Genomic DNA, 45,004 nt, shown 5'->3' with positions numbered 1-45,004 from the left:
CTTCGACGCCGCCCGCTTTGCCGACATGAACGTCGACCCGGCCGCCTGGGAGATCGAGCCCGAGGACCTCGAGCGGGCCCGGCAGGCCGCGGCCGCGCCCGTTCCTGGCGCCGGCTGAACGTATCGAGCACCCGCCGCTGGCGGCGGGTGGCGGGCTTCGAGTCCGTCACCTGTCGTCGGTGGCGTCTTCTGACCATTCACCACTTACCACTTCGATATCAAACAGGAACCCCACAGGTGCATCATGCCCGATTCAGGTCTCCCCAATAACAAAGAACAACTTCTGGCCCGTGTCGTCGAGTCGCTGGATACCGGTTTCCCGGAACAGGAGGTCGCCCGGATCAATGCCTTCGCGCGCCAGCTCTTCCAGGTGGTGCCGGCCGAGGAAATGCTGTCGTGCGCCGTCGAGGATCTGCAGGGGATCGCACTGTCGGCCTGGCAGTTCGTGCAGCAGTACGACAGCCGCAAGCCCAGGGTGCGGGTGTTCAATCCCGACCAGGAACAGCACGGCTGGCAAAGTCGCCACACCGTCATCGAAGTGCTGCAGCAGGACTCCCCCTTCCTGGTCGACTCGATTCGGATGGAACTGAACCGGCGGGAGCTGGCCATCCACCGGATCTGCAATACGGTACTGGGCGTGAGCCGTCGCGACGGGCGGCTTCAGACGCTGCAGCCTCAGGACGGCGAGTCCGGCCGGCGCGAGTCCCTGATCCACCTCGAAATCGACCGCCAGTCCGATCCCGAGATGCTGAAGGCGCTGCAGCAGGGGATTCTGGATGTGCTGACGGATGTGCAGGCGGCGGTCGGCGACGTCGGAGCGATGCAGGTGCGCATCGCCGAGCTGCGCGGCCAGCTGCACGGGGCCGGGTCCGGGGAAGCGCAGGCCTTCATCGACTGGCTGCTGGACGGCCATTTCATCTTGCTCGGCATCGAGGAATCCAGCGCTTCGGCCACCGGCGACATGCAGCCGCTGCCCGAGCGGGCTCTCGGTATCGGCGGGCGGCCGCAGGGGCTGCCGCCGGTATCGGCTCAGGCCTCGACGCTGCTGACGTTCGCCCGCGCCGGGCAGCGCTCCCGGGTGCATCGCCCCGCCTATCTGGATGTGATCGGCATTCGCCACTGCGACGAGGCGGGCCAGGTCGTCGGCGAGTGCCGTGTTCTGGGCCTCTACACCGCCCCGGTGTACAGGCAGTCGGTACAGCAGATCCCGCTGATTCGGCGCAAGGTCGAAAGCGTGCTCGAGCGTGCCGGCTTCAGCCACGACGGCCATAGCCGCAAGGCCCTGCTCGAGGTGCTCGAGGGGCTGCCGCGCGAGGAACTGTTCCTCGCCGGGCCCTCGGCGCTGCACCGCGTCGCGATGGGCGTCTTCGATCTGCAGGAGCGGTACCGGGTACGGCTGCTGATGCGCCGGGATGCCTGCGACCGCTTCTATTCCTGTCTCTATTACGTGCCGCGGGACCTGTTCAACAGCGCTCTGCGGGAGAGGATCCAGCAGGTGCTGGCCGAGCGGCTCGAAGCGCAGGAGATCGAGTTCAGCACCCGCTTCAGCGACTCGATACTGGCGCGGGTGCATTTCGTTGTTCGCGTGGCGCCGCAGGCCGGGACCGCAATCGACGAGGCCTCTATCGAGGCGGCGGTGGTCGAGGCATCGCGGGTCTGGCACGACGAACTGCGCAAGGCGCTGCTGGAAAGCTGTGGCGAAGAGAGCGGTAACCGCCTCAATCAGCAGTTCGGCCACGCCTTCCCGTCGGCCTACCGCGAGCACTTCGGCCCCCGCAACGCCGTGATCGACATCCAGCACCTCGATGGCCTGAGCGACGAGCAGCCGGTGGCGATGAGTTTCTACCGGGGGCTGGAGCCGGTATCGGAGCTGTTGCGCTGCAAGCTGTACCGCGCCGAGGCACCGCTGGTGCTGTCCGAGGTGCTGCCGATCCTCGAACAGCTGGGCTTTCAGGTCCTCGGCGAACATCCCTATCCGATCCGCAGCCGGGACGGCCGCCGCCTGTGGCTGCACGACTTCACGCTCAGGCCCCGTGCCGGCGAACGGGTGGAACTGGAGGCGATCAAGGCCATCGTGCAGGAAGCCTTCCTGCGTCTCTGGCACGGCGAAGCCGAGAACGACGCCTTCAACCGGCTGGTGCTGGCGGCGCGCCTGCCCTGGCGGGAAGTGGCGCTGTTGCGGGCCTATGGCCGCTACGGCAAGCAGCTGCGCTTCGACTTCAGCCAGACGTACATCGCCGATGCCCTCTGCCGGCATCCCCAGGTCGTGCGTCAACTGGTGGCGCTGCTCCGCGCCCGCCTGGATCCGGCCCGGCAGGACAGCGACAAGGCCGGGGCGCTGGTCGAGCGTCTGGAGCAGGGCATCCTCGAGTCGCTGGAGCGCGTCGAGAGCCTCGACGACGACAAGATACTGCGCCGTTATCTGACGTTGATCCGCGCGACCCTGCGCAGCAACTATTTTCAGCCCGGCCGTGACGGCCAGCCGAAGGGCTATTTCGCCTTCAAGTTCGATCCGCGCGCGATACCCGGGGTGCCGCTGCCGCGGCCGCGCTACGAGATCTTCGTCTACTCCCCCCGTATCGAGGGCGTGCACCTGCGCGGCGGCAAGGTTGCCCGTGGCGGTCTGCGCTGGTCCGACCGGCAGGAGGACTATCGCACCGAAGTGCTTGGTCTGGTGAAAGCGCAGCAGGTCAAGAACGCAGTGATCGTGCCGGTCGGCGCCAAGGGCTGCTTCGTCGCCAAGCAGATGCCCACGGATGGCAATCGCGACGAGATGCAGGCCGAAGGCGTGGCCTGCTACCGGATCTTCATCAGCGGCCTGCTGGATCTGACGGACAACCTGGTCGGCGGCGAAGTGGTGCCGCCCGCCGGGGTCGTGCGCCGCGATGACGACGATCCCTACCTGGTGGTGGCGGCCGACAAGGGCACCGCCACCTTCTCCGATATCGCCAACGCCATCGCCGCCGACTACGGCTTCTGGCTCGGCGATGCCTTCGCCTCCGGCGGCAGCCAGGGCTATGACCACAAGAAGATGGGTATCACCGCCCGCGGTGCCTGGGAGTCGGTCAAACGCCACTTCGGCGAGCGCAGCCTCGACGTCCAGCACCAGGACTTCAGGGTGATCGGCATCGGCGACATGGCCGGTGACGTCTTCGGCAACGGCATGCTGCTGTCACGGCACATCCGCCTCGTCGCGGCCTTCAACCACCAGCACATCTTCATCGATCCCGCCCCCGATGCGGCGGCGAGCTTTGCCGAACGGGAGCGGCTGTTCCGGCTGCCGCGTTCCTCCTGGGCCGACTATGACGCCGCACTGATCTCGGCCGGCGGTGGCGTCTTTTCCCGCCAGGCCAAGTGGATCGCGGTTTCGCCGCAGATGCGCCAGCGTTTCGACATCGCGGCCGAGCGGCTGGCGCCGGCCGAGCTGATCAGCGCGCTGCTGCGCGCCCCGGTCGACCTGATCTGGAACGGCGGTATCGGCACCTACGTCAAGGCCAGCCACGAGAGCCATGCCGACGTCGGCGACAAGGCCAACGATGGCCTGCGCATCGATGCCCGGGAGTTGCGCTGCCAGGCGCTAGGCGAGGGGGGCAACCTCGGATTCACCCAGCTGGCGAGGGTCGAGTTCGCGCAGCACGGCGGTGCCTGCAATACCGACTTCATCGACAACGCCGGCGGCGTCGACTGCTCCGACCACGAGGTCAACATCAAGATCCTGCTCAACGAGCTGGTGGCCGGCGGCGAAATGACGCTGAAACAGCGCAACCGCCTGTTGCAGGAGATGACCGACGAGGTCGCGACCCTGGTGTTGCGCAACAACTATCGCCAGGTGCAGGCGCTGAGCCTGGCCGAAGCCCACGCGCGTCGGGCGCCTGACGACTATCTGCGCCTGATCCGGCGGCTGGAGGCAGCGGGGCGTCTCGACCGGATGCTGGAGGGGCTGCCCGACGATGCCGCCTTCGCCGAGCGCCGGGCCCGCGGCCAGGCGCTGACGCGACCGGAACTGGCGGTGCTGATGGCCTACGCCCGTGCCGAGCTGAAGGAAGCGCTGGTGCGCTCGCCGGTCGTCACCGACGACTGCCTGCTGCCGGCGCTCGAGACCGCCTTCCCGGCGCGGCTCTGCAAGGCTTTCCCGGAACCGCTGTACCGGCATCGGCTGCGGCCGGAAATCGTCGCCACCCAGCTGGCCAACGACCTGGTCAATACGATGGGGCCGGTCTTCGCGCAGCGGCTGCAGCAGGCGGCCGGTGCGGGGCTTGCGGATGTCGTCGTCGCCTACGTCATCGCCCGCGATCTCTTCGAGGTGCCGCAGCTGTGGCGACAGATCGAGGCGCTCGACAACCGGGTCGATGCCGCGCTGCAGCTGGAGATGATGACCGACCTGCAGCGACTGGTGGCCCGCGCCAGCCGGCGCCTGCTGCGCCAGCCTGAACAGCTGCGCGATCCGGCACGGGTGCTGGCGCGCTATCGCGACGGCATAGCGGCACTCGGCGCGTCGCTGTCAGAACGCCTCAGCGGTGAACGGCTGCAGGCCTGGCAGCGGCGCCATGACGTCCTGTGCGAAAGCGCCGTGCCGGCCTCCCTGGCCGGCCTGATCGCCGGCGCCGACTGCCTCTACTCGGCGCTGGCGGTCGTCGAGGTCGCGGAACAGGCAGGCGTACCGGTGGAGCGGGTCGCCGACATCTATTACGGCCTCGGCGAGCGGCTGGAGCTGCACTGGTTCGATCAGCAGGTGAAGGCGCTGGCGGCCGGCAGCCACTGGGAGGTACAGGCGCGGGACGGCTACCGGGACGAGCTCGACAGCCAGCAGCAGGCCCTGACCCTGAGCGTGCTGGGTCTGGCGCCGGCGGATGGCGGCGGCAGTCCGGTGGAGCACTGGCTGGCCCGGCATGCGGCGGCGCTCGAGCGCTGGCAGCAGATGCTGACAGAGCTGCGCAGCGCCGCCCAGGCCGAGTGCGCGGTCTTTTCGGTGGCGCTGCGCGAGCTCGGCCAGCTGGCCCAGCGCAGCCTGAAGGGGGCGGGCTGATGCCCGCCTGCATTGCGGCGATGGACAGTGACGGGATGCAGCAGCGGGTGGAGGAGATTGCCCATCGGGCACGCAGCCGACTCGGGACCGGCAGGCTGGCGGATTACATACCGGCGCTCGCCGAGCAGGACCCGAACCGCTTCGGCATCGCGGTCTGCACCAACGACGGCCGGGTCTATGCCGCGGGCGATGCCCAGGAGGCCTTTTCGATACAGAGCATTTCCAAGGTGTTCCTGCTTACGCTGGCGCTGCGCGCCGGCGGCGGCGACCTCTGGGACCGGGTCGGGCTGAATCCGTCGGGGATGCCGTTCAATTCGCTGAGCCAGCTCGAGGCGGAGCAGGGCAAGCCGCGCAATCCGTTCATCAATGCCGGCGCCATCGTCGTCGCCGACCACCTGGTGAGTGCCTTCGCGACGCCGGCGCAGCACATCCAGGACGTGGCGCGCCGGCTGTCCGGCAATCCGTCGATCCTGATCGACCGGCGGGTGCTGGAATCGGAGTGGCAGCACCGCTCGCGCAATGCGGCCATGGCCTATCTGATGAAGTCGTTCGGCAATATCGCCAACGAGGTCGACGATGTCCTCTACGCCTACTTCGCCTGCTGCTCGCTGGGCATGAGCTGCGTCGATCTGGCGAAGGCGCTGAACTTCCTCGCCTCGGCCGGCTACGCCCGCTGCGCCGACGAGGCGTTCGTCACGCCGGCGCTGGCGCGCAAGATCAACTCGATTCTCATCACCTGCGGCATGTATGACGCGGCCGGCGACTTCGCCTACCGCGTCGGACTGCCGGCCAAGAGCGGGGTCGGCGGCGGCATCGTCGCCGTCGTGCCGGGCAGGCTCTCGGTCTGCGCCTGGTCGCCGTTGCTGGATGCCAGCGGCAACTCGGTGGCCGCCCAGTATGCGCTGGAGCTGCTGTCGAACGAGCTGGCCGGTTGCGCCGCCTGACGTTGATCAGTGGTGCGCGGCGTCGGCATGGCCGGTGCCGCGTTGCTTGCCGGCTTCCATCGAGCGGCCCGACGCTGCACAGCAGGCGCGGCGGATCACTGTGGCATCAGCGGTGCCCGGCGCATCATACCGCCGGGTGGCGCTGCCGGAGTGCCGTACTGTGCTGCCAGATAGTCCAGCACCACCGCTTCGTCGGCGCCGAGGTCCCAGAGACCCTGGGTCTCCTGCATCCAGCGAATGAGCGATTCCCAGCGCTCGCGGCTGTGATGGTTCTGGATGATCAGTTTCGACGAATGGCAGGCGGTGCAGTGGCCACGGACCTTTTCCCAGCCCGGCGCTATTTTCAGGCCGCTGGCCGGATCGACCGCGGCCTCCTTGGCCGCCACCGGTATGGCGGACAGCAGCAGCACGACTCCCAGCAGGGTGCGGTATCGAGTCATGAGCGATTGCCTCAGGCAACCGTCACCGCGATGCGGTGGGCTGAGTTGTTGAGGTAGCCACGCGGGTTCCAGCCCGGCAGCACCATCGGCTGGGAGACGCCCAAGTCGTCCACCGCCCGCGCCCAGACTTCGTAGTAGCCGGGCTGCGGGAATTCCACCTCGTGGTCCCAGTTCTGCCACGCCAGGCGGTTCGCCGCAGGCTGCAGGGTCGCCGTCTGCCAGGTCTGGCCGAAGTCGATGGAGATATGCAGCTCCTTCACCGAGCGGTCGCCGGCCCAGGCGTGGCCATGGAGCTTCAGCTTCTCGCCCAGGCTGTGCTGAACCCCGGAACGGGGCGAGGTGATCAGCGACTTCACCGGCATCGACTCGATGATGCACATGCCCTCCGCCGGCACCTCGGTGCCGGGGGCCACGGGCTCGCAGGGCACGCGATAGGAGTGTCCTGTCATCTTGGTGCCGTCGTGCACCTGATTGCGGATGACGATGCGATTCAGCCATTTGCCCGAGGTGGAACCGGGCCAGCCGCCAATCACGAGTCGCAGCGGGTAGCCGTTTTCCAGCGGCAGCGGCTGGCCGTTGAGACCCCAGGCGATCATCGATTCGTCTTCCAGCGCCTTGGCCATGGGCACGCCACGGGAGATGGTGTCCTTGTTCGGGTCGCCGCTGAGGTGGGTGTCGGCGCCGTAGTAGCCAATGTAGACGGCGTCGTCCTTGATACCGCAGTCTTCCAGTACGTCGCGCAGCCGGATGCCGTTCCACTGCGGGCAGCCGACGGCGCCGTAGGTCCACTGGTTGCCGCTGGCCGGGGGGTAGAAGCCGGCGCGTCCATTGCCGCCGCACTCGAGCGTCAGTTGCAGGTCGACGGCGGTGAAGCGCTGCTTGAGCTCGTCCAGGGTATAGCTCTTGGCCTCCCTGACCGACTCGCCGCCGATCGCCAGCGTCCAGGCCGCGAGATCGATATCGGTGGGCGTCGCGCCGTTGTTGCGGATGAAGAGCCGCTCGGCCGGGGTAATGTCGTCGTTGAGCAGGTGCGCCGGGGTTTCGGCGTTGAGCGGCCGGTCATTGAGTACCGTAAGCCCGTCCTTGCCGGGAATCTGGAAGGGGGAGGCGGTTTCTGCCAGAGCGGCCGGTATCAGTCCTTCCGGCATGAAACGGTGAAACACGATGGCACCGCCGACCAGAGCCGACATGCGGCCGAGTCCGCTGATAAAGCCACGCCGGGTACTGGGATGTGCCCGCCGGCCGAATACTTCCCAGTCGGCGCGTTGCGGGTCCTGCTGATAGAGCCTGTGGATGCCGATCTTCTTATTCTTCATTCATTCGCTCCCGAAACAGAGATGAATCGGACCGGGTGTCAGGCGCTGGTCGGACACAGCGCAAAGAGCCGGTGCTCTTCGGGGGCACCCGGCGACATGCGCGGCTGCGCCATATCGCGGAAAGTATAGACGGTCAGCCGCACGCAACCAGGCGTCGAGTTCCGGTAGCGAAAACGAAAATTGCAGGAGCAAAAATGCCGCCCCTGCATCGAGGGGCGGCGAGGCCCTGGGGCCTGGTGCTCGTCAGCGGCCGCCGGCGCCCTGGCGGGAGCGCTCGGTATTCTCGACCAGGATGCCGGTGCCGATGCGGTTGATCTCGTCCCAGAGGTCCGGGTCGATCTCGATACCGTGATCGACGCTGTGCTCCTTGTTCAGCGCCAGCTGCTGCGGGCTGACATGGCGTGCATTGCGGTTGCCGCTGGAGTGTTGCAGCGAGCTGGTCAGGTCGACGCGGGAGCTGCAGATGATGGTCAGGGTCTGGCGCTCGTCCGGCTCGCCACCGAGGCTGGTGGTTGCCTCGCTGTAGCTCGGGTAACGTTCGCCGGCCCTGATCGCGGCGGTATGCTCGGTTACGGTCCGGCTGCCGTTCTGCCAGTAGGCGACAACGCTGATACCGCGCCGGCCGCAGTCGGTCAGGGCCTTGAGCACGAACTTGCGGTTGTGGCAGTTGTGCACCGTGACGGTCGCAAGGCTGCTCTCCAGCGCCTTGGCATGGGCCAGGTCGACGGCAGCGGCGATACAGTTGAGGGCGCTGCGGCCATTGCTGTCGATAATCGCCGAGGTGCTGTCCTCGTAGACTACGGTGCTCAACGGCTTGTCGCTGTCGAGGTTGATGTACGGCAGGGCGCGACGCAGCTCGCCGAGGCCGTCGAGGCCGTGCTTTTCCAGCCACAGGATCATGTTGCCGGCATCCTCGTAGTTGCCGACGAAGTAGCCGGTGGCCTCGAAGCAGCGGCGCAGCGCGGCCTTGAGTTCGTTCATCGATACGTGCATGGGACTCTCCTCAGCGCTGCGGGGCCAGCGGCATAAACCAGTCGTCGTTAAAGGTCCGGCCGATCTCTTCCATCAGCGGCGCGCCCTGGAACATGGTGTTGCGTACCCAGAGGCGCGAGCGCGGATCGAACTTGCTGACGCCGAAAAACGCCAGTTTCGCCCGCAGCAGGTGCATTGGCAGCACGTCCCGGTCCAGCAGGTTGGCCTGGATGTCGCCGTAGACGCAGCGGTTCATGCTCTGGATTCGGCGCACGATACCGCGCAGCTTGGGGCGCGCGACCATGAAGCGGGCGGTGGTATGCCTCGGGTGCTGTCGCACGTACTCGCACAGTTGGTCGTAGCACTTGCGCACCGCATAGGCGACGCCGAGGGCCATCTGCTTCTCCCGTCCATCGTCGCAGGAGGCGCTGCCCAGGCGCGGCTCCATCTTCTCCTCCGAGCGGTACCAGAAGGTTTCGCGGGCGCCGTCCTTGCCGAAGTCGACCTGCAGCGCCCAGGCGTAGCGCTGCTCGATCACCCGCTGCAGCTCGCATACCGGCATCAGCGGATCGAGGTCGAGGTATTCGTCGGCGCTCATATAGTCCTCGAGGTCCTCGACCAGCTCCGGATAGAGCTCCAGCAGGATCGACACCAGCAGCTCCTGCCCCTGCAGCGTGCAGTTGTCTTCGCTCCAGCGCAGCAACTGGTCCCAGGACTCGAGATGCTCGGTGACCCTGTCGTGCAGCGCGTCGAGATCCTTCAGCACCTGGCGGTTGTTGTCGGTCTGCCACTCGTCTTCGGTGACCGTTTCCTGCATATGCGAGCTACAGCGGTCGATCAGTTCGCGCAGTTCGAGGCGTCTGCGGTCGTCGAGCTGACCCAGGGTGCGCACCCGTGCCAGCGCCAGTTCGCGCATCTCGACCCAGCGGTTGATCAGCTGCGGATGGTTGATCAGATAGGGCGCCATGCCGAGGCCGGTAGAGTTGCCGATGCCGAAGTAGCGCTTGATCTCCGTCTCCATCGGCCGGAAGGTCTCGGGCGCGCGGTGGCGGGCGATATGCTCGGCCTGCAGCAGGCTGAAGTTACGCAGCATCCAGCAGACGAACATCTCGGCCGAGAAGGGGCGGGCGAAGTCCGGATAGCGAGTGCTGACTTTCTCCCAGTCGGCCATGCCGAGCTTGCCGCTGCCGTAGACGGCGGTGGTGCGATAGAGGTAGCCGACCCGGGCGATCTGGGCCACGTCGGGCTGGCGGCCGGCGGCCAGCAGCCCGACGACGGTATCGAAGTTGCGCGCGCTGCGGTTGGCACGGGACAGCACCAGCACCCGGGCATCGAGCCGCCCGGCTTCCTGTACCGGCACGTTCCGGCGCAGTTCCGCGAGCTGTTCAGGCTCGACGCTGCCTGCGACCAGGGCCATCGTCAGGTCCCATTTGGTGGCGATAACGCGGTCGTTGCGCTCCTCCGGCGACAGGTAGTCGGAGAACAGCACGAAGCTGAACAGGTCGTGGGGTGTGCGGATCTCGTAGACCAGGGTGCCGTAGCCCTGGTCGTCGAGCTCGAAGCGGGCCGGGTCGATCTGCCAGCGCTCGCGCATGATGCGGCGGATCAGGATACGCATGAAACTCAGCCGGCTCTGGTGCATGGCGCCGAGGCGCTCGAGCTGCATGACCTGGCTGGCCGGGCGCAGCGGCAGGGCATTGTCGCCCCGCAGGGAGGCGTTAATGGCTGCTGGCGTCGTCATTGGGGTGTCCTCGCAGGTTTGATTCACATCGATTTCAACGACCGGCCGTTGGCCGGCGACAGCATAGATGTGCCGAAACGCCTTGCTGCGCATCCCTGGCGGGTTTCGGGTATCGTTATTATTGCCGGCGCCACTCTTTTCGGGGCTTCGACGTTAAGACCATCATCGGCGATTGCGGCGACGCGCAGCAAATCAAAAGGTTCTATCGTTTGATAAGCGGGGCTTATCAAGATGCCTTGCGAATTACTTTTTCTAACTCTCCAGGCCGGCCGATGCGAGGGGCCGACCCGGAGGTGCTATTGCGCGCTGTTGGCGAGGATGAAGTCGACCAGCGCCTGCGCCGGCGGCGTCAGCGACTTGTTGCCCAGCTTTACGATGCCGGTATGGCGCAGGATGGTCGGGTTGGTCAGCGGCACGAAGCTCAGGGTGCTGCTCTCCTTCGGGAAGGCGTACCAGGGCAGGGTGGTGATGCCGAAGCCTGCCTCCAGCATCGCGATCAGCGAGATCATGTTGGAAATATAGAACTGGGAGTGACCGAGCAGTGGACGAGCCTCGCTGTCCTCCAGCAATGCCGAGGTGCCATTGCTGATCAGGCGGTGCTGGCGCAGCTCTTTCCAGTGCACGCCCGCTTTGTCCGCCAGCGGGTGATCCTGGGGGCAGACCACCCCGACCTGGTCTTCCCAGATCGGGATGAAGGACTTGTCGCTGTGTTCCTCCTCGTGAAACAGGCTGGCGATGCCGAAGTCCACCTGTTCGTTCTCCACCATCCGCAGCACGGCAGCTGAGTTGTCGTCGAAAAAGCTGATATGCAGGTCGGGACTGTCGGCCACGAAACGCAGCAGCAGCTCCGGCAGCACCCGGCTTGCGATCGACGGCACCGAGGCCAGGCGCAGATGGCCTTTCTTGTGCTCAGACAGCAGTGTCATGTCCTCGGCGATGCGGTCGTGATGCGCGATCAGTTCCCGTGCCTTGGGCAGGAACAGCTGGCCGAACGGGGTCAGATCGGTCTTGGCCGTTTTGGCGTTGCGCTTTTCGAACAGCGCTTCGCCGAGCTTGGTTTCCAGGTCGCGGATCGACAGCGAGATCGCCGGCTGCGTGCGGTGAGCCTTCTCGGCAGCGGCGTGAAAACCCTTGAGCTCTGCGACCCAGACGAAGTGCCGCAACTGGGCGATCTTGAATTCCGGCAGCATGATAAGAACCTCTTATCAAGTGATATTTTTTATTAACTTTTGTTATTAAATCATGGTGCCTATGATGATTCCACCAGCTTCAGGAGGTCATCATGTCGGATTCAATCTTTCGCAATTACATCGCCGGTGAATGGGTAGAAGGCAAGAGCAGCATCGCCAATATCAGCCCCGCCGATACCAGTGACCTGATCGGCCACTATGCCCAGGCCGACGCCGCCCAGACCGAGGCGGCCATCGATGCCGCCGTCAAGGGGCAGGAAGCGTGGCAGCAGAGCGGCCTCGAACAGCGCTACTCGGTACTGATGGCGATCGGCGACGAGCTGATCGCGCGCAAGGATGAGCTCGGTCGCGTGCTGGCCCGTGAAGAGGGCAAGACCCTGGCCGAAGGCGTCGGTGAGGTCTACCGTTCCGGCCAGTTCTTCCATTATTACGCTGCCGAAGTGCTGCGCCAGATGGGCGAGACTGCCGACTCGGTGCGTCCGGGCGTCGAGATCGAGACCCGTCGCGAGCCGGTCGGTGTCGTCGGCATCATCACGCCCTGGAACTTCCCGGTCGCCACAGGTGCCTGGAAGATCGCGCCGGCGCTGGCGTTCGGCAACGCCATCGTCTTCAAACCGGCCAACCAGGTGCCGGCGAGCGCCTGGGCGCTGACCGAGATCATCTCCCGCCAGGGGCTGCCGGCCGGCACCTTCAACCTGGTCATGGGCCCGGGTGCCGAGGTCGGGGATGCGCTGATCCATTCCCGCCGCATCAATGCGCTGACCTTCACCGGCTCGCTGGAAACCGGACGCAAGGTCGCCGCGGCCACCGCCGTGAACCTGGTCAAGTGTCAGCTGGAGATGGGCAGCAAGAACGCCCTGGTGGTGCTGGACGATGCCGACCTCGAGACGGCCGTCGAATGTGCCGTCAACGGCGCTTTCTTCGGCACCGGCCAGAAGTGCACCGCCTCGTCGCGGCTGATCGTCACCGAAGGCATCCATGACCGCTTCGTCGAAGCCGTGATCGAGCGCATGAAGAAGCTGGTGGTCGGCCACCCGCTGAAGGAGGGCGTGCATATCGGCGCGGTCGCCGATGCCCGCCAGATGGAGCAGAACCTGAAGTATCTGGAGATCGCCAGGCAGGAAGGCGCGACCCTGGCGTTCGGCGGCGAGGTGGTCGACGAAGAGACCGACGGTTACTTCCTGCGGCCGGCGCTGTTCACCGGCACCACCAACGACATGACCATCAATCGCGAAGAGGCGTTCGCGCCGATCGCCAGCGTCATCAAGGTGAAGGACTTCGAAGAGGCGCTGGCGACCCTGAACGACACCAACTACGGTCTGACCGGCGGCATCATCACCCAGTCGCTCAGGTATGCCAGCGAGTTCAAGCGTCGGGCCAAGACCGGTTGCGTCATGGTCAACCTGCCCACCGCCGGCACCGACTACCACGTGCCCTTCGGCGGTCGCAAGGAGTCCAGCTTCGGCCCGCGCGAGCAGGGCGCCTACGCGAAGGAGTTCTACACCCTGGTCAAGACCACCTACATCCGTGCCTGACGGAGGCCGCCGCGATGCATAACGACCTGATAGTGATCGACGGCCTGCAGTATTCCAACTGGAGCCGCGGGATCTTCGAGCAGCTACGCGAAGGGGGGGTGACGATGGTGCACGCCACCATCGTCTACCACGAGCAGATCCGCGAGACCTTGCTGCGGATCGCCGAGTGGAACCGCCTGTTCGAGCAGAACGGCGACCTGATCATGCCGGTCAAGAGCGCGGCGGATATCCGTCGCGCCAAGATGCTCGGCAAGGTCGGCGTGATGTTCGGTGCCCAGAACTGCTCCCCGATCGAGGATGATATCGGCATGATCGAGGTGATGCGCGAGCTCAACCTGATGATCATGCAGCTGACCTACAACAACCAGAGCCTGCTGGCCTGCGGCTGCTACGAAGCCGAGGACAGTGGCGTCACCCGCTTCGGCCGCCAGGCGATCCGCGAAATGAACCGGGTCGGCATGATCGTGGATATGAGTCACAGCGGCGAGCGCAGCACCTTGGATGCGATCGAGATCTCGGAGCGCCCGATCGTGATCTCCCACGCCAACCCGTCGAGCTTCCATGCCGCCAAGCGCAACAAGTCGGAACGGGTGCTGAAGGCGCTGGGCGAGTCCGGCGGCCTGCTGGGCTTCAGTCTCTACCCGTTCCATCTGAAGAACGGTTCGGACTGCAGCCTCGAGGACTTCTGCGACATGGTGGCGCGTACCGCCGACCTGATGGGCATTGAACACATTGGTATCGGGACCGATCTGTGCCAGGAGCAGCCGCTGTCGGTCCTGGAGTGGATGCGCAACGGCCGCTGGTCGAAGGAGAAGGATTACGGCGAGGGCTCCAAGTCCAATGCCGACTGGCCGAGACCGCTGCCCTGGTTCCGCGACAGCCGGGACTTTCCGAACCTCACCGCCGGACTGCTGGCGCGGGGCTTCGACAGGGACGACGTCGCCCGGATCATGGGACTGAACTGGCTGCACCTTCTGGAGGATGGCCTGTCGCCACGCAGCGGTCCCTGATTTCCACGGTGTCGAGCCACCAGGCAAGACCCTGATTCAGCAATAACTATAAGATCATCAGGAGAGAGTTATGAGTAATGCAACCGAGGCTTCTATGCGCGTTGCGGATCACACCTTGACCGGAAAGCGCTGGTTGGCCGGCGTCGATCTGCCGGTCTTCCTGCTCAGCGGCGGCGCCCTGGTACTGTTCGTGATCGCGGCCCTTTACGATATCGAGATGGTATCGGCCTGGGTCAATAGCGCCTTCGCGACCTCGACGAAATACTTCGGCGCCTACTGGCAGGTGCTGTTGCTGCTTACCTTCGTGATCGGCCTGGTGCTGGCGCTGGGCCGCACCGGCTCGGTGGTGATGGGCGGCGTCAAAACGCCCGAAATGAGCGGCTTCAAGTGGGTCGCGGTGATCATGTGCACCCTGCTGGCCGGCGGCGGCGTGTTCTGGGCCGCGGCCGAGCCGATGGCGCACTTCACCTCGCCGCCGCCGCTGTTCGGCGGCGAGAGCGGCACCCTGCCGGCCGCCTACAACGCCCTGGCGCAGAGCTTCATGCACTGGGGTTTCCTGGCCTGGGCCATCCTCGGCAGCCTGACCGGTGTCGTTTACATGTACCTGCACTACGAGAAGGGCCTGCCACTGAAGCCGCGCACCCTGCTGTACCCAGTGTTCGGGGACCGCGTCATGACCGGTGTCTTCGGTGCTGTGGTTGATGCCTGCTGCGTACTGGCGGTTGTCGCCGGCACCGTGGGGCCGATCGGCTTCCTCGGTCTGCAGGTAAGCTTCGGCTTGGAAAAGCTGTTCGGCATCTCCAACGACTACTCTACGCAGCTGATGATCCTGGTTGGCCTTATCGGCCTCTACACCCTGTCAGCGGTCAGCGGCGTGACCCGTGGCATCCAGATGCTAAGTACCGCCAATGTTGTGCTGGCGGTCGTACTGATGCTGTTCATCCTGGTGTTCGGCCCGACCGCCTTCATCGTCGACGGCTTCCTGCAGTCTTTCGGCATCTATCTGCAGGAGTTCATCCCGATGGCGACCTTCCGCGCCGATACCGGCTGGCTGGACTGGTGGACGGTGTTCTTCTGGGGGTGGTTCCTCGGCTACGGCCCGCTGATGGCGATGTTCGTCGCGCGCATTTCTCGCGGCCGCACCATCCGCGAGATGATCCTGCTGATCTCTATCGTTGCGCCGGTGATCACCTGCTTCTGGTTCACCATCGTTGGCGGCAGCGGCCTGGCCTTCGAACTGGGCAGCCCCGGGGTGATCTCAGAGCCGTTCACCGGCTTCAACCTGCCGGCGGCACTGCTGGCGATTACCGAACAGCTGCCGCTGGGCGGCCTGGTATCGGTGCTGTTCCTGGTGCTGACGGTAATCTTCGTCGCCACCACCGGTGACTCCATGACCTATGCGGTCTCGATGGTGATGACCGGTACCGACCACCCGCAGAGCGCCGTGCGCGTGTTCTGGGGTGTGATGATGGGCGTGGTCGCCGCGCTGCTGATCTCGATCGGCTCCGGCGGTATCTCGGCCCTGCAGTCGTTCATCGTCGTGACGGCGGTCCCGGTTTCCCTGGTGCTGCTGCCGTCGCTCTGGACCGCGCCCCGAATTGCGCGCCGGATGGCCAGGGAACAGGGACTCTGATTCGCGATGCGACCCTTTCGGGAGCGGCCCCTGGCCGCTCCTGTCTTTTCTTCAACCGAAAACTGTCGAATATCTATGAAACAAGCAGTCAAAACCGATCTCTTCGCGTCCAAGGCACCGCTTGAGTGGGCCACCATCGCCAATGGCCAGCTGTATACAGCCCAGATTCCAATCGACGCCAGCGGCCAGGTGGTCGAGGGAGGTATCGAGGCTCAGGCGCGCCAGACCCTGGACAACCTCAGGCATACCATCGGCGCCGCAGGCCTGACCATGGGCGACGTCACCCAGGTGCTGATCTATGTTACCGAACGCAGTCAGTTGCCTGTCTTCAATGCTGTTTACGCCGAGTATTTCGAGGCGCCCTACCCGAACCGGGCGGCGATGATCGTCGCAGGCCTCGCGCGCGAGGAGATGCTCTGCGAAGTGGTGGCCTACGCCGCAGTTCCTGCGGATTGAAACTTGCTTCCCGTGCATGGCTTACGTGAACGGAAAAACCTGTCCGCTTTGATCAGGCTTGCCCGGGCTGGTGTTTTGTTCCGATAATCAGCAACACCGAACTGTTGCCGAACGGAGAACGCCATGTCACGGCTGCGCCCCTTACTCGCTTGCCTGCTTTGCATGGTCGCGGCACTGGCTGCCGCCGACCCGCTGGAACCGCCCGCAGGTCCGGTCATCCTCACTGTCGGTGGTGCCATCCGCAACACCACCGACGGCGAGGTGGCGCAATTCGACCGCGCCATGCTGGAGCGCCTGCCGCAGCGGCTGGTGCGCACCCATACCCCCTGGACCGACGGCGTCAACGATTTCGAGGGGCCGCTGGGGCGGGCGTTGCTGGAGTTCGTCGGTGCCCGCGGCGAGACTCTGGAAGTCACCGCGCTGAACGATTACAGCGCTACCGTGCCGGTAGAGGACTTCTTCTCCCACGATGTCATTCTGGCGATGAAAATGAACGGCGAGTACATGCGGGTACGGGACAAGGGGCCGCTGTTCATCATTTATCCGTTCGACTCGGACAGCGAGCTGACCAGCGACATCATTCATTATCGCTCGGTCTGGCAGATCCAGCACATTCAGGTCAAATGAGGCTGTCGACGGAGGGTAGCGGTTGGCCCGTTTGATATCGGCCTGGCTCGCGATTCAGGCGCGAGGCAGGGGCTTTCTGCTGTTGCTGGGCGCATCGGTGCTGTTTCTGGTGGCGTCGCTGACCCTGTTTCTGGTGATTCTGGAGCGCCAGCAGGCGATCCTCAGCGTTGCCGAGGAGGACGCGCTCTGGTCGGCCTATCAGTTGGATCGTGAAAGCCTCCGGCTCAAAAACAGCCTGCAGCTGCTGGCGGACAGGCCCGATGCCGCGCGTGCCGAAGACGTGCGGCTGCGTTTTGAAATCCTGTACAGCCGTGTCGGTCTGCTCGATAAGGGGCAGCTGCAGTCTGCCTTCAGCCGCGATGCGGCGGTGGACGAGGCAGCGAAGAGCTTCCTCACCGAAATCAAGGCAATGGACGGGGTCTTGCCCAGGCTGGAGCGGCCCGCCGCGGCGGCCGAGCTGCTGCAGCGCGCGGAGCAGCTCAGCAACCATGCCAGCCGGCTGGTGCTCAAGGTGCTGTCGGCGAGGGCGGTGGATAAAACCCGGCTGCGCCAGGAGTCGTTCCGGCTGATGGTGTGGCTCGGCCTGATGCTGGCGTTGCTGCTGCTCAGCGTCGGCACCCTGGTGGTGATACTGTTTCGGCAGATGATGGACGAGTACCGCTCGCGCGAGCGGACCGAGCAGCTGGCGGTTCAGCTGCGCGAGACGGCGGCACGCGCCGAGGCGGCGAACCTGGCCAAGTCGGAGTTTCTGGCCACCGTCAGCCACGAAATCCGCACGCCGATGAACGGCATCATCGGCATGACCAGCCTGCTGCTCGATACCCGGCTGGCGCCGGAACAGCGGCGTTTCGCCACCACGGTAAGCGAGTCCGCCGAGGCGCTGCTGAAAATCCTCAACGACATCCTGGATATCTCCAAGCTGGAGTCGGGGCGCTTCGAGCTGGAGCACGCGACCTTCGATCTGGTCGAGCTGCTGGAGATGGTGGTCGAGCTGCAGCGCGCAAGGCTGATAGACAAGCCGGTCAGCCTGCAGCTGGCGTTCGACGATGGTATCGGGCGCTATTTCGAAGGCGACCCCGGAAGGCTGCGTCAGGTGTTGCTGAATCTGGTCGGCAATGCGGTGAAATTCACCGACCGGGGTCATATACGGGTGCGGGTCCGTGCAGTGACGGATGACGACGATGAGTCAGACCGGCTGCTGTTCGAGGTGGAGGATACCGGGCCCGGCATCCCCGCCAATGTGCAGCCGAGGCTGTTCCAGATGTTCGTGCAGGGGGACGCCTCCACCGCCCGCCGGTTCGGCGGTACCGGCCTCGGGCTTGTGATATGCAAGCGCCTGGTCGAGCGCATGAACGGTCGCATCGGTTTCGAGAGCCGGCCCGGTCAGGGCAGCCGGTTCTGGTTCAGCCTGGCCCTGCCGCCGGCACAGGCTCCCGTGGCGGCCGCGACCGGCGGCAGTGACCACAGCCGGGCCCGCTGTCCGCTGAATATTCTGGTGGTGGAAGACAACCTCATCAATCAGCAGGTCGCGGTGGGTATACTCAGGTATCTCGGGCATCGGGCCGATATCGCGGCCGACGGTCGGGAGGCCCTCGACCGGCTCGGCGGCCAGTCCTACGATCTGGTTTTGATGGACGTACAGATGCCCAATCTCGACGGCCTCGAAACCACCCGGATCATCAGACGCATGCCGGACCCGCTGAGGCGTCAGGCGATTGTCGGCATGACCGCCGACGTGACCAGTGATGGCCGTCAGGCCTGCATCGACGCCGGCATGGACGATTACCTGAGCAAGCCGGTCAAACGCGAGAAACTCGCCGAATTGCTGGAAGGCTGGACGACGGTGCTGCTCGAAGCCAGGGAGCACGGAAGTGTCCGACAGGAGGAAACGATGTCACAAGCGCAGATCGATACCGGGGTTGTGGCCGATCTGGTCGAAATGGTCGGCGCCGACAATTGCCGGGAGCTGCTCGAGACCTTTCGCCGCAGTCTCGGGGATTACCGCCATCGCATCGATGAGGCGGTCGGGGCGGGACGTCGCGACGAGGCCGGACGCACCTGCCACAGCCTGCGCGGAACCGCCGCCAACCTGGGTTTCCAGATGATGGTGCAGCAGCTGGCGGCGCTGGAAACGGTGCTCGCAGGCTCCGGAGACCCCGGCGTCGAGCTCGCAGCGGTGCTGCGTACGCTCGATGAGGTGGGGCAAATGTCATTGTCGCGGATAGTGCAGGACGTGGCGGATACGCAGGAACATGACTGACCCGGCGCGGCAGTTCGGGTATCATACCGAACCTTCACGAATTCCCGCCGGCATCGGCGGGCGAGCGCCGAGCGGGCCGGTCGCCTGTTCGCATCAGCTGATATTAGGAAATGGCGGATGAGCCTTAAAGGTACCCTCTACATCGTTTCGGCACCGTCCGGCGCGGGCAAGACCAGCCTGGTCCGGCAGCTGCTGGCCCGCGACCATCAGGTGCGGGTATCCGTATCCCACACCACCCGTCCGATGCGGCCGGGCGAAACCGACGGTCATGACTACAACTTCGTCAGTCTGGGTGTGTTCAACACCATGATCGAGGAAGGCCGCTTCCTCGAGTTCGCCGAGGTCTTCGGTAACAAGTACGGCACCTCGCAGTGCTGGGTGAAGGAGCAGCTTGACCAGGGAACCGATGTCATTCTCGAGATCGACTGGCAGGGGGCGAACCAGGTGCGCCGGCTGATGCCCGAAGCGGTGTCCATCTTCATCCTGCCGCCGTCCCGCGAGGCCCTGCGCGAACGTCTGACCGGCCGCGGGCAGGACGACGAAAGCGTGATCGACGGGCGCATGGCCGAAGCCGTCAGCGAGATGAGTCATTTCGGCGAGTACGACTATCTGATCGTCAACGACCGCTTCGAGCAGGCGCTGGGCGAACTGCAGTCGGTGCTGGTTGCGCGGCGGCTGCGGATGGAAGTGCAGCAGTACCGGCAGCTCGAGCTGATCCGCGGTCTGTTGTCGGAATGACCATGAGAGCACGGGCTAAGATTGCCTGTCTCTTGCCAGAGTGACGGCATTGGATTAGAATCGCCGGTCTTTTTGTTTTCGCAACTGCCTTTTCGAGGTCCCAAATGGCACGAGTCACCGTTGAAGATTGCCTGGATAACGTCGATAACCGTTTCGAGCTGGTGATGGTCGCGGCCAAGCGTGCGCGTCAGCTCGCCGTCGGCGGCAAGGATGCCAAGGTCGACTGGGAAAACGACAAGCCGACCGTCGTCGCGCTGCGTGAAATCGCCGAAGGTCTGACCAGCAAGACCGTTCTCGACGATATCGAAGAAGACTGATCTTCCGGAACACCTTCCGAAACGGCATCATCTCAGGTAAAACAAGAGGGTAACCCTGTACTGCCGGAGCCTTGATGCCGACGATTGACGCGCTCTCCAAGCGACTGACCGAATACCTCGATCCGGAGCAGATCCAGAGGGTGCGTCGTGCCTATTTTTACGCCGAGCAGGCCCACGACGGCCAGCGGCGCAAGAGCGGCGAGCCCTACGTCACCCATCCGCTGGCGGCGGCCGGAATCCTTGCCGGCATGCACATGGACCATCAGAGCCTGATGGCGGCCATGCTGCACGACGTTATCGAAGATACCGAAATCAACTACGATGCCATCGAGTCCCAGTTCGGCGATGCGGTGGCGGATATCGTCGATGGCGTTTCCAAGCTGACGCACCTGGAATTCGAGACCAAGGCCGAGGCTCAGGCGGAAAACTTCCAGAAAATGGTGCTGGCGATGGCCGAGGATATCCGCGTGATCCTCGTCAAACTCGCCGACCGGCTGCACAATATGCGTACCCTGGGCGCCATGCCGCCGGTGAAGCAGCGGCGCATCGCCCGTGAAACCCTCGATATCTACGCCCCGATCGCTGCGCGTCTGGGTATGCGCGACCTGCAGGTCGAGCTCGAGGATCTGGCGTTCCAGGCCTACCATCCGATGCGCTCGCGATATATCCGGCGCGCGGTGGTCAAGGCCCGCGGTCAGCGTCGCGATATCATCGCCGAGATCCAGCAGACCATTCAGCGCCGGCTCGAGCAGGAAGGGCTGCCCGGCAGCGTCAGCGGCCGGGAGAAGCACCTCTATAGCATCTATCGCAAGATGCGCATGCAGCGTAAATCCTTCGCCGAAATCATGGATGTGTTTGCGTTTCGCATCGTGACCGACAAGGTCGACGACTGCTATCGCATTCTCGGTGCGGTGCACAACCTGTACAAGCCGGTGCCGGGGCGCTTCAAGGACTATATCGCCATTCCCAAGGCCAACGGTTACCAGTCGCTGCATACCGACCTGTTCGGAACCCGCGACATCACCATCGAGGTGCAGATCCGCACCCGGGAGATGGATGCGGTGGCCAGTCAGGGTATCGCCGAGCACAGCCACTACAAGGCTTACGGCGACTCGGACAGCGCCATCGGCTCCTATAACCGGGCCCGCAAGTGGGTGCAGGGGCTGCTGGAAATGCAGCGCAATGCCGGCGATTCGATGGAGTTCATCGAGCACGTCAAGAAGGACCTGTTCCCGGACGAGGTTTACGTATTCACGCCCAAGGGGCGCATCCTCGAGTTGCCGCGCGGTGCCACGGCCGTGGACTTCGCCTATGCGGTGCACACCGATATCGGCAACTCCTGCGTCTCCTGCCGCATCAACCGCCGGCTGGCGCCGCTGTCGGCGCCGCTGATCAGCGGCTCGACGGTGGAAATCATTACCACCCCGAGCGCCCAGCCGAACATGGCCTGGCTCAATTTCGTCGTCACCGGCAAGGCGCGCTCGAGCATTCGCCACTTCCTGAAGAACCAGCAGCGCCACGAATCCATCGCCCTGGGCCGGCGCCTGCTCAATCAGTTCCTTGGCAACTATGGCACCTCCCTGGAGGAGGTCGAGAAGAGCGAACGCAAGAAGCTGCGCAAGCTGCTCAAGGAAGCGGAGCTGAAAGCCCTCGACGACCTGCTCGAGGATGTCGGCATGGGCAACCGCATGGCGTACGTGGTGGCACGCAGGCTCAAGCCGGAGCTGCCGCAGGAGGGCGAGGACAAGGCGCCGGGGCGTCCCGGCGGCCGGCCCATGGCGATTCAGGGTACCGAGGGCATGGTGCTGCACTATGCCAAGTGCTGCCACCCGATTCCCGGCGATACCATCATCGCCCATATCAGTACCGGGCGCGGCCTGGTGATTCATCGTACCGACTGCCGCAATATCGGTTACCTGCGCGACGACCCGGAAAAGTGTATTTTTCTCGAGTGGTCGAAGAGCATCGAGGACGAATTCCGCGTCGGGCTCAAGCTCGAGGTGCTGTCGCAGCGCGGCATCATTGCCAATCTGGCCACGACGGTGGCAGCCTGCGGCGCCAACATCATCAAGATCGACAGCGGCGAAAAGGACGGCCAGCTCAACCAGGTGACGCTGGATATCTCGGTTCACAACCGCGTGCACCTGGCGTCGGTCATGAAGAGCCTGCGACGCATCAATGCGGTCAGCCGCATCCATCGTCAGTAGCTCCAGCACACGCAAGGCTCCCGCTGCGCGACCATACATCAGACCTTCAAGAAATGCTGTCGCAGCCGATAACCTCAATAGTTACAGGGAAAAGGTCGAAGGAGAGACGGAGTTGGCGATCGGTGTACATACTCTCGACGAACGGCAGGGCGCGGAGCAGGCGGTACGGCTGGTACTGATGCACGACGCGGACGGCAAGGCGCTGGTGCTGGTGCCCTGGTCCGGGCTGCTCAATCTAAGCAGCATCTGGAAGGAAACCGGCCGTCAGTTGCAGCCGGTGCGGGCGCAGGATGCCGAGCGGTTCTTCGGCCAGCAGGCGCTGCAGCAGGAGGAGGGGTTGCGTCAGTTGCTGTCGCTGCCGCTGCTGCTCGATCAGTCGCTGGCGGACGAACCCGAGCTGCTGTTGTACGAGCCGCATTCGGGCCAGGAATTTCGTGTGCCGGCGGGCTGGCTGGATGACGGCGGCTTGGGCGTGCACCGCCTGGCGCTGACCCGTGACGATATCGAGGCCGGTCTGCCGTCCGGCGACGACCGCACCCTGATCTACCGCGCGGTGGAAAAGTTTACCGCGCTGCGCATCCGCCAGCGTCTGGAAGACACCTTCGGGCTGCCGTCCTTTTCCCCCACCACGCAGAAGCTTCTGATGATGCGTTCCGACCCCGATGCCGGTGTCGACGCCCTGGTGCCGGTGGTCAGAATCGACCCCAGCCTGTCGGCGCAGGTGATGAGCTGGGCGGCGTCGTCCTATTATGCGGCGCCCGGCAAGGTGCACTCCCTCGAGGATGCCGTCATCCGGGTGCTGGGTTTCGATCTGGTGATCAACCTGGCGCTGGGGGTGGCGATGGGCAAGACCCTGGCGCTGCCCAAGGATACCCCGCGCGGCGGGACCGACTACTGGCGCCAGGCGGTGTACTGCGCCACCCTGGCCGAGCGGCTCTGTCGCCAGTTGCCCATCGCCGAGCGCCCGAGACCCGGTCTGGCGTACCTGTCCGGGCTGCTGCACAACTTCGGCTACCTGGTCCTGGCGCAGCTGTTCCCGCCGCACTTCTCGCTGCTGTCCCGTTATCTCGAGGCCAATCCGCACTTCCCGCAGGAGTATGTCGAAAAACAGGTGCTGAACGTAACCCGGGAGCAGGTCGGCAGCTGGCTGCTGGAAGGCTGGTCGCTGCCGGTCGAGGTCTGCGTCGGGGTGCGGCGCCAGCGCGAGCCGGATTACCGCGAGGAACACTGGCGCTATGCCGCCCTGGTGTCACTGAGCAGTTGTCTGCTGCGCCAGCAGGGCCTGAGCGATGGTCCCATCACGCCTTTGCCGGCGGGGCTGATCGGATCGCTGGGTCTGGTACCGGAGCAGGTCGAGGAAGCGCTGGCTGACATTCTCGAACGTCGCGAAAGTCTCGATGAACTGACACGGCTGATCGAAAAGGCGCGGCGAGACTGAGTTCGAGGCACCTTTCGCTGCGCTCAAGGTGCCCTGCGTTTATTCCGACGATGCGGGGTGCTGCTGAGCGGCAGCGGCGACTCATTCGGCTCGGAGCACCTGCTCGAGCGCTTCGAGTTCCTCCTGGCGCTCCAGCCATTCGCCTTCGATCTGCTCGGCCCTGAGTTTCAGGTCGCCCTGCTGGGCGAGCAGGGTCTTGAGGCGCTCCTTGTTGGCCTCCTGGTAGAGTTCGCCGTCAGCCAGTCGTTCCTCGACGCCCGCCAGCTCGGTCGAGACCCGGTCGAGCTGCTGCTCGAGTTTCTCCACTGCCTGGCGCAATGGCCTCAGGCGGGCGCGGTTTTCGGCTTCCAGCCGCTTCTGGGCCTTGCGGTCGGCAGCGCTGGTGCCGCTCCTGTCGCCGGCCCCGGATTGCTCCGTTGCAGCCTGCTCCGGCCGGCGCCGCTGCTCCGCCAGCCAGTTCTGGTAGTCGTCGAGATCGCCGCTGAACGTCTGCACCAGACCGTTGGCAACCAGCAGGAAGTCGTCGACGGTATTGCGCAGCAGGTGGCGGTCGTGGGAGACCAGGATCAGGGCGCCCTCGAAGCTCTGCAGCGCCAGCGTCAGGGCGTGGCGCACCTCCAGGTCCAGGTGGTTGGTGGGCTCGTCCATCAGCAGCAGGTTGGGACGCTGCCAGGCGATAAGCGCCAGCGCTACCCGGGCCTTCTCGCCACCGGAGAAGCGCTTCACCGGCTCCAGTGCGTCGTCGCCGTTAAAACCGAAACTGCCGAGAAAGTCGCGGATCTGCTGCTCGCTGGCCTTGTCGTCCAGACGCTTGATATGCAGTAGCGGCGAGGCTTCCAGGTCGAGCGCCTCGAGCTGGTGCTGGGCGAAGTAGCCAACGCGCAGGTGCTCGCCGCCCCTGGTCTCGCCGGACTGCAATGGCAGGTCGCCGACCAGCGTCTTGATCAGCGTCGACTTGCCGGCACCGTTGGGGCCGAGCAGGCCGATGCGGTCGCCCGGCGCCAGCGACAGGCTGACCTGCTGCAGCACCGTCTTGCCGGCGTAGCCGCAGTCGGCCTTGTGCAGTGTCAGCAGCGGATTGGAGACCTTGTCGGCGGGACGGAAACCGAAGCTGAACGGGCTGTCGATATGCGCCGGAGCGATCAGCTCCATGCGCTCAAGTTCCTTGAGGCGGCTCTGTGCCTGTTTGGCCTTGGTCGCCTTGGCGCGGAAGCGGCGCACGAAGTTCTCGATTTCGGCGACACGCTGCTGTTGTTTCTGGAACTGCACTTCGTGCTGCGCCAGACGCTCGGCCCGGGCACGCTCGAAGGCGGTGTAGTTGCCCTTGTAGAGGTCGAGCTTTTCGCGGTGCATGTGCACGATATGACCGACGACGTTATCGAGAAAGTCACGGTCGTGCGAGATCAGCAGCAGCATGCCCGGATACTGCCGCAGCCACTGCTCGAGCCAGATGGTGGCGTCGAGGTCGAGGTGGTTGGTCGGCTCGTCCAGCAGCAGCACGTCGGAGCGACACATCAGTGCCCGGGCCAGGTTGAGCCGGATGCGCCAGCCGCCGGAAAGCTCCTGTACCTGCCGCCCGGCGTCGCCGGGGCGAAAACCGAGACCGTCGAGCAACTGGTGGGCGCGGGCTTCGGCGCTGTAACCGTCGATGGCGTCGAGTTCGGCGTGCAGTTCACCGATACGGTGGTGCTGCTGATCGCGCTCCGCAGCTTCGAGCCGGCGCTGTATCTCGCGCAACTGGGTATCGCCGTCGAGCACGTAGTCGAGCACACGACGGTCGACCGTCGTGACTTCCTGGGCCATGTGGGCGATGGTCTGATTGCCGGCCAGCGAGAGATCGCCGGCGTCGGGCTGCAGTTCGCCGAGTATCAGCTTGAACAGGCTCGATTTGCCGACGCCATTGGCGCCGATAATACCGACCTTCCAACCCTGATGAAGGGTCAGGCTGGCCTGGTGCAGCAGGCGCTGAACGCCGCGATGTAGACTGAGGTCTTGTATCTGGATCATGGTGGCGGATTCTATCTCAATCCAGCGTTGGAAACCTAGAATCAGGTGAATGGTGAAAGGTGAATGGTGAAAGGGTAAGGCTGGCACCGGCCCCAACCGAATCCCAGAACCCGCAATATCGATCGCAGTACAGATCGATTGGTGTCGGTCGGCAGAGCGGTGGGCGAAACCTATGTGGAACGTCGCACCCAGCCATCCCGACTTCAGGATGCGCACCGTTAGGCGATAGTGCCCACAAGCGGCACGTTTCGTTACACTCAAGGTGCCCTACGTACTGGTACGATTCGCCAAGAAAGGAATGTGCTGCAACGCCATGAATCTCGACAACCCACTCTGGCACTACGCGCTTGAACTCTATGCCCATCCCGGCGTCGAACAGGCCTGCCTGGGCCTGCAGCAATCGGGCCTTGGCACCAACCGGTTGCTGTTCTGCTGCTGGCTGGCTTCGGAGGGCCGCCTTCTGCGGCCCTCCGAACTGGACGCGTCGGAGGCCGGACGCTGGCAGCGGGAGCTGACGACTCCGCTGCGTGCGCTGCGCTATCGGGTGCGTGAGAGCAAGGCCGGAGAGCCCCAGCTGGATGCCGTGTATCGCGCCCTGCGCCAGGCCGAGCTTGCGGCCGAACAGGTCGAGCTGGCCCGGCTGTTCGAGCTCGGCAGTCGCTGGCAGGCGGATGCCGCCGCCGAGCGTGACGAGCTGCTGTTGCGCAACACGGCGCTCTATCTCGGCTGTACCGGCGTCGCGGCGACGGCGGATCTGCAGCGGAATCTGGAAATTCTGCTCTGCGCAGCCCGGCTTGGGGTGGACAGGGCGGCGGCTGCGGCATTACGGTGGTAAAGACGTGAACTTTAGAGTTAAATCGATCACTAACGCTCGACACCAAGCACTTACGCCAAGGATTTTTGTAATGAAAAAAACGTTGCTGGCCATAACCCTGTCTTCGCTGATGACCACAGGGACTGTTGCTCTGGCCGATGATCTGGATACCGACGAGAAGAAGCTCAGCTACAGCCTGGGCCTGATCCTCGGCGAAAAACTGAAGGCTGATATCGATTCGCTGGATGTCGAGTCGTTCAGTCAGGGTGTCGAAACCGTGTACAAGGATGAAGAGCCGCTGCTGGATCAGGAGCAGGTCGCTCAGATCATGCAGGCTTTCCAGACCCAGAAGATGGAAGAGCAGCGTCAGCAGTTCGCTGAGCTGGCGCAGACCAACCTCGACACGGGCAAGGCCTATCAGGACGAGAACGGCAAGAAGGATGGCGTCACCACAACCGAGTCGGGCCTGCAGTACGAAGAGCTGGTCGCTGGTGACGGCGACAGCCCGACCGCCGATGACACCGTCAAGGTGCACTACAAGGGCGAGCTGGTCGACGGAACCGAATTCGACAGCTCTTACGCCCGTGGCGAGCCGGTGTCCTTCCCGCTCAACGGCGTGATCCCGGGCTGGACCGAAGGTCTGCAGCTGATGAAGGAGGGCGGCAAGGCGCGCCTGGTGATTCCGGCGGATCTGGCCTACGGCCCCGGCGGTATGGGCAATGCCATCGGCCCGAACGAGACACTGGTGTTTGAAGTCGAACTTCTGGAAGTGAATCCGGAGCAGGAAGCCGCAGCCGCCGAATAAGCACCGCCTTCCGCCGAGTCCGAAAACCCGCCCTCGTGGCGGGTTTCGCTTGTTTATGAGTGACAAAATTTCGGTTCCTCGCGTTTAAGCGGGAAATTTATCCTTAGTAGGATGGGTGGAGCCGCCCGTCCGTACTCACTTGCCAGTTGGCAGGAAGCTGTGGGCGGCGTAACCCATCGTCGTTCCCGCAGGCTCTTCGGTTGCGGTTGGCGCAGACCGTCTTCGGAGCTGTAGAGACCTTGGTGGGGCGATGATGATGTACCGAGGAAGCCGAAGCTGCCGATGGGTTACGCCGCCGTTGACGGCCGCTCCAGACGTTAGCTGTGTGCCATTGGCGGCTAGACCCATCCTACAGGCTACTTTACCGCAGCAGATTGATGATGCCGTTCGAGCCGATGGCGTAGTAGCCGTCACCGGCGAACGCCACGGCGTAGACGCCGGTGCTGGTGGGACCGTAGGCGGCCCGCTTGTGCACCTGCCAGCGTTTCAGTTCGCTGCCGCTGGCAACATCCCAGAGCTGGACCATGCCGGAGGCGCTGCCCGTGAGCAGCTGCTCACCGTTGGCGGAAAAGCGAGCGCAGAGGTAGCTGATGCGACGCTGAAAAAGGCTGCTGAAGTCGGAAAGCGTCTGCAGTACCTCGCCGCTGCGGGTGTCCCAGATCAGGGCCTTGTCGAGGCTGGCGGAGGTGAAGGCCAGGCGGGCGTCGGGCGACAGTGCCACGGTATCGACGATATTGCCGAACTCGAGGCTGTGCAGGCGCTCGCCGCTGCTGATATCCCACAGGCTGGCGCGGTAGGCATCGGAGCCGGTCAGAGCGAAACGGCCGTCGCGGCTCAGTGTTACGGCGCCGACCCGTGCGTCGTGACGCAGGGTTCGGCTGACGCCGCCATTCTTGATATCGAACAGCACCGCTTCGTGATTGGCCAGTCCCAGCAGGGCGCTATCGGCATTGGCCGCCAGGTCTGCCGCGAGAATCTCGGCCGGGCTGCTCCAGTAGCCGACGGCTGTGCCGTCGATCAGATTCCAGAGCGTCAGTTCCTGCAGACCGGCGGTAACGGCGAAGGTTTCATCGGGTGAGAAGGCGCCGTTGGCGATAATGGAAAACTCGCCCGGCCGATGGTTCCAGCTGTACAGGCGAGTGTGGCGCGAGGTGTCCCACAGGCTGCCGCCATGCTCGATCGAGCCGATCAGCGCGTAGCGGCCCTGCTCGGACAGGGCGGCGGTATAGGCGCCCCGGGCGGCGTATTCATGCCATTGGGTCGGTTCCTCGGCGGTGCCGCAGCCGCTGAGCAGCGCGGCCAGCGCCGCCGCGGTTGCCGAGGCCCGGATGGCGGCAGCCATGCCTAGTCTTCTGTCATCACCAGGTCGCGATGGGAGGTGTGCAGGATCTCGATCATGCGATCTTCGAGCTCGAAGCGTTCTTCGAGCTTTTCGCCGAGCCTGGACAGCTGGTCGGCGAATTCACGGATCTGCTGGACGGTGGGGTCGTCGAGATGGCCGAAGCCGTTGTCGTTGAAGTCCAGGGCGTAGTCGGTGCTGTCCTGAATGCGCGGGAACAGTTTCTGCGCCTTTTCGAGACTGCCGTCGTCGAATTCACTGCCTTCGCGCAACAGCTGCTCGTATACCTCGAAGTGGCCCGACGAGAGGTAGTCCATCAGCACATCGCAGAACGCTTCGGTATTGGTCTTCAGCGCCTGATTCACCTTCAGAGACGGCAGTGCCACGAAGTGGCTGATCAGCTGCTGACGTTCCTCCAGCAAGTGGTCAATAATCTCGCTCACGCCCCCCCAGCGCTCTTTGGAATTGCGACATTGTTCCAGCATCGGTCGGCTCCTGTCTCCTAGGCAGCCTCAATACTAATCCCAACCTGAACCCAGGCGCAATACCGTAACCGAATTGCTACAGTTGTTCTGTTTTGTTGTTTAGTTATTGTTTTTAAAGGTTTTTTGCTATGGCTTTTAAGGCTGGGAGGAAAAACCAGTGGCAGACTTTTCTGCCGCGAGAGCACTGATGATCGTCGCTGTTGCGGGCCTTTCAATGCGGGGTACTACCCCGCAGGTGTCGCCGGGGGCAGCTGGCCCGGGCTATACTGTCCGCCTCGATGCAGGGACGGGAGTACCATGTTGCGTAAGGTTTTTTCAGGGCTGTTGCTGGTGCTGGCGCTGCTGCCGTTGGCGGGCCGTGCGGAGGAGCCGGCGCAGGACGACTATGTCAGCTATATCGAGCTGAAGCCCTTCGTGGCCAATTTTATCAGCGACGGGCCGATCCGGTTCGTGAAGTGCGATATCAGCATTCAGGTGAGCAGCCCGGAAGGGCTCAATGCGGTCAATTACCACCTGCCCCGCATTCGCAACGATATCGTCTTCCTGCTCAGTGCCCAGCGGGAAGAGGATCTGGCCTCCGTCGAGGCGCAGCAGCGACTGTCGCGCATGGCGCTGGAGAAGGTTCAGGCGGTCCTCGTGGTCGAGGAAGGCGAGCCTTACGCTGACGACCTTTTTTTCACCAGCTTCGTGATTCAGTAGGAAAGGCGACGGGAGGCGCGGGCAGGCGCCAGGCGTTATCGTTCCGGTATCCGGGTATGGCGTTAGCCATCATATCGCGTGTGCCAGAGCACCGTTGGCGGCGGCAACGGCAGGCGGGCTCCGGCCAGGCCGGCATCCCGTCTGCCGTTACGGTTCACTCGGCGAGGTAGCCGGCGAGAAAGGTGTCGAAGTCGATGCTGTCCGCGGCTTCTATCTCGGCCTGTTCGTCGAGCGATGACGCCGCCATGCGGTTGAGGTAGGACGCACGTTCGTCGTTCAGCGGGGTGTCGCTCAACTGGTCCCGGTGCGCACGGCTCTGCGTCAGGGCGAATTCGCGGAAGCTGATCCCCTGGTCTTGCAGCTGCGCCAGGATTCGCGCCGACGGGGTCTGCGACGGGTCATCCAGTTTCAGCTGCTGCGCGGCAACGGCGCGGCTATAGCGGCTGTCGCTGACATTGCGGTCCAGCACCTCGGCGGTGCGCGCCACCATGGCCAGAATTTCCTGTCCCCAGTCGCTCAGCGAGCGTTCGGCGTCGCCGCACGCCAGCATCAGGCCGGGTTCGCGTCCGCGGGTGACCACCAGCCGCTGGTTGTCGCTGATGCGTTCGCACTCCTCGTCGTCGATCAGATCCCCGGACGTCAGCAGGCAGGTGACCAGGAAGGCGTCGAGGAAATCGGCCTGGGTGGAGTCGATGCCCACCGGCTCGAAGGGGTTGATATCGAGATTGCGGACCTCGACGTACTCGACGCCCCGGGTCTGCAGTGCGTGCAGCGGCTTTTCGCCGGACTGGACGACGCGCTTGGGCCGGATGTCGCTGTAGTATTCGTTCTCGATCTGCAGGATGTTGGCGTTGATCTGGCGGTACTCGCCATCCACCTTGACGCCGATGCGCTCATACGACGGGTAGGGCGTATGGATCGCACGGTGCAGCGAGCGGGTGTAGGTCTGCAGGTGGTTGAAACAGATGTCGAGCGAGGACTGCGCCTTGTTGGAGTAACCAAGGTCGCTCATGCGCAGCGAGGTGGCATAGGGCAGGTAAAGGGTTTCGGCATCCAGGGGCTGCAACTGGTGGTCGCGCCCCTTGAGAAAGGAGCTGCACAGAGCGGGCGAGGCGCCGAACAGATACAGCAGCATCCAGCCGTAGCGCCGGAAGTTGCGGATCAGACGAAAGTACTGCTCGGAGCGAAAGTCCCTGAGGCTCTTGCGATCCTGTTGCTGTTCCTTGAGCGCGATCCAGAACTTGTCGGGCAGCGAGAAGTTGTAGTGGATGCCGGCGATGGTCTGCATCATCTTGCCGTAACGGTACTTGAGTCCCACGCGGTACAGATGTTTCAGGGTGCCGGAATTGGAGCTCCCATAGCGGGCGATCGGTATGCTTTCCTCGTCCGGGATGTCGCAGGGCATGCTGGCGTTCCAGACCAGCTCGTCGCCGATGGCGCCGTAGCCGAAACGGTGCAGGTCGGCGAGAAACTCGATGGCATCGGCCGAGTGTTCGAATACCGGCGTGATGTACTCGACCAGCGCTTCGGAGTAATCGGTGGTGATATGGCTGTGCGTGAGCGCGGAACCGAGCTGGCGCGGGTGCGCGCGCTGGGACAGGTGACCCTTGCTGTCGACCCGCAGCCCTTCCTTTTCGATTCCGTGCAGGATGCCTTTTAGCAGTGCCGAGTGGCCGTTGCGGACCAGCAGGTCCAGCTGCATTTCGAGTGCTGCAGACAAGTGACTGCCCCTATGCGAGTTAAAAGGCATTTATTATATACCAATCGGTTTAGGGTCTGTTGATGTTTGTGGATAGGTCCTGCCGGAGGCCGTTTTCGCACAAGCCAAGGCGCGAGTTGCGCGGTTTGGTGGCTCCAAATAAGCGACGAGCAAAGCTGTATTGTGCGAAAAAAAGCGAGCGGTTTCTCGCTCGCCGATCGCTTTATCGCTTGCGTACCCCCGCAGCCCGAAGCTGGGCCGCCAGTGTACCTTCCCTGGCCGGAGCCTGTGGTTCCTTGCGCGGCTGCGGCTTGCCGTTTTCCGACTTCATGCTCAGGGCGATGCGCTTGCGGTCGCTGTCGACCGACAGCACCCGCACGCGTACCACCTGGCCTGTGCTGACGTGCTCATGGGGATCCTTGACGAAGCGGTCCGCCAGTTCCGAGATATGTACCAGACCGTCCTGGTGCACGCCGATATCGACGAAGGCGCCGAAATTGGTGACGTTGGTGACGGCCCCTTCCAGCCACTGGCCCGGTTTCAGGTCCGCCAGGGTGGTAACGCTGTCGTCGAAGCGGGCGGTGCGGAATTCCGGTCGTGGGTCGCGTCCGGGTTTTTCCAGCTCGCGTACGATATCGGTAAGGGTGTAGTCGCCGAAACGTTCGGAGCGCAGTGCCGACAGATCGAGACGGGCGAGCCGGTCGCGGTCGCCGATCAGGTCGGCAAGGGTGCAGCCCAGCTGCGCCGCCATGCGCTCGACCAGGGCGTAGGCTTCCGGGTGGACCGCCGAGTTGTCGAGGGGCTGCTCGCCGTCGCGGATGCGCAGAAAGCCCGCGCACTGCTCGAACGCCTTGGGGCCCAGTCGCGGCACCTTCAGCAACTGACGGCGATTGGAGAAAGCGCCCTGGCTGTTGCGGAAATCGACGATATTGGACGCCACCGTTCGGCTGAGGCCCGCGACCTGGGACAGCAGTTCCGCAGAGGCGGTATTGAGGTCGACACCGACATGGTTGACGCAGTCCTCGACCACGTTGCCGAGCATCGCCGCCAGCGCGTTCTGGTCGACGTCGTGCTGGTACTGGCCGACGCCGATCGACTTCGGCTCGATTTTGACCAGCTCCGCCAGCGGGTCCTGCAGGCGGCGGGCGATGGAAACGGCGCCGCGGATGGTGACGTCGAGCTGCGGGAACTCGGCGGCGGCAAGCTCCGAGGCGGAATAGACCGAGGCGCCGGCTTCGCTGACGACCACCGGCACCAGGCCGAGCTCCGGCTCGCGGGCGGCCAGTTCACGGGCCAGCTGCTCGGTTTCGCGGGAGGCGGTGCCGTTGCCGATGGCGACCAGCTCGACCCGATAGCGACGGCACAGTTTCGACAGCGTTGCCAGCGCCTGGTCCCAGCGCTTGTGCGGGGCGTGGGGGTACAGCGTCTCGTGTGCCAGCAGCTTGCCGGTGGCATCGACCACCGCCACCTTGACGCCGGTACGCAGGCCCGGATCCAGTCCGAGGGTGGCCCGGGGGCCGGCGGGAGCGGCCAGCAGCAGGTCGCGCAGGTTGCGCGCGAAGACCCGGATCGCCTCTTCCTCGGCGTCGCCGCGCAGGCGGCGCACCAGGTCGCTCTCGATGCCGGGCAGCAGTTTCTGGCTCCAGCACTGACGCGCGGTTTCGTCGAGCCAGGCATCGGCGGGCAGGCGCCAGTGCCGTGCGATGCGCTGCGGGCCTTCCGTCTCGCGGCCTTCCGGCGCTGACAGCCGATAGCGCAGCACGCCCTCCTGCTGCCCCCGCAGAATCGCCAGCGCGCGGTGCGACGGTATGCGGGCGCAGCGCTCGCCGTAGTCGAAATAGTCGCGGAACTTCTGCCCCTCGCTCTCCTTGCCCTTGACCAGGCTGACGCGCAGCTCGCCCTGCTGCCAAAGCCAGATGCGCAGCGACTCCAGCAGGTCGGCGCTTTCGGCGAACCGTTCGATCAGGATCTGGCGCGCGCCCTCCAGCGCCTGCTCCGCGTTTTCGACGCCGGCGCCGGGGTTGAGAAATTCAGCGGCCTGCTGTTGCGGCGATCGCCCGTCGCGGGCGGCCTGCAGCTGATCGGCAAGCGGCTCGAGTCCGGCTTCACGGGCTTTCTGCGCCCGGGTGCGGCGCTTGGGCCGAAACGGCAGATAGAGGTCCTCGAGGCGGTTCTTGGTGTCGGCGTCGAGTATGCTGCGCTCGAGTGCGGCATCCAGCTTGCCTTGTTCGCGAATGCTCTCGAGCACCACCTGGCGCCGGTCCTCGAGTTCGCGCAGATAACCCAGGCGCTGTTCGAGGGTACGCAGCTGGCCGTCGTCCAGCGCGCCGGTCACCTCTTTGCGATAGCGGGCGATAAAGGGCACCGAGGCGCCTTCGTCCAGCAGCCGGATGGCGGCATTGACCTGCTGCGGGCGAGCGCCGAGTTCGCCGGCGATAAGCTGTTCGATGTGCATGGCGTTTCCTGGTCCAGTCTAAAAAACGGCTATGAGCATACCGCTCATCACTGCATTATGCATGGCGGCGTTGCCGTTGGCCCGAGCTCAGTGCGAGCCCTTGAAACGAAAAGGGTTTTGTAAAATGTCACGCGGCTTTCAACGGTCTCTGAAAAGACCCCGCCGGTGCAGTGCCATGTCCGGGACAAGGCACTCGAACGCCGGCCAGCGGGGCAATTTGATTGCTAGTGTAAAGCCTGGCGTCGCATAATGAAGACCGACTATGAATGAACAATACCGTAGCGAACGTGCCGATATCGCCAGCCGGCGGCTCCAGCGACCGTTGGTCGTGCTGCTGCTGTTGCTGCTTTTCGTCTTTCTGATGGCGCAGGTTGCGGTGCTGGTACGGCAGCAGGCCATGCACGATGTGCAGCAGCGCAGCGCAGCCGACATGAGCCGCTACACCTTGACGCTGCAGCAAAAGCTGGATCGCTACAAGGACCTGCCACAGCTGCTGTCGAGTCACTCGGAGCTGCTCAACGCGCTGCTGTTCGACGGTGACAACGATGCCCGCATGCGCGCCAACCTCTACCTCGAAGAGGTCAACCAAACCATCGGTACCACCGACGTCTACCTGATGAACGCGGAAGGGGCGACGATCGCGGCGAGCAACTGGGCGCAGGAAAAGACCTTCGTGGGCCGCAATTTTTCCTTCCGCCCCTATTTCAAGACCGCCCTCGAGGGGCAGGCGGGGCGTTATTTTGCCCTCGGCACCACGTCCAACCGGCGCGGATACTTCTACTCCTATCCGGTGCGCTTTGCCGGCAAGGTGGCCGGCGTCGTCGTCGTCAAGATCGACCTCAACGACATCGAGGGCGACTGGAACGATCCGCTGCTGGACATTCTCGTCACCGACGAGGATGGCGTGATCGTCATCTCGACGCGGCCTGAATGGAAGTTTCGCACCCTCAAGCCACTGACGCAGGGGGAGCTGCACCGTATCATCGAGAGCCTGCGCTACGGTGCCCACGAGCTGACGTCCCTCGATATTCTGTGGCGCGAGGAAAGGCACGACGGCAGCCATCTGATTACGCTGTTCGAGGGCAGCCGGATCGACAACGCCGCGCTCGATGGGGTGCGCACGCGTCATTTCCTGCTGCAGACCAGCCAGGTCCCCAACTCGGGTCTGAGTGTCGCAGTACTGGCGAGCATGAAACCGGTGGAGCAGCGCGTGTTCCGGGCCCTGGTGCTGACGGCAATCATCTATCTGGCAGGCCTGCTGCTGGTGCTGGTGCTGGTGGCCCGCAACCGCATCAAACAGGAGCGGGCGCGCTTCCGGCAGCGGGAACTGCTGGCGCTGGAGGAAAACGAGTCCCGCATCCGGGCCATTATCGACAACACCCAGGCGGGGCTCATCACGCTCGATGCCCAGGGGCGGATCGAGTCCTTCAACCCCACCGCCGAAAAGCTTTTTCGCTATCGCGAGGCGGAAATCAGCGGGCAGTATTTCAGTCATTTGCTGGCGCATCCGGACCGGCCGGTGTGCTGGCGGCATATTACCGGCGGCGCCGACGACACCGCGCGCGAGCTGCACATAGAGGCGTCGGCCCGGCGCGCCGATCAGTCGCAGTTCCCGATCGAGCTGACGATCGGTCGCATGCCGACCGACGGCCAGCGCCATTTTATCGTCACCATTCACGATATCACCGAGCGCAAGCAGCACGAGTCCCAGCTGCAGCGGGCGCAACTGCAGCTGGAAAGCCGGGTCGAGCAGCGCACCCGTGACCTGACCCGGGCCAACGCCCGCCTGCAGCAGGAAATACAGCAGCACCACAACACCCAGAACGAGCTGATTCAGACCGCCAAGCTGGCGGTACTGGGACAGATGTCGGCGGGCATCAACCACGAGCTGAACCAGCCGCTGACGGCGATACGCAGCTATGCCGACAATGCACGCATCTTTCTCGAGCGCGGCAGGGTGGAGACGGCGCAGGCCAATCTCGACGAGATATCCAGCCTTACCGAGCGCATGGCCAAGATCATTCATCCGCTGAAGGAGTTCGCCCGGGTCAGCAGCGGGGCGCCGGAGCCGGTTTGCCTGCAGTCGGCGCGGGACGGTGCCATGTCGATTCTCTACGGTCGCCTGAGCCATCAGACGGTGGGCATTCACTGGCCCGACGGACTCGACAGCGTCTATGTGCTCGGCGACATGCTGCGGCTCGAGCAGGTGCTGGTCAACCTGATCGGCAACGCCCTGCACGCGCTGGAGGGCAGGGCCGACGCCCGTATCGACATCGAACTCGAGCGGCTGGGCGACGAGGTGTTGCTGAGTGTGCGGGACAACGGGCCGGGGCTGGCGCCGGAGCATCTCGACCGGCTGTTCGAGCCTTTCTTCACCACCAAGAAGGCGGGCCAGGGCCTGGGGCTGGGGTTGTCGATCTCGCACCGTATTATCGAAAGTCTCGGCGGGCGCCTCGAGGCCCGCAACCACCCCGGCGGCGGCGCCTGCTTTACCATTGTCCTGCAGCAGGTACCCCAGCCATCCACCACCGAGTAGTGCGGAAGCCATACAGTGACCGATAAACCCCAAGCGGACGCGCCGCGGCCGATCATTCTGGTCGATGACGAGAAACACATTCGCCTGGCCGCGGGCCAGTCGCTGGAGCTGGCCGGATACGACGTCACGACGCTGGAGCGCGCCGAGACGGTGCCCGAGCTGATCAGCGACGACTGGAACGGCGTTCTCGTCTCCGACATCAATATGCCCGGCCTCGATGGCCTCGCGTTGCTGGAGCGGGTGCACGCGATCGACCCCGACCTGCCGCTGATCCTGATCACCGGCCACGGCGACATTTCGATGGCGGTGCAGGCGATGCGTGACGGTGCCTACGACTTTATCGAAAAGCCCTTCGCCACCGAGGTGCTGCTCGAGACGGTGCGCCGGGCGATGGACAAACGCGCGCTGACCATCGAGAACCGCCGCCTCAAGGCCGAGCTGGAGGCGCAGAGCGCTCCGGGCCCGCGACTGCTTGGCAACACACCGTCGATCCGGCAGCTGCGGCGCCTGGTGCACAGCATCGCCGATGCGCCGGCGGATATCCTGATCCAGGCGGAAACCGGTTCCGGCAAAGACCTGATGGCGCGCTATATCCACGAACACAGCGTGCGCCGTGACCGCAACTTCGTTGCCATCAATTGCGGCGCCGTGCCGGAAAACCTGATCGAGTCTGAACTGTTCGGTCACGAGAAAGGCGCCTTCACCGACGCCAAGGCCCGCCGGATCGGCAAGTTCGAGCACGCCAACGGCGGCACCCTGTTTCTCGACGAGATCGAAAGCATGCCGATGGCGCTGCAGATCAAGCTGCTGCGGGTGCTCGAGGAGCGTGCCATCGAGCGGCTCGGTTCCAACCAGACAATACCGCTGGACCTGCGGGTGATTGCGGCGACCAAGGCCGACCTCAGGGAGCAGGCCGCGCGGGGCCTGTTTCGCGAGGATCTGTACTATCGCCTCAACGTCGTGCGCCTGGATATCCCGCCGCTGCGCGAGCGGCCCGAGGATATCCCGCTACTGTTCCAGCATTTCGCACTGGTGGCCTCGGCGCAGTACAACCGCGAGATGCCGCCGCTCTCGGCCGAACGGATCCACAGCCTGATGCTGCACGACTGGCCGGGCAACGTGCGGGAGCTGCGCAACCTTGCCGAGCGCTACGTACTGCTAGGGGAAGCCTGTACCTTCGACTTCGATAACCGTCTGATCACCGACGGTCCCGAGCAGGTCGCGCCCTCGCTGCCGGAACAGGTGGAGCGGTTCGAGAAAACCCTTATTCAGGCGGCGCTGTCGCGCACCGGCGGTTCGATCCGCGACACCCTCGACTACCTCGGCCTGCCGCGCAAGACGCTGTACGACAAAATGCGCAAATACGGTCTCGACAAGGCCGACTACAAGTAGGAGCGGCGCCCCGCCGCGAACAGCATTGGCGCCGCCTCGCCGCGAACAACGTTGGCGCGGTCCATTCGTGAACCGCACCGTGTCCGGTGCGGTTCGCGGGCTCAGCGGCACCCTACCACTCACCGCCACACCCGCATTGGCGGATTTCCACCCATTTGGCACTGTTGGCATGGGGGAATATCCGCCACTTACGTCGCCCAGGCGCCCGGGACGGCTGCATAAGCTGCGTTTATCGCCCCGGAATACGGGGCTTATGGCGGTTTTTGCCGGTGTTGGCACAGTGCGTGCTTTAAAGAGTTCCAGGTACCGGCTGCTCTGCAGCACATAACAAAAAACCTGGAGATACAACACCATGAAAAAGCTCACCCTGACCCTCTCTGCTCTGGCGCTGTCCCTGTCCGCTGCGGGCGCCTACGCCGGCCCCGGCTGCGACAGCGGCGAGACCGTGGCGAAGTTCAGTCACGTGACCGGCGGCACCACCCATCCGAAGGTTGTCGCGGCCGAACGCTTCGCCGAGCGTGTCAACAATGAGCTGGACGGTAAGCTCTGCGTCGAGGTCTACCCGAACTCGACCCTGTTCGGTGACAGCAAGGAGCTCGAAGCGCTGCTGCTGGGCGACGTTCAGTTCCTGGCGCCGTCGCTGTCGAAGTTCGGTTCCTACACGCCCAAGTACGGCGTTTTCGACCTGCCGTTCGTTTTCAAGGATATGGATGCTGCCATCCGCTTCACCCAGACCGACGCGGGCAAGGGCCTGCTGCACGAGATGCAAGACGTCGGTTTTGTCGGCCTGGGGTACTGGATGTCCGGGATGAAGTATTTCTCCGCCAACAAGCCGCTGATCGAGCCGGCGGACGCCAACGGTCTCAAGTTCCGCGTGCAGACCTCCGACGTCGCCAAGGCGATGATCGAGGCGATGGGCGCATCGCCGCAGCCGATGGCGTTCGCCGAGGTGTACGGCGCGCTGCAGACCGGCGTTGTCGATGGTCAGGAAAACACCTGGTCCAACATCTACACCCAGAAGTTCTTCGAGGTGCAGGACAGCATCACCGAAACCAACCACCAGCTGCTGGCCTACCTGTTCATGACCTCCACCGAGTTCCTGGAAGGCCTGGATCCGGAAGTGCGTGAGAAGCTCATGCAGATCGCCGACGAAGTGACCCAGGAAGCCAACGAGGCGGTCAAAGTTGCAGAGGCGAAAAACCGCCAGAACATTCTCGATGCCGGCGGCAAGATCAATACCCTGAGCGACGAACAGCGCCAGAAGTGGGTCGATGCCATGAAACCGGTCTGGGAGCAGTTCGAGAACGAGATCGGCTCTGACCTGATCCAGGCCGCCGCCGGCGCCTGATCCCGTCTTGCCCGGAGCACTCCGGGCTCGTCCAGCGCCGGCCCGCTCCCCGGATCGAATCAGGGACGGGCCGGTGCACCATCCCTGTTTCGATTCTAAGGTGCGGACCCACAGGTGCGGTCCGCAATGGTGGTTGCCATGAACTACTGGCCGCATATTTATCTACTGGTCTTCATCGGGATTCTCTGGATCCTGGAAAAACTGTTTCCGCGCGCGATGGAAAAGGCCGAGGAAAACCTGCTGGTGCTGGTCATCAGCGCCATCATGCTGGTGTCCTTCGGTCAGGTCATCGCGCGTTACGGCTTCAATACCGGCTGGTCCGCGGCGCTGGAGTTCAACACCGTGGCCTTTTCCTGGCTGATCCTGCTGGGCATGAGTTACGGCATCAAGACCGGGATCCACCTCGGTGTCGATATCGTGCTCAACGCGGTGCCGCACCGCGTCTGCAAGGCGCTGTCGCTGTTCGGTGCCTTCGCCACGCTGATGTACGGCCTGATTCTGATCGACTCGGCCTGGCTGGCGATGCTCGGCGTCGACGTCAAGGGTGGCGCCATCGAGTACTGGGCGAAGATGTACAAGATTGGCATCGGTTCCGAGGAGCTGCGCTATCCCGAGTTCCTGCAGGAAGCGTTTGGCTTGCAGCCGCGGGTGCACCGCTGGCTGGTGCTGGTGATCCTGCCGATCAGCCTGGCACTGCTGATCTACCGCTCGCTGCAGGCATTCATCGATATCTGGCGCGACGAACGGCCGATGCTGATCAGTGGTCATGAGGCCAAGGATCTCGTCGACGAAAACCTCAACGTCCTCAAGGACTGAAAGCGGAGAGCACTGCTGTGGAAGCACTCATATTGTTCGCGATGGTCCTGGGCCTGCTGTTCATCGGCCTGCCGGTGGGTATCGCACTGGGGCTGTCGTCCATCCTGTTCATTACCTTCTTTTCCCACGACTCGCTGTCGTCGGTGGCGATCTCGTTGTTCGGTGCCGGTCAGCACTATACGCTGCTGGCGATCCCGTTCTTCATTCTGGCCTCGGCCTTTATGTCCACCGGAGGCGTGGCCAAGCGGCTGATCAACTTCGCCATCGCCAGCGTCGGGCACTTCCGCGGCGGCCTGGCGATGGCATCGGTGCTGGCCTGCATGATGTTCGCGGCGCTGTCCGGCTCGTCTCCGGCAACGGTCGTCGCGATCGGTACTATCGCCATTGCCGGCATGCGTCAGGTGGGTTACTCCAAGGAGTTCGCTTCCGGCATCATCGCCAATGCCGGTACCCTGGGGATCCTGATTCCGCCGTCCATCGTGATGGTGGTCTATGCGGCATCGACCAACGTTTCGGTCGGCCGCATGTTCCTGGCCGGCGTCATTCCCGGCCTGCTGGCCGGTGGCATGCTGATGCTGGCGATCTACGTGGTGGCCCGGGTCAAGGGCCTGCCGGCAGAACCCTGGAAGGGCTTCGGCGCCATCGTGCGCGGCGGCAAGGAGGCCGGCTGGGGTCTGTTCCTGATCGTCATCATCATGGGCGGTATCTACGGCGGCGTCTTCACGCCGACCGAGGCGGCCGTGGTGGCGGCGGTCTACTCGATGCTGATCGCGCTCTTTGTCTACCGTGACATGGGGCCGCTGAAAGAGACACCCTGGGTGCTGGAATCGGACGGCGCAGTTGCCCGGGTCGGTTTCAACGGCAGCGTGTATGGCGTGTCCTTCTTCCTCGTCTGGATGATCATGTCGTTCTTCGCCACCGCCGACAGCGAGACGGTAACCGCCGGCGAGCGGGCGCTCTGGGGGCTGGGTATCGGGCTGGGCATCGCCTTCTTCTATATCTATAAACGCGGTCACGACCTGCACGAGTCGATGCTGCGCTGTCTGCTGGCGGGGCTGCCGGTCTGGCGGCGCAACCTGGTGGCGGTGGCGCGGGCCTTCTTCCCGGCACTGTTCGGCAGCGAGACCCGCAAGGTGATGCTGGAGGGCACCAAGACCACGGTGATGCTGATGTTCATCATCGCCAACGCGCTGCTGTTCGCCCACACCCTGTCCTCCGAGCGCATTCCGCAGGTCGTCACCGAGTGGATGCTGGGCGTCGGCTTCAACTGGTTCACCTTCCTGATCGCGGTCAACATCCTGCTGCTGATCGGCGGCCAGTTCATGGAACCCTCCGGTCTGCTGGTCATAGTGGCGCCGGTGGTGTTCCCGATCGCGATGGAACTCGGTGTCGATCCGATCCACCTGGGCATCATCATGGTGGTGAACATGGAGATCGGCATGATCACGCCACCGATCGGGCTGAACCTGTTCGTGACCTCGGGTATCACCGGAATGAGCCTGGCGCGCGTGGTGAAAGCCGCCATGCCATTCGTGGCGGTACTCTTCGTGTTCCTGATCCTGGTCACCTACGTACCGGCGCTGTCGACCTGGCTGCCGTACAGCATCATGGGACCGGAACTGGTCAACCCCTGACGGGAACTCTGCAACGCCAGGGCCGCTCCAACGAGCGGCCTTTTTGCTTTTTCAGGCGTTGCCGAAGCGCCGGTGTCGCCTCACCCCTCCGCGTGCCGTCGGGGTGACAGGTGGTCGCCGGACAGGCACCGCCGGGATATAATACCGGCCTTTCCGTCATCGCAACCTAAACGGAGCCGTAACAGTGTTGGGTTCTATCGCCGCTATTTGGGGTTATACCGGTATTCTGCTGATCTTCGGCAGTGCCATCTATCGCCTCAGCCAGATCAGTCTGCAGATGTTCAGTCAGCCGCTGCAGGTGCAGCATTGGGCGGCGCTGGCATTCAGCCTGGTTTTCATGGGCTTCGCCGAGGGTTACCGTGGCTTTCAGTGCGGTTTCTCGCCACGGGTGGCGGCGCGTATCCGCTACCTGTCGCAAAACGTCACACCGGTCCGCCTGTTACTGGCGCCTCTGTTCTGCATGGGATTCTTTCATGCGCAGCGCCGGCGCCAGATCGTGACCATCTGCCTGTCGCTGGGAATCCTCTGCCTGGTGCTTCTGGTGCACCAGCTGGAACAGCCCTGGCGCGGCATCGTCGATGCCGGTGTTTGCCTGGGCCTGGCGTGGGGCATAGTGTCGCTGTCGCTTTTCACCTTCAGGGCCTTTTTTGGCCAGGGCTTCGCCCATTCTCCCGAAACCCCCTGAGCCTGCGGACCCGGGGGTCATCAAACCGCAATGGCAGACTGCCATCATCGCGGTGGTCATGGCCTGAAGGGGTCTGGAATTTTTTTTTTGTGCAGCGCACAAAAGAACTCTTGATCCTGACTGACGAAACCGTATAATGGGCCTCAATTGTGCAGTGCACAACAACTTGGGAGAAAGAGAAAATGATCGATAAAGTAGATTTCCAGAAGCCGTTCGAAACCATCCAGTCCCTGATGAACATCCAGGTATCTGTGATCACCAAATCCGTTGAACAGCAGAAGAAGACCGGCGAAGAGCTGGCTGCTTTCTTCAAGAGCGAAGTCGAGAAGGCTCGCGAGCTGAAGTCTCCGGAAGACGTTATCAACTTCAACGTCGAAGCCAACAAGGCTCTGTTCGAACTGCTGAAGGCTCAGGGCGAAGCTTTCACCAGCATCGCTACCGAAGCGCGTGAAGCGGCTACCGCTGAATTCAGCAAGATGACTACCGTCGAGAAGTAATCGACAGTCGCCGTAGCTGAGAACCCCGCAGGACCTCTGGTCCTGCGGGGTTTTGTTTTTTGGGGCCCTGATCCGGAATGACGCAAGTCCGCGTTTGCGGATGAATCCAGGCACAACTCAAACTGCCTAACGCCTCCTCTTGCATTTGCTCCTGCAAACTTCCGCCATCCCTGGCGGTCACACCACACACCACACACCACACACCGCTCGTTATTGTGCATTGCACAAATTTCTTGCCTGATTGTTTTCTATACGTATAATGAAATTATTGTGCAGTGCACAAAAACCAGGAGGAGCGAAACCATGAATGCTAGTCTGAATTTCAAGAAGTCATTCGAAGCGGTCGAATCCCTGATGAATCTGCAGATGGGTACGATCAACAAGTCGATCGAGCTGCAGAAGAAGTCCAGCGACGAGCTGGCCAACTTCTTCAAGGGTGAAGCCGAAAAAGCCCAGAAACTGACAACCCCCGATGAGGTCATGGCGTTCAACATCGAGTCCAGCAAGGCGCTGTTCGAACTGCTCAAGTCGCAGGGCGATGCCTTCACCGCTGTTGCTACCGAAGCCCGTGTCGCGGCAACGGAAGAGCTCAGCAAACTGACGGCATAACGTCGGTATGCTGATTGAAAAACCCCGCTGGACCTGGTCCAGCGGGGTTTTTTATTGGATGGTCAGTAGTATGTGGTGAGTGGTGAGTGGTGAGTGGTGAGTGGTTAGGCGTAAAGCGTCAGGCGTAAGGGGCGGCGGCCGATAGGCGTGTAGGAGCTCGCTCCGCGAGCGAATGGGTCTTGAGGAAAGATATGTAGGTTGGGTCTAGCGGCGAAGCCGCGTAACCCAACAAGGGGGAGTTTCGGGGCGGTACATTGCCAGCCGATACCAATCGATCTGAAAGGCGATCGATATGATGGGTCCACGATGCCCGGGCGACGAGGCAAGGGATGAAGCCGTGCTGCTGCATCGCTTGACCCATCCTACGGCCTCACGCGTCACGCCTCACTACTCACCGCCCGCAGTCACCTGCCGAGAAACAGCTGGTAGGCGGTATTGTCGGTTTCTTCCCAGTAGCTGTAACCGATCTCGGTCAGGAAGCTCTTGACCTGTTCATGCTCCTCCGGCGGCACCTGCATGCCCACCAGGACCCTTCCCCAGGCGGCACCGTGATTGCGGTAGTGGAACATCGAGATGTTCCAGCGCCCGCCGAGCTTGCTCAGGAACTTCATCAGGGCACCCGGACGCTCCGGAAACTCGAAGCGGAACACGACCTCATTGTCGACCGAGGCAGGTGCGTGGCCGCCGACCATGTAGCGGGTGTGCAGCTTGGCCATCTCGTTGTCGGTCAGGTCGATGACTTCTTCGAGGTGCTCGCGCAGCTCGCTCAGCAGTGCTTCCCTGCCATGCCCGCCGGGGCTGATGGTAACGCCTGCGAACACGACCGCTTCGTTGTCGTCGCCGTAACGGTAGTTGAACTCGGTGATATTGCGCTTGCCCAGTGCCGAACAGAATTTGCGGAAGCTGCCCGGACGCTCCGGAATCTTGGCGGCGATGATGGCTTCGCGCTGCTCACCCACCTCGGAGCGTTCGGCGATATGGCGCAGGCGGTCGAAGTTGACGTTGGCGCCGGAGTCGATCGCGATCAGCGTCTTGTCCTGGCAACGCTCACGGGCGACGAACTTCTTCAGGCCGGCGACGCCGAGGGCGCCGGAGGGTTCGCAGATCGAGCGAGTGTCGTCGAAGATATCCTTGATCGCGGCGCAGATTTCGTCGGCGGTGACGGTGATGACCTCGTCGACGTATTTGCGGGCGATGTCGAAGGTATGCTCGCCGATCTGCGCCACCGCAACGCCTTCGGCGAAGATCCCCACCTGAGGCAGGATGACGCGGTCATTGGCCTCGAAGGCGGCCTTGAGACAGGCCGAATCCTCGCACTCGACGCCGATCACCTT

Annotated in this window: 35 protein-coding genes (1 of these 35 running past the window's edge); 24 read left to right on the top strand and 11 right to left on the bottom strand. The window is 63.7% G+C overall.

The window, feature by feature from the left end; genetic code table 11:
- The first annotated feature begins 244 nt into the window (after positions 1-244).
- Together IEX85_RS21190 and glsB are read left to right on the top strand one after the other, a co-directional pair.
- Positions 245-5,026 carry an NAD-glutamate dehydrogenase gene (locus IEX85_RS21190; RefSeq protein ID WP_188862626.1) on the top strand — a complete coding sequence of 1,594 codons (4,782 nt, stop codon included), beginning with the start codon at positions 245-247 and terminating at the stop codon, positions 5,024-5,026.
- On the top strand, positions 5,026-5,970 hold the full coding sequence (glsB, locus tag IEX85_RS21185) for a glutaminase B (protein ID WP_308425677.1): 945 nt from the start codon (positions 5,026-5,028) through the stop codon (positions 5,968-5,970). The genes IEX85_RS21190 and glsB overlap by 1 nt, the downstream gene beginning before the upstream one ends.
- A 95-nt stretch (positions 5,971-6,065) precedes the next feature.
- Here the strand turns inward: glsB and IEX85_RS21180 are convergent, their stop codons facing one another.
- From IEX85_RS21180 to IEX85_RS21165, 4 genes are all read right to left on the bottom strand, one after another.
- Entirely contained in the window at positions 6,066-6,410 is a 345-nt protein-coding gene (locus IEX85_RS21180) for a hypothetical protein (protein WP_188862625.1), read from the bottom strand.
- Between the two features lie 11 nt (positions 6,411-6,421).
- Positions 6,422-7,726, bottom strand: coding sequence for a sulfite oxidase (locus IEX85_RS21175; RefSeq protein WP_188862624.1), 1,305 nt, complete (start codon positions 7,724-7,726; stop codon positions 6,422-6,424).
- Positions 7,727-7,969: 243 nt separating this feature from the next.
- A complete protein-coding gene (locus IEX85_RS21170; RefSeq protein WP_188862623.1) occupies positions 7,970-8,719 on the bottom strand; it encodes a DUF3726 domain-containing protein in 750 nt (249 codons plus the stop codon).
- A gap of 10 nt (positions 8,720-8,729) precedes the next feature.
- A complete protein-coding gene (locus tag IEX85_RS21165) occupies positions 8,730-10,439 on the bottom strand; it encodes a hypothetical protein (protein ID WP_188862622.1) in 1,710 nt (569 codons plus the stop codon).
- An 18-nt stretch (positions 10,440-10,457) separates the two neighbouring features.
- Between IEX85_RS21165 and IEX85_RS21160 the strand changes: the two genes are divergently transcribed.
- The gene (locus IEX85_RS21160; protein WP_188862621.1) at positions 10,458-10,652 is read left to right on the top strand and encodes a hypothetical protein; all 195 of its coding nucleotides are present in this window, start codon (positions 10,458-10,460) and stop codon (positions 10,650-10,652) included.
- Positions 10,653-10,735: 83 nt separating this feature from the next.
- On the opposite strand, the gene IEX85_RS21155 is transcribed toward IEX85_RS21160, so the two are convergent.
- Entirely contained in the window at positions 10,736-11,629 is an 894-nt protein-coding gene (locus tag IEX85_RS21155) for a LysR family transcriptional regulator (protein ID WP_188862620.1), read from the bottom strand.
- Positions 11,630-11,721: 92 nt separating this feature from the next.
- Here IEX85_RS21155 and IEX85_RS21150 point away from each other — a divergent pair, with 92 nt between their 5' ends.
- The 10 genes from IEX85_RS21150 (at position 11,722) to IEX85_RS21105 (ending at position 23,850) form a co-directional block, all read left to right on the top strand.
- Positions 11,722-13,164 carry an aldehyde dehydrogenase family protein gene (locus tag IEX85_RS21150; RefSeq protein ID WP_188862619.1) on the top strand — a complete coding sequence of 481 codons (1,443 nt, stop codon included), beginning with the start codon at positions 11,722-11,724 and terminating at the stop codon, positions 13,162-13,164.
- Positions 13,165-13,178: 14 nt separating this feature from the next.
- The gene (locus IEX85_RS21145) at positions 13,179-14,174 is read left to right on the top strand and encodes a dipeptidase (protein ID WP_188862618.1); all 996 of its coding nucleotides are present in this window, start codon (positions 13,179-13,181) and stop codon (positions 14,172-14,174) included.
- A 70-nt stretch (positions 14,175-14,244) separates the two neighbouring features.
- Positions 14,245-15,807, top strand: a complete 1,563-nt coding sequence (locus IEX85_RS21140) for a BCCT family transporter (protein WP_188862617.1) — start codon at positions 14,245-14,247, stop codon at positions 15,805-15,807.
- Positions 15,808-15,882: 75 nt separating this feature from the next.
- On the top strand, positions 15,883-16,263 hold the full coding sequence (locus IEX85_RS21135; protein ID WP_188862616.1) for a RidA family protein: 381 nt from the start codon (positions 15,883-15,885) through the stop codon (positions 16,261-16,263).
- A 123-nt stretch (positions 16,264-16,386) separates the two neighbouring features.
- A complete protein-coding gene (locus tag IEX85_RS21130) occupies positions 16,387-16,890 on the top strand; it encodes a putative pterin-binding protein (RefSeq protein ID WP_188862615.1) in 504 nt (167 codons plus the stop codon).
- Positions 16,891-16,912: 22 nt separating this feature from the next.
- Positions 16,913-19,150, top strand: coding sequence for a hybrid sensor histidine kinase/response regulator (locus IEX85_RS21125; protein ID WP_188862614.1), 2,238 nt, complete (start codon positions 16,913-16,915; stop codon positions 19,148-19,150).
- A 117-nt stretch (positions 19,151-19,267) separates the two neighbouring features.
- Positions 19,268-19,888, top strand: coding sequence for a guanylate kinase (gene gmk / locus IEX85_RS21120; protein WP_188862613.1), 621 nt, complete (start codon positions 19,268-19,270; stop codon positions 19,886-19,888).
- Between the two features lie 104 nt (positions 19,889-19,992).
- Entirely contained in the window at positions 19,993-20,205 is a 213-nt protein-coding gene (gene rpoZ, locus IEX85_RS21115) for a DNA-directed RNA polymerase subunit omega (RefSeq protein WP_188862612.1), read from the top strand.
- Positions 20,206-20,279: 74 nt separating this feature from the next.
- Positions 20,280-22,412, top strand: a complete 2,133-nt coding sequence (gene spoT, locus IEX85_RS21110) for a bifunctional GTP diphosphokinase/guanosine-3',5'-bis pyrophosphate 3'-pyrophosphohydrolase (RefSeq protein ID WP_188862611.1) — start codon at positions 20,280-20,282, stop codon at positions 22,410-22,412.
- Between the two features lie 112 nt (positions 22,413-22,524).
- Positions 22,525-23,850: an HDOD domain-containing protein gene (locus IEX85_RS21105; RefSeq protein WP_229722046.1), complete on the top strand. Its 1,326-nt coding sequence runs from the start codon at positions 22,525-22,527 to the stop codon at positions 23,848-23,850.
- An 81-nt stretch (positions 23,851-23,931) separates the two neighbouring features.
- Here IEX85_RS21105 and IEX85_RS21100 read toward each other — a convergent pair whose 3' ends face one another.
- The gene (locus IEX85_RS21100) at positions 23,932-25,857 is read right to left on the bottom strand and encodes an ATP-binding cassette domain-containing protein (RefSeq protein WP_188862610.1); all 1,926 of its coding nucleotides are present in this window, start codon (positions 25,855-25,857) and stop codon (positions 23,932-23,934) included.
- A gap of 313 nt (positions 25,858-26,170) precedes the next feature.
- On the opposite strand from IEX85_RS21100, the gene IEX85_RS21095 reads away from it, so the two are divergent.
- On the top strand, positions 26,171-26,692 hold the full coding sequence (locus IEX85_RS21095; protein ID WP_188862609.1) for a TIGR02444 family protein: 522 nt from the start codon (positions 26,171-26,173) through the stop codon (positions 26,690-26,692).
- A gap of 70 nt (positions 26,693-26,762) precedes the next feature.
- Positions 26,763-27,476, top strand: coding sequence for an FKBP-type peptidyl-prolyl cis-trans isomerase (locus IEX85_RS21090; RefSeq protein WP_188862608.1), 714 nt, complete (start codon positions 26,763-26,765; stop codon positions 27,474-27,476).
- A gap of 361 nt (positions 27,477-27,837) precedes the next feature.
- On the opposite strand, the gene IEX85_RS21085 is transcribed toward IEX85_RS21090, so the two are convergent.
- Positions 27,838-28,818 carry a WD40 repeat domain-containing protein gene (locus IEX85_RS21085; protein ID WP_188862607.1) on the bottom strand — a complete coding sequence of 327 codons (981 nt, stop codon included), beginning with the start codon at positions 28,816-28,818 and terminating at the stop codon, positions 27,838-27,840.
- Positions 28,819-28,820: 2 nt separating this feature from the next.
- Positions 28,821-29,300: a sigma D regulator gene (rsd, locus tag IEX85_RS21080; protein WP_188862606.1), complete on the bottom strand. Its 480-nt coding sequence runs from the start codon at positions 29,298-29,300 to the stop codon at positions 28,821-28,823.
- Positions 29,301-29,597: 297 nt separating this feature from the next.
- Between rsd and IEX85_RS21075 the strand changes: the two genes are divergently transcribed.
- On the top strand, positions 29,598-29,999 hold the full coding sequence (locus IEX85_RS21075) for a flagellar basal body-associated FliL family protein (RefSeq protein WP_188862605.1): 402 nt from the start codon (positions 29,598-29,600) through the stop codon (positions 29,997-29,999).
- Between the two features lie 154 nt (positions 30,000-30,153).
- Here IEX85_RS21075 and gshA read toward each other — a convergent pair whose 3' ends face one another.
- Together gshA and IEX85_RS21065 are read right to left on the bottom strand one after the other, a co-directional pair.
- Positions 30,154-31,719: a glutamate--cysteine ligase gene (gene gshA / locus IEX85_RS21070; protein WP_229722045.1), complete on the bottom strand. Its 1,566-nt coding sequence runs from the start codon at positions 31,717-31,719 to the stop codon at positions 30,154-30,156.
- A gap of 202 nt (positions 31,720-31,921) precedes the next feature.
- Entirely contained in the window at positions 31,922-34,153 is a 2,232-nt protein-coding gene (locus IEX85_RS21065) for a Tex family protein (protein WP_188862604.1), read from the bottom strand.
- Positions 34,154-34,415: 262 nt separating this feature from the next.
- Between IEX85_RS21065 and IEX85_RS21060 the strand changes: the two genes are divergently transcribed.
- The 8 genes from IEX85_RS21060 (at position 34,416) to IEX85_RS21025 (ending at position 43,670) form a co-directional block, all read left to right on the top strand.
- Entirely contained in the window at positions 34,416-36,689 is a 2,274-nt protein-coding gene (locus IEX85_RS21060; protein WP_188862603.1) for an ATP-binding protein, read from the top strand.
- Positions 36,690-36,704: 15 nt separating this feature from the next.
- Entirely contained in the window at positions 36,705-38,081 is a 1,377-nt protein-coding gene (locus IEX85_RS21055; protein ID WP_194461737.1) for a sigma-54-dependent transcriptional regulator, read from the top strand.
- Between the two features lie 352 nt (positions 38,082-38,433).
- On the top strand, positions 38,434-39,429 hold the full coding sequence (locus IEX85_RS21050) for a TRAP transporter substrate-binding protein (RefSeq protein WP_188862602.1): 996 nt from the start codon (positions 38,434-38,436) through the stop codon (positions 39,427-39,429).
- Between the two features lie 138 nt (positions 39,430-39,567).
- Positions 39,568-40,245, top strand: a complete 678-nt coding sequence (locus IEX85_RS21045) for a TRAP transporter small permease (protein ID WP_188862601.1) — start codon at positions 39,568-39,570, stop codon at positions 40,243-40,245.
- 17 nt (positions 40,246-40,262) lie between these two features.
- Positions 40,263-41,879 (top strand): TRAP transporter large permease, encoded by a 1,617-nt coding sequence (locus IEX85_RS21040; RefSeq protein WP_188862600.1) that lies wholly within the window; start codon positions 40,263-40,265, stop codon positions 41,877-41,879.
- Positions 41,880-42,063: 184 nt separating this feature from the next.
- Complete coding sequence (locus IEX85_RS21035; RefSeq protein WP_188862599.1) at positions 42,064-42,564, top strand: hypothetical protein; 501 nt, start codon at positions 42,064-42,066, stop codon at positions 42,562-42,564.
- 182 nt (positions 42,565-42,746) lie between these two features.
- Positions 42,747-43,061 carry a hypothetical protein gene (locus tag IEX85_RS21030; protein ID WP_188862598.1) on the top strand — a complete coding sequence of 105 codons (315 nt, stop codon included), beginning with the start codon at positions 42,747-42,749 and terminating at the stop codon, positions 43,059-43,061.
- Between the two features lie 303 nt (positions 43,062-43,364).
- On the top strand, positions 43,365-43,670 hold the full coding sequence (locus IEX85_RS21025; RefSeq protein WP_188862597.1) for a hypothetical protein: 306 nt from the start codon (positions 43,365-43,367) through the stop codon (positions 43,668-43,670).
- A gap of 404 nt (positions 43,671-44,074) precedes the next feature.
- On the opposite strand, the gene ilvA is transcribed toward IEX85_RS21025, so the two are convergent.
- A protein-coding gene (ilvA, locus tag IEX85_RS21020; protein WP_188862596.1) for a threonine ammonia-lyase, biosynthetic crosses the window boundary here: on the bottom strand, positions 44,075-45,004 show its 3' portion. Its footprint extends 591 nt past the window's final position; the window shows 930 of its 1,521 coding nt (coding positions 592-1,521); its start codon lies beyond the right edge, outside the window; it ends in the stop codon at positions 44,075-44,077.

Origin of the sequence: Marinobacterium nitratireducens (genome assembly GCF_014645375.1) — a bacterium.
GTDB classification, from domain to species: domain Bacteria; phylum Pseudomonadota; class Gammaproteobacteria; order Pseudomonadales; family Balneatricaceae; genus Marinobacterium_A; species Marinobacterium_A nitratireducens.
This window is presented reverse-complemented; position numbering and strand designations above follow the sequence as displayed.

Coding starts and splice junctions, on each gene's coding strand:
- IEX85_RS21190 (WP_188862626.1), top strand. CDS start 245: ATGCCCGATTCAGGTCTCCCCAATAACAAAGAACAACTTCTGGCCCGT.
- glsB (WP_308425677.1), top strand. CDS start 5,026: ATGCCCGCCTGCATTGCGGCGATGGACAGTGACGGGATGCAGCAGCGG.
- IEX85_RS21180 (WP_188862625.1), bottom strand. CDS start 6,410: ATGACTCGATACCGCACCCTGCTGGGAGTCGTGCTGCTGCTGTCCGCC.
- IEX85_RS21175 (WP_188862624.1), bottom strand. CDS start 7,726: ATGAAGAATAAGAAGATCGGCATCCACAGGCTCTATCAGCAGGACCCG.
- IEX85_RS21170 (WP_188862623.1), bottom strand. CDS start 8,719: ATGCACGTATCGATGAACGAACTCAAGGCCGCGCTGCGCCGCTGCTTC.
- IEX85_RS21165 (WP_188862622.1), bottom strand. CDS start 10,439: ATGACGACGCCAGCAGCCATTAACGCCTCCCTGCGGGGCGACAATGCC.
- IEX85_RS21155 (WP_188862620.1), bottom strand. CDS start 11,629: ATGCTGCCGGAATTCAAGATCGCCCAGTTGCGGCACTTCGTCTGGGTC.
- IEX85_RS21150 (WP_188862619.1), top strand. CDS start 11,722: ATGTCGGATTCAATCTTTCGCAATTACATCGCCGGTGAATGGGTAGAA.
- IEX85_RS21145 (WP_188862618.1), top strand. CDS start 13,179: ATGCATAACGACCTGATAGTGATCGACGGCCTGCAGTATTCCAACTGG.
- IEX85_RS21140 (WP_188862617.1), top strand. CDS start 14,245: ATGAGTAATGCAACCGAGGCTTCTATGCGCGTTGCGGATCACACCTTG.
- IEX85_RS21135 (WP_188862616.1), top strand. CDS start 15,883: ATGAAACAAGCAGTCAAAACCGATCTCTTCGCGTCCAAGGCACCGCTT.
- IEX85_RS21130 (WP_188862615.1), top strand. CDS start 16,387: ATGTCACGGCTGCGCCCCTTACTCGCTTGCCTGCTTTGCATGGTCGCG.
- gmk (WP_188862613.1), top strand. CDS start 19,268: ATGAGCCTTAAAGGTACCCTCTACATCGTTTCGGCACCGTCCGGCGCG.
- rpoZ (WP_188862612.1), top strand. CDS start 19,993: ATGGCACGAGTCACCGTTGAAGATTGCCTGGATAACGTCGATAACCGT.
- spoT (WP_188862611.1), top strand. CDS start 20,280: ATGCCGACGATTGACGCGCTCTCCAAGCGACTGACCGAATACCTCGAT.
- IEX85_RS21100 (WP_188862610.1), bottom strand. CDS start 25,857: ATGATCCAGATACAAGACCTCAGTCTACATCGCGGCGTTCAGCGCCTG.
- IEX85_RS21095 (WP_188862609.1), top strand. CDS start 26,171: ATGAATCTCGACAACCCACTCTGGCACTACGCGCTTGAACTCTATGCC.
- IEX85_RS21090 (WP_188862608.1), top strand. CDS start 26,763: ATGAAAAAAACGTTGCTGGCCATAACCCTGTCTTCGCTGATGACCACA.
- IEX85_RS21085 (WP_188862607.1), bottom strand. CDS start 28,818: ATGGCTGCCGCCATCCGGGCCTCGGCAACCGCGGCGGCGCTGGCCGCG.
- rsd (WP_188862606.1), bottom strand. CDS start 29,300: ATGCTGGAACAATGTCGCAATTCCAAAGAGCGCTGGGGGGGCGTGAGC.
- IEX85_RS21075 (WP_188862605.1), top strand. CDS start 29,598: ATGTTGCGTAAGGTTTTTTCAGGGCTGTTGCTGGTGCTGGCGCTGCTG.
- IEX85_RS21065 (WP_188862604.1), bottom strand. CDS start 34,153: ATGCACATCGAACAGCTTATCGCCGGCGAACTCGGCGCTCGCCCGCAG.
- IEX85_RS21060 (WP_188862603.1), top strand. CDS start 34,416: ATGAATGAACAATACCGTAGCGAACGTGCCGATATCGCCAGCCGGCGG.
- IEX85_RS21050 (WP_188862602.1), top strand. CDS start 38,434: ATGAAAAAGCTCACCCTGACCCTCTCTGCTCTGGCGCTGTCCCTGTCC.
- IEX85_RS21045 (WP_188862601.1), top strand. CDS start 39,568: ATGAACTACTGGCCGCATATTTATCTACTGGTCTTCATCGGGATTCTC.
- IEX85_RS21030 (WP_188862598.1), top strand. CDS start 42,747: ATGATCGATAAAGTAGATTTCCAGAAGCCGTTCGAAACCATCCAGTCC.
- IEX85_RS21025 (WP_188862597.1), top strand. CDS start 43,365: ATGAATGCTAGTCTGAATTTCAAGAAGTCATTCGAAGCGGTCGAATCC.